The sequence below is a fragment of the Streptococcus sp. genome, assembly GCF_030825805.1.
In the GTDB taxonomy this organism is placed as follows: domain Bacteria; phylum Bacillota; class Bacilli; order Lactobacillales; family Streptococcaceae; genus Streptococcus.
In genome coordinates this window covers 1-57,671 of sequence record NZ_JAPJPF010000003.1, presented here as the reverse complement: position 1 = coordinate 57,671, position 57,671 = coordinate 1, and the positions used below count along the sequence as shown (strand labels likewise).

Below are 57,671 nucleotides of genomic sequence, written 5' to 3'. Positions count from 1 at the left end.
CTTTTCTCGAAGAATATCGTTCCAGTCTCTTTTTTCTTTCCCATATTCATTATCAGGTAAATCCAGTAAAACAGGAAATCCTGATTGAGATAACTTATCAGAAAAATCTTTACCTGCTTCATCACAATCTACCGCAAGTGTTAATAAATCGGGATGATTATCAAAATAAGTAGTTGTATCACGAATTGTATTCATCAAAGGCAATAACTTTGAAGGTATTACTGTATCTAAGAATTCCAACTTCTGATTTTCTTCAGCTATTAGTCGTAAAGTTTGATAAGCGACAACAGACCTTTTTAATCCCTCCATAGATACCAAACGAACATCAGTTAGACTTTGTTGATGAAGTTCGTAATAGCTCATCAAGTCAATGAACGATTCACAAAAGACCAGTCTATTTGGTTTACCAATGTCAAAGGAGATTCCAACATGTCCATGGCTTCCTTTTAGAATTGTTTTTAACCTCTCTCTTGGGATAGAATGATTCTTATAAATCCCTTGTAGGCTCGCTGCCTGCAGTTTGTGACGATGATCAAAGCTTTTAAAAACAATAACAGGTTCAACTGTTTCATTTGTTTTCCAACTAGCTTGTACTATCAAACCTTGTTGAATCATCTTTTGTATGATTTCTTCTGAGATTCCTCTACATTCTGTTAAGTAATATCTGGCAAGACTACAGTTAGAATCTTCTATTCTCTTTAAAGGATAATAAAATGGTCTCTCTCTTTTTTCTTGAACAGCTTCTTTTTGAAAAGGTTCTTCAGAAAGAAATGCTAGAGCTTCTTTAAAGGAAATCCCCTTAACAAGTCGAACAAAACCAATGACATCACCTTGAATATCTCTTGAAAACCATTTAAAAGTATTGGTATTCGAAAAAATCCGGAATGAATCGTGTTCAGGATGTTCATAGACACTGCCAGAAACTTGTTTAAAGGAGATACCTAAACGACTTGCTACATCAAGAATTGAAATTTTCTTACATTCTTCTATTTCCATGCAATATCATCATTTTGTCGTAGTATTTGGCAGTGATGGTATTGATGATGATTCTTCTAAAGTTTTAGGAGTTGCCTTATCTAAATCATCCAACCCAGATTTCCAAACCTGCACTTGATTGACCAATAACTTACCCGGCAGTTTAGAATAGGACAATTTAACAGTTCTGGTTTCTGTCTGATTGGTCTTTGATTGGTTGGCATCCTTTAAATCGGATACATAGGTTACATTATAAGAGACCATAGCAATAGCTTGATTCGTAGTCTGATTGACAAAGATATCAGCTTTTTCAAAATGATAATCCAAAATATAGTCCTTATAAACTTGGTTCATGGCATCGTTTTGACTTGTCAATTCTTGAGAATAAGCCGATTCAGTCATATAAGGTTGAATGCGTGTATTATTTTCTCCGAGCTTTTCTTTCGTATAGTACTGTGTCAAAAATTCTTTTACAGTATCCGATGACAAAATGCTGGCTTTATCTTCTGCTTGTTTATCTTCCATAAGTTTAGCTGCAGCCAATTCAATTTCTTTGCGACTTTGTTTAGCAGTAGAATGTTGACCAGCAGTATATCCCATCATGAGAATAAAGCTAGTTGCAGCCACTGCTCCAACACTAATTAAGGCTTTAGTTTTGACTTTATTTAACATCTTAGACCTTCTTTCTATAAAAACTAGGTCAAGAATATCAAAAAGAACTTGTAAGTTTTATCACAATAAAAAGACTCCGAAGAGTCTTCGCATTACTTATGCAATTCTTTATTACTCAATGTATGAAAAATCCCCCACAGAAGAATATTTACAATGATAAACAGCAATATTTCCACTAAATTAAAGTCTATCAAATTCCGTGACCGCATTGCCACCATAGCTTGGGAATAGGGATAGATTAAAGATAATTTATCAGATACAAAAATCATCATAAATCCTACGAAAGTACCAATAGAACCAATTCCCACAGATTTACTAAAAACACGAGTTTTAGCTGTCACAAAAAACTGCACTGCCATCATACTAATTGTTCCAAAAATCCCCAATAAATCCCACTTAAGGTAGGTGAACAAATTAGAAATTTCTAAATGAATTAGGTGAGCACTGACATAAAAAATACCAAACAAGAACAACTGTAAAACAGCAATAAACAAGATAATTACTATTTCTTTTGCCAACAATAATTTCCCAAGACTGACATTATTAGCTCTGAGAAATTCAATATTTTTCCTATCAAACTCTTTTCCTAACATCATGGCTACATAAATGCTGACTAAAATCGGAAAGAAAAGCTGGCTATAATAGAAGGTCAATTGTCCCCATAAAACAGGCACTTTTTCACTTTCTGCAACCATAGAATAAGCTGCACCTAAGTAAATCCCAAGACCAATCAGGCTACAAAAAGCTAAGAAGAAAATACCAATCATCAACATGGAAAATTTTTGGGTTTTCCGCCATTCTACTGATAGATAAGACATCATAGCTTGCCTCCTTTCTTTTCAACTAGATAGAGAGATAAGAAGAGATAGATTAGGGCTATTGGCAAATATGTAAAGAGTTTAAATCCTAGATTTGTCGCAAAAACATAACTCACTTGACTGGCGACTTTCTGGTAATCCACCAGAGACAGATATGCTATACCACCAAATGGGAAAATCAGCTGTAGAAAAGCTGTTGCATGACCAAATCCAACTCCAAGAAATCCTCCGAAAATCCCTAATGCCATTATCAATGCCTGCTTTTTCAGTAAAAACTGCAAAGTCAAAAACAGACAGGTTAAGACAAAAGATGCTAGCAAGAAAATGACGATTTGCCAGAGGATTAGGCTAACAGGCATTTCTAGACCAGATAAGATTGCAATCAACTGGACTACTACTCCCTCCAAAATAGCGAGAAAGGTCAAAACGAACATAGTCAGGCCAAGCTTACTCAGAAAGATATGCCGTACATTTTCACCATTTGCCAAAAGCAGTTTGAAAGTGTTGCCCTCCTTCTCGTTCTTGACAATCCGGGATACAAAGAGAGCAATCACGATAGGGAGAATCAAGCCATTTACTTCTTTTATCATATAGAAAATTAGGTTAATCTGGTGCATGTCTGGATTACTTAGGTAACGTGTAGCGGCTGCAATTGCCCAAGCAAATCCGACTCCCATAACTAGTATGATAATGAAGAAGGATTTGGTTCGTTTTGCCTTGAGCAATTCAATAGACAAATTATTCAACATAAGACTCACTCCTTGGTTAAGTTGAGGAAGATAGATTCCAAGGTTTCTTGTTCTTGCTTCACTTCATAAATTGGAACTTCCTCGACTATTAAATCTCGTAACAAACTAGAAATCTGCTGGTCGGCAAGGTTAGTCAGCTTGAGTTTATCCTCATGTATTTCTAACATCTTGCACGGATAACCAAATAACACTTGGCTAATGGCTTCACGTCGACCTCTAAAATCCCCACGCACTTCCAGCCATTTATTGGACTGAATTTTACGAATTTCTCCCTCGTAAACGAGTTGACCATGATTGATAATCCCTACACGGTCAGCGATATGCTCTACTTCAGAAAGGATATGGGTAGAGATGAAGACAGTAATGCCCTGTTCTTTTGCCAACTTGATAATCAGTTCCCGAATTTCATGAATCCCTGCTGGGTCTAGCCCGTTAGTTGGTTCATCCAGTATCAACAAACTCGGTTTCTTGACTAAGGCAAAGGCTAAAGCCAAGCGCTGTTTCATACCCAGAGAATAATCTTTAACCAATTTTTTCTTGTTTTTAGGTTGATCTAACCCTACAATTTTCAAGGTTTCCTGAATATTTTTCTTATCAAATCCAAGGATTTTTTGAAAGACCAAGAGATTTTCATAGCCTGTCAAATTAGGATAATAAGACGGTTCTTCAATCATAGAGCCAATCTGATTAAGATACTGCTTGTCCGTACCTATAGATTGACCGAACACTTCAATCTCCCCAGCTGTACGAGAAATCAAAGACAAAATCATCTTCATGGTTGTTGTTTTCCCAGCTCCATTTGGACCTAGAAAACCATAAATCTCACCTTGTTGAACTGATAAGGAACTAAGGTTAACTACCTGAGTGTCCTTAAATACCTTTTGTAAGTTTTTTATCTGTAAAACATTACTAATCATTATGAACTTCCTCCTCAACGAGATTCATTTGTTGTTTAGCCATTTGGAAATACCTCACTGATTAAAATTTATTTGAGAAGTATCTCTATATAGGTTATGTCTTTATTATAGACATGCTAGATTAATTTTAAACTAAGCTAACCTTAATTTTACATTAAGATTAAAGTATCTTGCTTTTTTCACTCTTTTAAATGGTATAATATAGATAAGCGAGGTAAGATTATGAATTTCGAACAACAGCTCCTGAATAAGCACATCCTTATCATTGATGATGATAAAATTTTAAACTCTTCCATAAGAGATATTCTCACTGCCCACGGATTTTCCAATCTAACATCAGCCTATGATATAGAATCTAGTTTGGACATGATTGAAAAAGATCAGTTCGACCTTTTCCTTTTGGACATTATGCTCCCCGATGGTGATGGCTACACATTAGCAAAACATATCCGAAAAAAAGGCGATACACCTATCCTCTTCCTGACTGCCAAAAATAATCCCGAAGATGAGGTAGCTGGTTTCAATGCTGGTGGTGATGATTATGTCATGAAACCCTTCATTCCAAAAAATCTTATCTATCGTATTATGGCTCTGCTCCGGAGAAGCTATAAATCAGAACAGGAAGCAATACAGATTGGACAGACTTTGGTGAGTTTTCGGAATGCAACAGTACAAAAAAATGGAGCAGAAATTTCTATTACGCCAATTGAAATTCAGATTTTGAAAAAACTTTACGATAATAAAAATTACATCGTTTCAACCGAATCTCTCTGTGATACGATTTGGGGAGTGGATAGCTTTGGTTATGAAAACTCTTTGACTGTACATATTCGGAAAATTCGAGAAAAAATAGAAGAAAATCCTTCAAAACCTCAATATTTAAAGACAGCTAAAGGGCTAGGGTATAAATTGTTATCATGATTATGAATCAAACCAAAATTTTAAGGTATTCACTAAAGAAATTTATCTTTTCTTCCATCATTATCTTTATTACCAATATTATTCTAATTGCCAGTTTTGTTTTCTACATTAGTAAAAAGCAAACTGCTACTGAGACTGTGAAAATAATTTCTGAACACATTACCATTACAAATAATAACGTCCACATACCTGAAAATGATATTTCTAGTCTAAAAGAACAAAAGTTATGGCTCATGGTATTGGATAAGCAGACTGGAAAACAAGTGTACGAACAGTATAAACCTACAGAAGTTCCTTCGCAATTTGACTACGGGGACATTTTACAGTTTTCTCGCTATTATCTTTCAGATTATCCTGTTTTTAGTCAGATAAAAGGTGGATACATCATTGTTGTTGGTTTTCCAAAAGATAAAATTGCTCGTTATAGTTTTAATTACTTAGATATAGATAGTCTCCGCCTGTTTCCACTAATAGCATTTGGAGTATTGCTTTTCAACTGCCTTTATTTCGCTTTTCTTTACTACTATGGCGTGACGCATATCAATCGTAAAATTGTGCCTCTTGTAACTGCTATTCAGAATCTCCCATATGGTTTAAAAAATCCAATAAATTCTATATCAGAACTAGAATATCTTACAACTGCAATAAATCAAACCGATACTCTACTCAAAGAGAATGAAGTCTTTAAAGAGCAATGGATTTCAGGTATTGCACACGATATCAAAACACCTCTTTCTGTCATCGTTTCTAACGCATCCTTGTTAAATGATTCTGAACTAGATACACAGTCTAAAAAACATATTCGCCCAATATTGACGGAATCCTATTACATCCAAAATATTTTAAATGACTTAAATATAGTAGCTCGCCTTTCATCCGGTCATCTTCAATTAAATCAGACTGAAACAAAAATTATCCCCTTCTTCAAAGACATTCTCATCCATATTTTAAATCAAGAAATTTGGAATGAATTTGAATTTGAATTTGATTATGATTATTCACTTGTTAATCAATCTATCATGATTGAGCCGTTTTTAATCACAAGAGTTATCCATAATATCATCTACAACTCTGTTTTACATAACGAAAAGGGTTGCACAATAAGAATCCACTTATTCAAAAAAGATGCAAATGTAATTGTGGAAGTCAAAGATAATGGACAGGGAGCTTCACCAGAAAAAATTGTTGAACTTAATGAATTATCTTTTAAAAACATTGATATTTCTAAAATTAGAACGACTGGAATTGGGCTAAAAATTTCAAAACAAATTGTTGATTTGCATCAGGGCTCTATTTCATTTGCTAGTGTCCAAAATGAATTCTTTGAAAGTATCATTTCACTTCCGATTTTCAACATTACCAATTAGGCAAAAAATGGAGAAGAACCCTCAGAGTTTTCTCCATTTTTTTCATCTTATCTTCCACTTATATCCTGTCCAGCATGCTAAAGCAAGTAAAACTAAATTAAAGATGATAAAGAAAGTCGTAAAACCAAATAATCCATTTTGAGCTAAATCTGCCGTGTAAAGTTCAGTCTCAGTAAAGAACAGATAAATTCCATAGACCTCCACGAAAATAAGAAAACTAACAAAACCAATCAGGAAAAGTCCACTGGCAATTAGAAAGAGTCTCCATAAAAGAATGAGAATTCCTCCTACTGCTAAAAAAATTACTGGGACAAGGAGTAAATCATTCATGACTTTCTCCTTTCTAGTCAATCAATTGACGATAATGGGTGACAAGAGAGGAATCAAACTCTTCTAATTTTTGAACTAAGTCCAAATACTCCTCTTTCTCATAATCTTCAAAGTCCACGCCTCGATGATTCTGAAGAGCGATTTCCAATTGACTAGTGAGTTCCCGTATAGAAAAGCTGTAATCCCCCGTCACTTCCTCATAATGTTCCTTTATTTCCTTATAAGCTTGATACTCTTCAGGGGTTTGAAATCCCTGTACCAAGGCCTCTTCTAATTGATAATAGGTATCTTCCATCATAATCGTTACCTCGTTTCTTTCTGTCTATATTCTACCGCGCTTTTCTTTTCTTGTCCGCTATTTGTATCTATTTTTTAATCTAATTCAAAAGAAAGTTGTTCCTGCTTTTCTTTTCCTTTTTCGTGGAATTGTCTTAAGGCTTGATCAATAATATCTAGATCCGTTTCTGTTTCAATCAATGGCGCGAGTACATCGTATTCGGCCTTTTTAATTTGATAATCATCTTCCTTTGGAAAATTTTTCTCAATTTCTACCTTAGCAGTAGTCCATTTATCCTTTAATTCATCTAATAAGTTCTGAGTTTTTACCTGGTCCTCTTTAATGTGATCAATCGTATGCTGAAGCCTTTGAATCGTTCCCAAAGGAGAATACAAATCTAAACTGACAGAATACTGATTTTCTCCTACAAGCTTAACGGAGAAGGTTTCAGGAAGAGGTTGATTTGTTGGAAGACTAAGCATTTTAATGTCAAATCCTCGATAGCTTGCTAGGGTACGAAACTCTTTACTGTCAGCTTGATTATGACGGATAAGACGGTGTAAGGATTCACCTGCTTCAGATCGTTGATCAAAAGCTTGCTTACCTACCGTCATAGAAAATGTCTGGTCTTTAGACATTTCAGACTGTTGAATGTCGCCTTCATACTTGCTTAATCGTTTCTCAAGAATAGGCATATTTTCTTCACAGTAAGAGATTGTATGACGATAGTGGTCCTTGCTGCGTTGAAAGGCGCGTCTTTGATTTTCTAATAGAGTTAGATCATTCTCTAGTTCCATCTTATATTTTAGATAAGGATTACCTGTTGCTAGCGCCTTAAAATCAGAAGCCGTCATAGTCTGCTCATCGATATCTTCTGCAGCACGAATCGGCTCCTTAGAAGTCATAATCTGCTTAATATAACGAAGTTTGTTCTCCTGAGTTGCCCAAAGATAATTATCAAACGAACCTTTGGTAATATAGTGGTAAATATCCACTTCCTTGTTTTCATTTCCCTGTCGGATAATCCGTCCATTGCGTTGCTGAATGTCACTTGGTCTCCACGGTACATCCAGGTGATGAACTGCTTTCATCTTACTCTGAACATTTAAACCTGTTCCTCCTTTTTCAGTTGAGGCAAGGAGAATCCGCACTTCTCCTGCATTAACCTTTCGAGATAAACTATTCTTCTTTTCATCACTATTGGCATCATGTACAAAGGCAATTTCCTTACTAGGGATTCCTCTATCAACTAATAAAGCCTTTATTTCAGAATAGACATCAAAGCCATTATCCTTTTTCTTAGGTGTGCCAATATCTGAAAAAATCATCTGAGTAGCCTTATTTCCCATTCCTTCACGGTAAATTCTCTCAACATTATCCACTACCTGAAGCAGTTTATGATTGTCTGCTAGACTATAGCTAGAGTCCAACAAACGCATATCAATAGCTAGTTTCCGTGCCTCACCCGTTATCTTTAACATGTTATCCTGGCTAGGATCAACTGTTCCACATTTGACTGCATCTGAACGCATAACCAATTCTTCTAGATAGAGTTTCTGGTTTTCGGTTAACTCACTCTCAATAGGGATAATATGAGCTTCTGGAACAGGTAAGTCCAACATATCTTGTGTTTGAATGTCGGCTGTTTCTTTGTAGATTTTCATCAACTCAGGTAGATTGACAAATTTTTTAAATCGTTTCTTAGGTTGGTACTTATCCCCTGTAGGAGCTAATTCCATAGAGTTTTGAATTTCTCCAAAAGCACCTACCCAAGAGTCAAAATAATCAACTTGATAGCGTTTTAAGATATCTGGTTGAATATAGTTCATCATAGTGTAGAGCTCACTAATAGAATTAGAAACGGGTGTTCCTGTCGCAAAGACAATATTTTTAAAATCATGCTCTTCCTGAATCTGTCGAACCTTCATTTCCATATCCACATTCTTCTTAGACGTTGTATTGGTAATCCCTGCTACATTTCCAAGTCCAGTAATTGGACGAATATTTTTAAAGTGATGTGCTTCATCCACAAAGAGAAAATCAATTCCTAAGTTTTCAAAATCAATAAAACTATCACGATTAAAGCGTTGGAGTTCTTCCAATTGTTTCTCTAGACCACTTATTGATTGTTCTGCTTCTTTAACGGTATACTTATTTTCAGAATTTGTTTTAATTTCTCGTAGTTCATTGAGTTTATCCTCTATATAATTCATCTGTCTTTCCTTACTGACAGGGATTTTTTCAAATTGAGAATCCCCAATGACAATGGCATCATAATCTCCTGTAATAATACGTGACACAAATTGTTTTCTTCTCGCCTTCACAAAATCTTTCTTAGTGGTCACAAAGACCTTTTTAGTAGGGAAAAATTTCATGATTTCTTGGCCAAACTGAGCAGACAAACTAGAGGGCACCACATACAAGGGCTTATGAACCATCCCCAACTCCTTTAATTTAAACCCAGCACCAAGCATGGTCAAGGTCTTTCCTGAACCTACCTCATGAGCTAATAAGGCTCTTTTTTCTTCTACAATTCTTTGAATGGCATTCTCTTGGTGAGGGCGAAGACTGATGTTTTGTGCCAAGCCATCAATGACTAGATGGCTACCGTCATACTCTCGACTAACCGTTCGATTATAAAGACGATTATAGCTTTCCTCAATGACCTGTTGGACTTCTGGATACCGTGAGACAAATTCTTGAAATAGCTCTTGTAAATGCTGTTCTTTTGCTCTTAGAACAGAGGTTTTTTCCAAATCTGTGATGGTCTTTTTCTTTTCTCCTTCCGTAACAGTCATAGTAATCGTCGGTTGGTTCGAATTAAGTAAATTCTCAAAAATCTTTCTTCCTGTATCATAACGTGACCCACTGACTCCAAGACTACTATCCTTGGCACTTGGATAGCGATAAGCAAATGATGTCCTTAAATGAACCTGGCCATCGACAGGATTCACTTCAATGACTTGTTCAACATCAGGCGAAGACAATTCAAATTCACGATTGGTAAAACATTCAAAGGCAAATTTACCATAAACGGATTGAGGAATCCAACGTGATCCTATTTTAAACTCAATATCTGCCAGATGAATCCGTGGAGGGCGAACAGATTCTAACAAATCTAAAGCATGGCTCCAATCATATTCTTGGTTGTTTTCCTCTACTAACAGTTGAACTACTTCTATCTTGTTGAGAATGTCTCCTGATAAAAACTGGTTCTTAGAAAGATATTTTCTTTCCCCTCTTAAATAGCTTTCTGGATCCATTAAAACCTGGTCTCCTAACTCATCCAAAATAGCAGCTTGGCTATGTTCAGGATAAATTGATACCATATAGTCTAAATCAACCCCTCTACCATCCGATAAACTGGAGTTTAAGGCATCTAAAGCCGTTGATACTCTTGTAATCACTCTCTCTGGCCTAACTAATGCTTTCTCAAAAGCTAAAGATTTTTTATATTTTACTTTCTGATCTTTAGAATCAATGTATTCATCTTCTAAACTTGCTAGTAAAGAATACTTATCGTCACTATCAAATAAGTTCCGATTGACTGAGGCATTCAAGTATCCAAATTGACTTACAAAGCGGTCATAGTTATGATTGAGTTTACTAAGTAACACCTGAAATTCTGTCCGACTATAATCTTGATGACGTTGAATTTCAATTAAGGATTGATAGGTCTCTCTCAAATCAACCATGCCCTTAATGCGACTAATATCCTTATCCGATAAGGGACTTTCATAAAAGACAGTTTTTTTGAACAGTCCCTTATATTTCCCTCTTTTACTCGCTTCTTCTGACTTGTAAACATCTAGTGCTTCCTCATCTGTCAAATGAAGTTGCACGAATCGGTCTATTTTATGTTCAGACAAAGAACTGTCCCAAGCTTTAAAATCTCCCTTCTCATCTACATAATAACTAATTTCGTCTACTTTTGAACTTTTCCGAATGCCATGCGTATCTCGGTAATAAATTTGATTTCCCTCATATCCAAAAGAATAGAGCGCTAAGTCCTCACGTATACGACTTGGGATCGAATTATCCACTTCTTCTTGGATAAAAACAGGTGCTTTCAAAGAATTGTCAATTTGTTTAGGTGCTTCCACATTCTCGAATGCTTTCATTATATCAGTAGATAGTGTTTCTGATACCCCCTTTACATTGAGGGTTCCTCCATTAAAATTGCGTACTTCATATTCACCCAAAACTTGTATATTGTATTTCCCATCAAAATAAGGATTGATCCAGACACGCTTATCCTCCTCAAAGGGAATAGAGCCACTAAAGACAAGTTCCTCCTCATTAAGATTCTTTGCTTGATCCTTTTGAAAGAAGAGGAGATCTGTGGTCACTCGAGTACCTGCAATCGTTTTAAAAGCCGTATCCGGCAAACGAACACCCCCTAAAAAATGAGTGTTGGTTTTAATCTCTTGTAAGACATTATCTGTCCGCTTATCCATTGTCCCAATAGATGAGATAATCGACACTTGTCCTCCGTCTCTTACTAAATCAAGTGAGTGTTTGACAAAGTAATCATGAATCATATAAGGTTTATCATAGTTTTTATCGGCAATGCGAAAATTTCCAAATGGAACATTCGTTAAGACTAAATCAAAACTATTATTTTGATAGGGAACTTCTTCAAATCCTCGCACTTCAATATGGACATTTGGATGGAGTTGTTTTGCGATTGCACCTGTCACACTGTCTAATTCAACTCCATAGAGTTCTGACCTCTCTCGTATACTTCTAGGCATAGCCGCAAAAAAATTTCCAGTCCCCATAGAAGGATCTAGAATCCTTCCTCCCTCAAAACCATCATCCAGTAACTTTTGCCAAATCTGGCGAATAATCATTGGGTCTGTATAATAGGCTGTGAGAGAACTTTGTTTCATGGTCGAGTATTCTGATTTACTTACTAAACTCTTAAGAGTTAAACGTTCTGTTTCATACTTTGGATTGAGTTCATCGAAAAATTCATTGGCAAGACCACCCCAGCCGACATACTTGGCTAGTAGCTCTTGTTCTTCTGGATTCGCTTGTTGTCCCTCTTTTTCTAATCTTTTAACAAGTTCAATTGCGGCGATATTTGTTTCAATTTTTTCTCTATTTGTCTTAGGATAAAAGTCCTCTAAGTCATCTGGAAAAACAAAATCTTGAACGGGGACATCCGTCTCTTCTATGCCTGAAATTAAAGGTTTTGTTTCCTTATCCTTTTCATTTTCTTCGTCCAGATAGGAAAACAAATCTATTTCCTGACTTTCACTTGATGAATCAATCTCAATCTCTGAATCTTCTTTTTCAAGTTCTACATGAGACAATACTTGTTCAATCTCTTTCAAACTGTTCAAGTATAAAATAGGGTTCTCTTCAAATAACTGGTTAGAATCATTGAATAGCTCTAGGCGAACTAAGTCATTTAAGTGTGCATTTTCAATCGAAACCAATTGAAATACTTGTCCTTTATAACTTACTTGTGAACCGATTGGATATTCCCTCAAAGCTTCTTCTACAATTTTATCTACTTTAGATAGGGAATGAACTTCCACATTTTCTTCTACCTGGTCAATATTATCTAAAGGTAAGACCGCTTCCGCTACTTGCTTAGACTTTTCTCTTATAGCCTTTACTTCATCAAAATGAGTAATAATTTTCAGCTTTTGTGTCAGTGGGAGTTGTGTGTAGTTTTCTTCATGATGGACAAGATCCGTAACGGTATCTAAAGTAGCCATCAATTCTGAACCCAAATAGGCTAGAACATCTCCCTCTTTTTCTTCAAAATGAATCTCAAGAACTTCTTTTGTTATTTCTTTGGAATCAACCATTAGAAGAAATTCCTCTATATCTCTACTAATACGATCAGATAGATTATTCGCAACCCTATAGACATTGACTAAATTGACATTCTGATTCTGATGACATACAAGCTCACTTAGTTGTTCTAGTTTTTCTTTTTCAGATTGGATGTGAAATCGAGTGGAAAGGTTATAGGTTGCGACTTCTAGAACCAAGTTTTTCTCCCAATTGCTTAATTGAGATAATTTATCTAGACCCGCTTGTCCAAAATTTCTTGTGTAACTTTCTAAATCTTGGTCATTATTTTCAGAACTGGCATCTAGGAAAGAAACAATATCTTGATGAAACGAATAGACATGAGGTATCTCTTCTATCTTGCCCTCTTCAGTCAAAAAACTCTCTACCAAGTCCTGCCATTTCTCATCAAAATGTTGCGCTTGATAACGAAGAAATAAGTCCATTTTCTCTCTATCTTTTGGAATTGTTCCACGAAACATAGCCAATAATTGTATTACTTCCATACTCGCTCCTTTCATCTATACGAAAATAGGAGAATCACATGATTCCCCTACAACTCTATCTCCATTTCAACCTCTTGAGGACTGATTTCTAAATCACTAGATAAAAGAGAAACGGCATCCGTTCTCATGTAGTAAGTATATAAGTCTTCTAGGTCTTGTTGGTTTTCAATCCCTGTTTCAATACTAATCAGAGCCTGTATAAATTCCTTGTAGTGACTCTCCATCATATCTGAAATCTTTTGTTTCATTTCCATAAATACTGAGGACGGTTCAGTGATACTTGTTTGGTCTATGTCTTGTAAATCCTTTTCTAAGGGATTGGTTCCTTCTTCTATTTCCACTAAATCTGAACGTCCATCACCATCAGAATCTGCGCTAAGGGGATTGGTTCCTAGCGCCAATTCTTGAGCATCAGTTAATCCATCTTGATCCGAATCACGTTGATAAATGGCTTCCATATACTTCCTTCTTTCCTAGTTAATCTTTTTTCACTCCAATCCTACCAAATATTCCTTGAAATAAGTATCACAACAAAAAAGAGAACGAGTCAAAACTACGTTCTCCTGAAAATGATAAAACATTACTATTAAAGTAAAAAAGATGACTTACAGAACCTGTAAGCCACCTAGTCAGTCGGTTTATTCTGGTGTCTGCCACCGCTTGGCCCTTACGTCCAAGATTGCTATCGGATTTCGTTCTGGTGTCCGCCACCGCTTGGCCCTTATGTCCAAGATTAATATCAGATTGACCATGAGCCGACCACTCATTTATAAACATATTTTATCTTTAAATAGCTACAATTTCAAGTCAAAATTCTTTGTTAAAGAAAATCTAGTAAATTTCCCATGAATGACTAATGTATTATTCATTAGTTGGGGTATTGATAAATCACTATGATTTAATACAATTCACAGTTATTAAAACTTCTGCTCCCTCGTCTCTATTTCTAAGCTCAACTCGGCCTTTGTGCAGTTTTGCAACTCTACATACAAAACTAAGTCCAATACCATAATGTTGCTCTTTAACCGATCTAGCTTTATCCATACGATAAAAGAGCTTCCCAAAATTAGTTAAAACTTCATCTGGAAATTCAGAGCCATTATTCCATATCCCTATTTTCAATTCCTTCCCCTCTTGCTCTACCCTAATTTTAATTTTAGGATTCTGTTTATCTGCATACTCCAAAGCATTTGTTAAAATATTTTGTATTGCACGAATCAGAAGAGATGGATTTATATAATAGCTTTCAGTTCCTTTCAAATTTTGTTCAAAAGAAAACTTCATCTGATTTTTTATCAAAAAAGAGACTTCTTTCTCTAATTCATTGATAAAATCTGAAGAAGAATACTCCGTCCAACCTGTCTCATCATCATAGTAAGTTTTAGAATAATGAATCAACTGATTAAAATAATCAAGCAAGCGTTGACTAGCATGAACTATATCCGCTAAACATTCTTTAGACTGCTCATCTTTAGTGGAAGTGTGCAAAAATTCTGCATTCCCTTTGATGATAGTTAGAGGTGTCTTTAAATCATGAGAAGCTGCTGAAACCTGAAACATCAAATCTTCTTTCTGTTGCTTCTCATCATCTAATAGCTGTCGAATACGATTTTGCATCACAATAATGCGATTACCAGTCTCCCAAAATTCCTTAATAGTCATTTTATCAATACTTTCGCTCTCCAGCCACATACTCTTTGTATAAATCGAGTTCATTTCATAACTCAATTTTCTCAATAGTTTTCCCATATGATAACTTATTAGAATGATCAATAAAACACAAAGATACACCCATGAGGATACATTGAAAAAGATTGATAAAACACCACTATTTTTTAGAGGCTTCCCATCCTCCCTTATTTGTATGGATACAGAAGCTAAGGGAATAAGATAAGCTAATAACAAACCAAGACCAAACTGCCAAATAATTCTCCAACAAGTTTCTAGAATTAATTGTCTAAAACTTTTGATTCTACCCATTGATATCCTCCACCGTACAAGGTTTTAATTGGATTTAACTGATATGGTTTCAGCTTTTGACGAATTTGATAAATATACTCTGAAACCGAACGTAAAAGAGCATCTGAATTTTGTGGATAAAGATAATTATAAATCTCCTCAATTGAGTATATTTTATTTGGGTGACTTGCTAGAAGGCTGACAATATCAAATTCCCTTCTTGTCAATGGAATCTTATCATTCTTTATAAATAGTTCCTTACTATCAGTATATAGTATAAGCTTCCCAATCTTTATTTGATGAACATTTCCTTTAGTCCGTTCTTCACGACGTAAGTGCATTTTAACACGTGCTAAAAGCTCTGGCATACTAAAGGGCTTGATAATATAATCATCAGCTCCTGCATTGATCCCAGCCACCAAATCTTCATCCATATCCTTAGCAGTTATAAAACAGATAGGAACAGATATCTGCTCGCGAATCATCTGACAGACTTCTAAACCACTAACAGGCATCATAATATCTAATAAAATCAAGTCAAATCCTGTAAAATCACAAAGATCAATCTCTTCTATGTTATTTCGTATGACTACTTCATATTTTTCATATTCTAGTACCTTTTTTATTAGGCGAAGAATAGCAAGATCATCATCTACCACTAAAATTTTATAAGCCATAACTCACGCTCCTAAATAATATTATATCATTAACTGAGAAAAAGACAGGATAGCCCCTGTCTTTAGCGTACATTTCTTTCTCTAAGAATCAGTGTAGCAAATACAAAAACAATTAATAACCATACTATTTGTATCCCTAAGCCTTTCCACACTGGATAATAAAGTGATAAAGGATGGATATAGTAACAGTTCATACTCGCTAGTAAGGGTAAATTTCTAAATAAAGAACTGAATTGTAATAACATTTGCCCTAGACCCAATAAAAGTGATAAACTTATTCCCAAAATTAAGGTAAAAGATCGGAAAATAAATACAAAAATACCACTTAAAAGAGAGAAGGTTAAAATAGAAATACAAACTGGAAAAAGGATTGTTAGAACATTTTTAATATTGCTCAAAAGATTGATATTGTAATATCCTTGAGCAAGTAGTATACATACTGATATTATAGCTAGCAATAATACAATTTCCACACATAACACAATAGCTAGTTTACATATTATAAATTTTAAACGATTTGGACATGTAAGAAAACTTGTACGAAGGCTAGAACCTGTAAATTCTTGACCTATAAATAGTACAGCTAGACTAATAAAACCTGCCTGTCCTAAATAGAGACTTTGCAGTAGCTGTTCCAAAACAAAGTGTAGAGTCAACTGATCTGGTTTACTATTTAAAAAAATAACCATCGGCGGAACACAAAGTAATAGAGCACCTATAATCAACCAATGCCAAGGATTCATCATAAACTTGAGATACTCACTTTTAAATTGCTCTTTCAACTCATTCCCCTCCTCCAACATCTGACTGAAGCACGCGGTAAACTGCCAAAGCCAAGAATGACAAATTCCAACAAAGTAAAAGCAAAATATTTTGTAAACTATTCTGTTCTAACATTTGAGGAGATGTCGCAATCAGTCCATAGCTCAATGAAACTGGAAGAAATTTTGCAATTGATATATGGTCGGCTAAGAATGTTCCTAAATTGTAGACTTGAGGAAGCAAAAACAATAGGGGAACAAGGGCTTTTTTAAATGTTAAAGCCAGAATATAGGCTAGAAGTCCCAACAATGTCCAAGCTATGCTGTCTAAAAACATATAGAACCAAACTGTCCCATTTAGTGAAAATAGCAATAAACCATCTTGTCCTAAAACATAATGTGTCATGTTAATCGTCAGAAATATTGATAGGAAGGAAATGACAAAAGAAAATACCAGCCAAATTAATGTCTTTGAAACTAAGAGAGTAATTCGACTCGTATTAGAGAGGAGGCTTGTGCGAATAGCAGAGTCTTTATACTCTTCAGCTCCGTAGATTGAGCCTAAGATAATCATAAAAAAAATGCCAATTAGAGTAACATCAAATCCTAAAAATTCAATAGGTGGAATAGCTTCTACTAACTCTGGGGTTGTCTCTGGGGTAGCATGGATACCAACTGAAACAATTTGAGATGCACCAATATTTGCTAAAAACGTTTGAAATACTAGTATCAAGAATAGTACAATATGAGTAGCTCTCTTATAAAGTAATTTCAATATTTCAGAATGAAGAGAGTAAATAAGTGCCATGTCACTTTCCTCCCTCTGTTAATCTAAAGAAGACTTCCTCCAGTGAAGAAAGATTTTTCATCACTTCTTGTAAAGTCCCTTTTATAAGAACTTTGCCTTTATTTATGATGACCACATCATCTGTTACTGCTTCCACTTCTGATAATATATGAGATGATAGCAAAACTGTCTTCCCTTCTTGAGCCTGTTTTTTTATAAACTCTCTAAACCAACGAATTCCTCTTGGATCCAACCCATTTGTCGGTTCATCCAATACCAGATACTGAGGATTCCCTAATAAAGCTGTTGCAATTCCCAAGCGTTGTCCTTCTCCTAATGATAATTTCCCAATTTTAGATTTTTTCTTATGGCTAATATCCACCATATCCAAGACTTGCTCAATTCGCTGACTGGATATCCCATTACTAGCAGCAACAATTTTCAAATGTTGATAAACAGTCCGATCATCAGGAGCTCCGACACTGTCAAATGAAGCTCCTACAGTCTTTAGAGGAAATTTTAATTCCTTATAAGTTTGATCTCCAATTTTGGTAAGACCAGATGTTGCTTTGTCTAATCCTAATAAGATACGTAAGGTTGAACTTTTACCAGCTCCATTTGGACCCAGGAAAGCAGTCACTCTACCTGCTTTTGCTTCAAAAGAAATATCTTTTAAAATTTGAGTTTGACCATATGACTTACATAGATTTTTAATGGTAATACTTTGTTCCATGATATTCTCCTATTCTATTTAATATTTCTAAAAGTAACTATATCTTATACACTCATTTTCGGATTTTTTTCAGAATTTAGAGAGTAAAAAAGAAAATAAAAAAGATTTAAAATTCTTTGCCCTATTTCAAGAAGATAGCAAATAGAATTTTAAATCTTTATAGAACCTAAATCGTCGGTTAAATCTTAATATTTTATTTCGTAGTATAGGCAAAACTAATGGCACTATCTGCTTGGGAGATTTTTCTAAAGGTATAGTTAGGGTTGCCACCATAGTTAGTTTCAGACACAAGGAAAGAACCATCATCATAGACCTTCTCTACAAAAGCCACATGACCGTAGATAGCTGGTGTGCCATGTGTACCTCCTACAAAAGAAACAATAGCACCTGCTTTTGGTGTGGAACCTGTTTCCCCTCCAAGACTTGAAGCTGTCGAAACCCAGTCTTGACCATTTCCCATGGTATTAATAATTGAAATCTTTTCTCCATTTCTACCTTTTAATTTTAAGCCTAACTGGTTCATACGAGCCGCAACACCCCATGTACATTGTCCATAGGCATAGGCCATACCATCTCCACCACCAGGAACAGAATGCTCATACAAGTCTCCACGAACCCCTTCAAGGGACTGTGGATCACTCTTTGCTTGTCCTCCATTTGTTTGGCTAAAGCCTTTTTCAATTTGGTAATACCATTCCGTTGCTCTGGTTTGTCTTTCCAGTAGTTTGTCACCAGAATTTCCCTCCCAATAGGTAAGGAAGTGTTGGGCTAGATTGGCTGCACTGCCCGTATTTCCAAAGAAATCCTTTAACCAACTTTGATAGTAAGGACTATCCCCATGAAGCATAAAATCAAGTTGGAGGTCTAAATCATACCATTTCTTATTTTGGATGCGTGCATAATTTAACAAGGCTGTATGACGTGTTGAACCATCTGCGGTATCTGTCCATTGCCCTAAACCTAGACCTCTATGAAGAATATTAGGATAAGCACCACTATAAATGGCTGGACCTCCAATCGCTAACCAGCTTTCATCATCCCATGAGGAATCGGTAGCGCCAACTGGAGGAGATAAATAATCTCCCTCAGCTCGTTTAGGATTGATAGAAGACTCTACCGACCAATTTCCTAAAATAGCCGCAATGGCTTGGGGACTTGCCCCTTGAGATTTCAAAAACTCATAAATATGTTTTGCTCGTTCAAACTCATCCCCACCAAACTGACCAATGGCAGGTAAGATAGTTGTCTGAAGTTGAATGACTTTGGGAAAATAAAATTGCGGATTGACATACACCAATTTTTCTTTCTTGTTCTTATACTTTTGATAGGAAACTTTCAAACCTGTATCGTCTGGTGTTTCACCAATAATATCACCCGTTAAGACCCTTGTCCCCTCAATCGCACGGCCATTATGAATGGAATATAAGGTTAAACGACTCTCATTCTCACCTTTTCCGTTAGTGAGAATAACATCATCTCCATCTAGAGATACAACTCCATCCATTGGTGCGACAATCGTTTGGTGAGCCTTCGCTTCTAATAGAATGTACTCCTGAAGAGTAGGTTTTCCGTCTAAATCATAGTATCCATAACGATAAGTCATGGTCAAACTATCTTCGTTACTTTTCCCCTCAAATGGATTGTCCAATTCCTGCATGGAAGCATACACACCTTCTTCTTTTAGTTCCTTTATTTCCTCTTGATCGTCTTTCGATAGTTTATACTTAGGAGTTTCATAGAGGTCTTGCATGGATTTCAAATCATCCCCATCGTTTAAATCATGCCACAAAGTAGACAGATAATCCTTGTAAGTTTCTGAACTAAATAAGTGAACTGGTTTCTGTAACTCATAGTCATGGAATTTAAAGTTCATATACCCCATCACATCATCAACTTTTGTGTAATAAGTAATTCCTTTGTCATTTGTGCGAGTATGTTCTGCATCTTCCCAAGTTAGGTGGGTATAAGCTTTTGTTAATTCAAATTCATCTTGTTGAATCAAACTAGCTGATGAAAATCCTAAAAAGAAGCTCATTATAAGTAAAAGAAGAAAGACTATTCCTCCAACTATCCAGGTTACAGGATTTCCAGCCGCAAATGTAAAGAAGGAAAAGGCTGCTTTTAGTTTTTGATAGATATTTCGGACACTTGTAAGACCTTGTTTCTTTAATTTTCGAAACCGATTTTTAAAGGAACTTGGATTATCTTTCGCTAGTTTCCATCCTTTTCCATCCTTAAAATGATGGTATCGCTCTTTTGTGTTGGTCAGTCTTTTCTTGGTAAAACGACCTGTTGCTTGTCCTGTTTTGACACTAGCTTTTCCAAGGTTATAAGAAATCCGACTGTAGCGTTTCCCTTTTCTAATGGTCTCTTGTAGAGTGCGATAAGCTTCTAAATCTTCATTTTCTGAAGCTAACTCTCCACCTTCACGTCCAAGGACATAAAGAAAAGTTTTGGCTTTCCTACTGACTTTTTTGGACTTATAGGCTTGTTTAGTAGATTTTAGATTCTCTTTTGCGGCCTTGACTTCTTTCTTAGCTTTTAATTCTTCTAAACTCTTCCCTTGAAAGAAAAAATTAGATTTATGTTTCGATTTCTGACCGTAAAGAAATTTTTGATTGGTTTTTCTTTCTTTACGACTCTCTTTTCTTTCTTCTTTTGCTTCTACCTTGGCTTCTCTAAATTGCTTCTTGGCTATTTTCAATCGTTTTCTAGCATGAGGCAACCGTCTGTCTCTTAATTCTTTGCGATTTAAAAGAGATGGAGGACTATTTTGAAGAATATGATTGTAGTCTTCATTTGCTTGTTTTACTCTAGCCTTTGAAGCTTCTCTCATCTCCTCTAGCTTTTCCTTTATCTCTTTTTTCCATGCTTTTTCATCCAGTATAGCGGAATCTTTTTTCTGTTTCTTCACCTCCTTCTTTCCTTTTTTCAAGAATTTCTTCTCATCTTTTAGACTTCTTCTAAATGCCTTTCGGGCACGTATGATTTCTCTTTTATCCTTCATTTACCTTCCCCTTAATTAGAAGCCATTTTATCAGGATCTGTACTCATGATATCAAACAATTGTGTACCTTTAGGAATCTTATTTTTAAAGGGAACTACAACAGAACCAGCTTTTATCAGTCCTGCCCCTTTTTCTGGATTGACTAGGTATTTTTCAAGTTCTTTTGACAATCCTAAGAGTTGAACCAATTCTTCTCGGTCATTTTTTGCTTGCTTGAGGAGGATCATAAATTCACTATTTGCAATAATCCGTCTACCATTTGGATCTAACAATAAGGTTTCGACATTTTGGGTTATCCCAGTCGGACTGGCTCCATATTTTCTGACACGACTCCACAATTTAAAGAAGAAATCACTGGCATATTTATCTAATAAGAGAAGCTGCATTTCATCAAAATAAATCCAGGTCTTCTTCCCTAATTTTTGGTTCCGAACAACACGATTCCATATCTGATCAAACACTACCATAAGAGCGATTTGTTTCAGCTCATCTCCTAACTTTTTAACGTTATAGATTAAGAAGTTAGATCCTGTCTGAATATTGGTCTTATGAGAAAAAATATCAAGAGAACCTTCGACATACAGTTCCATATCAAGTGCCAAATTCTGCGCTTCTTCTTCTGGTTGTTGGCTCAAGACAAAGACCCATTCTTCCAAAGAAGGCTCTTTAAATGACTGATAAGTGAGTCTCGTAACTCGGTCGATAATCGATTTTTCTCTCCCATCCATTTTTCTATCCAATAACTTACCGATAAAGGATAAAAGAAATTCTGATTTTACCTTTACAGGATCCTCATCCATATTTTCCTCAGACAAGTCAAGGACATTGAGATAGGTTTGGGAATCGGGCGCAATATCAATCATTTCTCCACCAAAAGCTCGTCCAATGACACTGTATTCTGCTTCTGGATCCACGATGATAATTTCTGTATTTTCACCAGATTCCTTGATTTTGGTCGTGATAATTTCATGCTTGGTTGCCATTCCTTTCCCTGCTCCAGATGTTCCTAAAATCAGACCAGACGGTGTATTTAATAGGCTGCGATCAATGGTAATAATATTGCTTGAGATTTGATTGATACCGTAATATTTCCCACTACGGTCTTGTAAGTCTACTGAGGTCCAAGGTGAGTTCACTGCTATATTGGATGTTAATAAACTCCGTGATAAGCCCTCTAAAAAATCACAACCAAATGGCAGCAAACTATTAAAGGCTGCTTCTTGCATATATGGAAGTTTATCAATCATTAGATCATTTGAGCCGGCCACTTGTTGGATCGTGTCTAGAGCTTGTTTAAGTTCTTCTTCATCCTGACCAAAAACACCAATCAAGAAGACTGTTTGAAATAGTTTATCTCCTGTCTCGGTCATAGTTTTTAAGAGTTCCTCAGCTTCATCGATATTGCTTTCTAATACATGACCTACTTTTTCCAAATAGATACCTGTACGAGCTAGTTTTTGTTGTTCCCCAATCTTTTGGGATTCCATCAAGGTCTTCTTTGTTCGTAGTTTCTTCATAGCATCTGCCTTAGTCGAACTTTGAGCATGAAGGCTTACAATCAATTCCAAATCTCCTTGCATGAGGTCTCGGATAAACTGATCCCCTAATTCCATGCCGTAGTCTCTCACATAGACAATCTGCAATAAGCGGTCATTGATTTGTAGGTAATTCTTGTTTTTAAAATCCAAGAGATTAGGTGCTATGAAGTGACGAGTTGTCTGACCAGATCTGGTTAAATCACGGTAAGAAAAAGGAAGATGGTGTTCTCCTCTAAGCATATCCGCCAACAAGTTGACACGCTCTTCTCCAGCCAAGGAATCAAAGCGAGCATCAATTTCTGAGAAACCACTCTTGAAATATTCTCCTATTTGAGACAATGAACGATAGGCTTGTTTGGGATTAGAATCCTTTCTCCCAAAGCTAATCAGTTTAACAGCCGAAAAGTTATTTTCACCACTATCTAAATTCTGATTCATCATCCGATTCAATTCTTTACGATAGCTATCATACCCATCTTCTTTCTCCTCATACAAAACACTTTGTCTGAATTTTTCTAAATTCAATCTTTTATTAAAGATGGTCAATTGGAAGTTGGTTTGGTCGTCTAGGGAGTTAATCAAATCAGAATACTTCTCAATGATTGCGCCCTTATCTTCTAAACCAACAGTTTGATAATTGACATCACCAAGTAAGTAGCTTTGTGAGAAATAATCTTCTTTTACCTGCATCAGACCATTTTGATACAGGGCTTGATAGGAAAGAGTATTAGCCGTAGAAGGTAACACTTCCTCTTTTTTCCCTTTAACTTCTTCCTTTTTATTAGTCATTGAAGTTTTTTGTTTCCTTAATGTATTTGATTTTCTTTTCATGTTCAGGTCCTTTCTTTCCTGTAATTGTGCGTAGGGGAACCGTTAATTCAAAATGAAGACGGTATTTCAAATAATGTTCAAAATATAAATCATTGGGTTTATAGACTCCAAAAAGCATGAGGGGGATGGTAAAAGCAAACACAAAACCGTAAACAAACCAATCTCCAAATTGCCAGAAAAAGAGATTCAAGCCCAAAACAATAATTGTGACAATAAAGGCTGGTAAAACAAAGATGATTTGTCTTGTGGTGAAACCTAACCAAGCCCTGTGTTGGTATTTTGAGATGTCTTTAAAGACACGTGTATTCATGACTTTCCTTTCTAAAAAGGCTAAGAAGCAACCACTTCCTAGCCTTTATCTAATTACATACCTAAGATTGAGCGAGCCGTACGTTGAGAACCAACGAGGGCAATAATCAGTAAGATAGCTTGTACCAAACTACCAAACATAATCGCAAGTGATTGCAGGACTCCTGCACCATTTGAAACAGCTATTTTACCAGCAGATTCAAACAAAGGAACAAGAGAAACAATCAGAAAAATAAGAACCCCTTGTACCGCATAGACCATAATATTTTTTAAATAGCCTATACCAATAGACTTCCATTCATCACTTAAAAATGTTGGAATCGTAAGAGGGGCAAATGGGATCATAAGGTAGAGTTGAATAAATCGAATAGATACCAAAAGATTAACCATGGCTGCACTTACTATCCGAACAAGCCAAATGAGGAGGGCGAAAAAGCCCACAATCATCCGGCCAATAAATCCTGACCCTTTTAATCCAGAGATGGTATCATACTTTGACCCACCGTGAGCCACAATGGAAGCCACTTGTTCAATGGCGTGACTCGCAATCCCGATGATAGCTTCTACAATAACGGTAGTGTTGGTAATTACAACTGCGACCATAATATAACTAATCAACATCGGTGCTAATGCTTCAAAGGTCATCGCTCCTCCTGAGTTAGCAATTTTCTTTGCCATCTTCGAAAATTCTAAGATGAGAACAACTGATAAAATCGCAACTCCAAGAGGCTGCATGACACTTTTAGTAATACTAGACATATAAGTCCAAACTGTTGGATTGTAGCTAGATAGGGATTTAATCAGATCTACCGTAGATTGTAAATCCACATTAAATCCTTCAAATAAATTTTCAGCTGATATTTTTTCAGATGCAAGGTAAACAAAGGGTGAGACTAAACTAAGATTCATGTCATTGTTTATCCTCCTAAATTGAAATCTGGGTTACAAAGGCTCCAGCAGCCCCTACCATAACACCACCGACAATTTCAAGAATGGCATTCCGAACACCTGGTCCACCATCTTTAATGTTGGTTGCAAGATTGACAATCCCAACAACAACGAGAAAGGCACCAACCGCAATCAATCCCTTCTGTAACAAAGACATAGCTTGTGCAAACATAGCACTTGCGTCTACTCCATAAACAAAACCTTTAAAATGCGTAATCATCTATTTCCTCTTTTCTATTTTTATTTTAAACTAGATTCAAAAGTTAAATCACGAATTCTAAGGCCTTCAAGATGATTTTCCTGACTTTGATTCAAAGGATTGATCTGATAGTTCCACCACCGTTCATCGTTTTCTTGATTGGCAAGGTACTTCCAGTTTGGATGCTTAGTTGAATTGTACTTTTTGCTTTTAAAGACAGGCATATTGGCAATTCGAACTAAGCATTCATGCCGTTTCATATTTCCGACTTCATCAGGTGTCATTAAATCACGAGCAATCTTTTGATGAGAAAGGGATCCTGAACCTGTTTGGCCAAAGGAACGACTAGTATTTCGAACATCAATGGTTTGTTTACCGAGTAACCCACTCATAAATTTAAAAGTATCTTCATCATTACCACCTAAGTAGACTAAGCTATCACAGTTCCCAAGAATAGTTTTCCAAGCTTCTTTTTCTTTATAGAGTCCTTGAAGTTGAGCAATATTTTGCAGAATAGGAACGAGACTCATATTCCGAGAACGGACTGTTGAGGTTTGTTCAGCAAAATCTGGGATTTCTCCGATATTTGCGAATTCATCTAAGTAGACTCTCACATGAAGAGGTAATTGCCCCTTAAAATCAATATCTGCTTGTCTTGTTAGAGTTTGAAATACTGTTGAAAAAAAGAGGGCTGAAAGAAAGCGAAAGGTACTATCGTTATCTGGGATAACTAAGTAAACCATTGATTTTTCCTTGCCCCATGTCTTCATATCAAGAGTATCTCTTTTGGTCAAATCCATGACACTTTGAATATTGAAGAGGGCAAATTTAGCAGTGGTTACAGCTATAACAGAATCCAGAGTCTTATCCTTATAATTTTGAAAATCTGCCCAATTTCGCATGGTAAAATTTTCAGTTCCATACTTTTTAGCATAATTTTCAAATAGAATTTCTAAGACACTTTTTTCTTGGTTTTCACCCTTGGATAGGTGTTTAATGAGTTTTGAGATTTCAGCAAAACTTGGATAACACCCTCGTTTTTTTCGCTCTTCCACTCCTTTTTTTTGACGTTTCAACAAGTTTTGGTATTCCTTTTGACTTAAACGACTTTCTTCTATGAGCTGTTCTCTTGTTTTAGGTGGGTTATAGAAATCGACCAAGTAGGAGGCTAAAGCTCGTACCAAAGTCATAGAAGCTTCATCCCAAAATGGATCACTACGAGAGCCAGAGCCTTTGGTGTTATTGAAATAAACCGTCAGCATGCGATTCAAATCATTTTCTGTCTCTATATAGCGAAAAGGATTGAAGCCATCTGAGTTCTTCATATTGACTAAATCTAGCACCTTTACTTGGTAGCCATGTTCCAAAAAGAGTCTTCCTGTTTTCTCAGCTAAGTGATCTTTAGGATCCACGACAATATTGGAACTATTCATCTGAATCAGATTGGGTTTTACAAAGCGAAATGTCTTCCCACTTCCTGAACCTCCGATCACCGCAATATTCTTATTTCTATCATATTGGGGTGTTTTTTTATCTAATAATGTCAAACGAACATCTTGTGCTAAGATCGTATCATGAGAAAATTCCTTACCGTAAAAGAGCTTCTTTTCTTTTTGAGTTCCAAAACGGGCGCTCCCGTATTCTACTCCTTCTCGGTAATGTTTTTTACCAGTCTCTAGATAGAGATAAACTAGTAACATCATAACAAAGCCTAGTAGAAAAAAAGCACTTGATTTTCCAGTAAAGGAAACATTCCATGGCGACTGAATAATTTCATCTTGACCTTCCATCAGAAGATGAGTCCATTTATCTAAGCTATTTCCAATATAGGAATCATACAAAAGCGTCAAACGATGAAAAAGATAGCCTAGTAAGATACCTAACAGTGAGAATAGTAGGAATTTCTTTCCACTGTACATCATCTCACCATCTCTTTCTGTTTGACGGCTCCTTCTTGTCTAAAGGTAATTTGGGATTTAGCCTCATCAATTGCATCGTCCAATGACTTATCCATGGTAAAATCAGCTAATTTCTCCGGATCATTAACCATTTTTTCTAACAGATGGTCTAAATGATTGTCTAGAATCGAACGATCTTTCGTGTAGAAATGCAGAGAATCCCCTTGCCAAGCGATGGCCAAAGGAATCTCTTCTTTTTCTAAAAAAGCTTTAAATTTCTCTATATCAATTGGTTTGTCTAAAAAATCTTTCTTCAGATTAATCGTATCAATCGAATAAGGAGATTGTAGCAATTCTTCTAATTTCTGCACTCCTACCTTATAGGCGGAATCCTGTGCTAAAGCCTGACGTCTAGACCATTCTAGAATCTTTAAGAGACTTTTTACAGTAAATAAAAGACTACGCTCAGCATATTGAACTGCCATTCGTTCCTGTTGTTCAGAGGACATCTGATGCCTCCTTCTTCACAAATAGCAGCTTTCCTTCTTTATAACGATAAGCTATCAACTTCTGACGTTGCTTAATCGACTTAACAACCTGCAGTAGATCTCTCGAATAAGGTTCTCGAAGAGTAACTTCTACTGCTTTCCCATCAAAGATACCAACTCGTTTAAATTCAATGTAGTCTTTTTTGAGATGTCCTAAGCCCATACCAAAGGGAAAGTGATGAATCAATTGGATGGTACAACCACCCTTATTTCCCATTTGTTTCAAATCATACAAGTTTACTACCTTCATGATTAACTCCTTTATCTAGTTTGTCGCATCGTTTAAGTCTGGTAACGATAAACTCCGTGTCTGTTAGAAAATTCTCACACACGTCTTGTGCCAGTTGCCCTTCACAGGGAAATACTCTCAGTCCCTACTTACACAGGCACGCTAATCAAGACGGAGTGGATTCAATTTTCAAAGAACAGGTAACTTTATTATAGATAAGAGTAGTTGAAATTTTTATCACATTTTTGGAGTTATTGGAATAAAAAAAGCAACTCACTGCTTTACGAATGAGTTACTTTTGTACTAAAATATTTGTTGCATAATTTCCCTAATAACCTGAACAGAGTTATCAAATGAGATATCTTTAGCATACTTAAATTGGCGTTGATAACGAATCCATAGCTCTTTCTGATAATCAGAAATTTCAATTCCTCTCACTTGTTCTTCCCAATTATAAATAGTATCTTTACTTTTACGTTTTTCTGCCGTATTCTCAAGTGCATTTTTTAATACTTCTAGATTAATCTCTTCTTTTCTAAGTTTATACAAGGTGAAAAGATCATATCGATCACGTGGGCGTGTCGAAGCTAATCCCCGACTGATGATCGTTTCTAACTTTTCAGCAAGTACAGTCTCTAGATTATATGTCCATATCTTGATGCTTTCATTAGTAAAGATAGAAGTCATTGAATAAGTAATTTCTCTTGGTGTGATCTTATCACCAGTAGTAATATCAATAAAAACAACCTCTTTTAATGTATCAAAAGTTGCATTTAATTTTAATGAAAATCCTCCATATTCATCATCTTGGCGAATAGGTTCTAGCTTATCTACTGAAAATGAAAATCCATCAGTTTTAGAACAAAGAATCTCTTCAAAGATATGAATCAAATTTTCTTTGCTCATTTCGGTTCCCTTCAGAGTGACATCTAAATCCATTGTGGTTCGCTTATCTAGTCCAATCATTTGACCTATTAGATACCCTCCTTTTACAATGAAGGAATCTCTATAAGAACTAGTAGAAATCAGCTTTAACACTTGCTCAATTAAATAATGTTGTTGTACTTGTTGAGCTGGAATTCCCTTATTTTTTGAAATGTTTTTGATTTTTGCTTTAAAGCTATTCGCATTTGAAAACATTAAGATAGTACCTCCGTATAAGATTGTAACTTATCAGTTACTTTAAATAGCTGGGCATAATAAAATAATTTGTGTAAATGAATTTTATTTTGTTGAAAATATTTTTTAAACGCTGGTGCAATAATTTGAAGATCCACCTGATGAACTGGTCTTAGACATTCAACCAAAACTCGTTCAACTTCATAAACTTTAATAAATTGACCAGGAAGGCGCTCTATTTCAATAATTCCTTCACTATAGTGAGAGCGTAAAATAATAGGACGTATATCTGCTTCCTTAATGTTTTTGGTATTCGTACCATAAGGAAAACTCATCGTCATGTTAAAAGGGATAGTCAAAGATAAACCATGTAACCAAAGTGCTGTCTCCAAAGAAAAGATTCCCTTTGGAAATCGATACTGAAGAACAAACCACTCATCTAAATAAATATAAGGTAAGCGATATAAGCCTTTTTCTGCAGCATCGATTTTTCCTTCTGTAACCATTTTTAATAAGGTTTTGTAGTGTAAATTTTCATCTATCACTTGTTTAAAAGTTAAAAAACCATACTGATTGAAAGAGTTCATCAGTTTCTCTCTTTTATCAACCATATCATTCTCCTTTCTTAGAAATTAAATGCTAACATCTACTATATATGTTAGCATTTTATTTCTTTAAAATCAATTCATTTAGTTTTTTTATTTCAAAATTAATCCATACGTAAGACAGACCAGCTATTATTAAAGAAAAAATAAGACATAGACTGATAGGTTCCACACTAAATGTAGACCCATACTGCCCCATAAGTCCGATTTATAGCGTACAAGCCCTAAAAACATCCCAAGTGAAACATACAAACACCAACCTAGAATGGTTCCTGGATGATGTGCTAAGGCAAATAAAACACTTGTCAAAGCAACTCGAATATCTAATTTTCTAACCAAGTTCCATAAAATTTCTCGATACAGAAATTCTTCAACCATACTCGCATTGATTAATAACAATAAAAATGAAAACCAAGGGACTTGATGTTGAAGGCCAATTAAGTTTGCTTGATTCGTAGTTCCTTGAGCATGGATTAGGCTAAAACATAGATTTATAATCAGTAGGCTAACGAATCCAATACCAAGCCATTTCATCCTAGTTTTCATATTGACCTTGACAACTTGTTTTCGTTGACCATACATCCATAAAAAAGAAATGAGCGACGCACAATAGAGAATCTGTAGTATGGTTAACTCACTAATACAAAGCAATTTCAGTAAGTATAGAGATACCAATAAGACATTTACTTGTTGGAATATATAAACTGGAATTATTCTTTTCATAGTTACCTCCGAAATAAATCTTCATAATCTAAATCTAATACCTGTACAATCCTTTCTACCCATGGACTTTGAGGCATTCGTTGTTCCATCTTGTAGTGGCGTATCTTTTGATACAAACGATTCAATTCACTTGGATATTGAAACTCTCCCGCAAACATTTTTCTGGTTAACTCAATCCAGCTGATATTCCTTTCAGCCAAAATAATGGACAAGTTCTCCCAAAATCGTTCTGCCATATTGATTCTCCTTTAGTTAGATAAATAATGTGTTTGTGCCATGTAAATCAATTGTTTCGTATCTCTAGGCAATAGAGCTCTAGCCTCCTCCAGATTCAAATTTGGATAAACTCGCTTATTTGAAACCGCAAGAGGAAGTCTGATGGTTAGTTCAGGATTTTTTAATATCATTTCGATGAAATCTGTTAATTTTAGGTTATCTCGATTCTTAAAACGTAATAAATTGGGAGATAAAAACTCGAAACAATCTGAAGAATAGCTCATCATCTCAATTAATTTATCCTTTGTCATTTCAGAAATAGAATGAGGAGTGACCTCTATGCCATACTTTTGAAAGAAATCCAAAAGAAGTTGATTTCTATGACAATTTTTACTTAGATAGAGATCAATCATGGGAGACCTCCCAAAGATTCGGTTCCATTTGATATTCTGAGACGATTAAGGAATCTAATAAATTTGAGAAGTTAATCGGTTTCTTGTCTTCATCATAAGCTTTTACAGTTACTTGGGTTGTAAGTATTCCCTCTTTTCCCTCGGCTCGATAGCCTTGTCCATATAAAACAAAAACAAGATTTTGATGATCATCTACAAAGGCATCAACCCCATTCTTTATGTCTTGACTTTCAAGGAATTCCATCACGTTTTGAAGATAGGACTCGTAAAATAGTGGGTAGTTGTGTTTTTTATGGTAATCATCTAAAAATGTTACTTCAAACTCACATGGATAATTGGGTATCAAAAATAATTGTTCATCCAGCTGTTTGATTTCTGCATCATGTAATTCTGTTTCTAATTCATCACAATCTAGTATTGATTCTTTATTTAATGCTTTCATCTTTTTCCTCTATTTCTTTTAATTTCTTTGCGATTGCGGCAATCACAGGAACGGTTACACTATTACCAGCTTGTTTATAGAGCTGACTATTACTAGAGACTTTTCTAGCAGCTTCAAAAGCCCAATCAGGAAAGCCCTGCAAGCGAAAACACTCTTTAGGAGTGATTCGTCGTATCCTCAGACGGTAAAATTGTCCATCTATTAATATACTGGCTACATGATAAACTTGTTTATCTTCTCCTTCATAACTAGCAACTACTACTCCCATTTGTCCACTAGTTGTTAACGTATTAGCTATACCTTTTCCAACTCTACCACGACGATACTGAGAACTTGGTCTTTCCAAATTGATTGAATCTCCTATTTCTGCTTGAGCGTATCCTTTTTTCGTTGCTTCCCGGACTTTTAGAAATTGGATTGGTTCTGGAATCAGTATTTTGGGGATTTTATCTCCACCTTGCATCGTAGTCAGTGTTGGAGATAACCCCTCACTTCCATAGACACGACCGGTCTCCTTAAAGCTAGTCGGTAATTCTCCAACAACGACAATGCCATGATGATCCTGAGTATTTAAAGTAAACATTGGCTCTTGGTTTTCCTTAAAGCGTCTACCATTTTGTCTCTTGTCTAATCTATCTGGTGTCATACAAGGAATCGCAATCTTAAATCCTTCTCCTTTCCCACGAACTAAGGTTGGCGCAAGACCTTCTGAATAATAAACTTTACCGCTCATTCCACTTTTTGATGGATTCAAATTTCCTAATGTTTTTAAAGTCTCAGAGTTAGTTGCTTGACCTTCTCGTCTGAAAGGAAATAAGAGTCTGATACCTTTCTTTCTAGAATGTCCGATAATAAACACCCTCTCTCTGTTTTGGGGAACGCCAAAATCCTTACTGTTAAGCACCTGCCACTCAACATCAAACCCCAACTCATCAAGTGTGGTAAGGATTGTGGTGAACGTCCGTCCCTTATCGTGATTGAGTAGGCCTTTAACATTTTCAAGAAAAAGAAAACGTGGTTGGATTTGTTTGGCCGCCCGAGCAATTTCAAAGAACAAAGTTCCTCTAGTATCTTCAAATCCCAATCGTCTTCCTGCGATTGAAAATGCTTGACAAGGGAATCCCCCACAGATGACATCGACTTTCCCTCTAAGTTTTTTAAATTCGTCATCTGAAACATCTCGTATGTCATGAAATTCAATTTCTCCTTCCGTTTGAAAAATGGACTTATAAGATTCTCTAGCAAATTTATCAATCTCACAAAATCCAATACACTCGTGTCCGACACTTTCCATTCCTAGTCGAAAACCACCGATACCTGAAAATAAATCAATAAATTTCATTTCTTTATCACCCCTTTCTGATTGACTATCAATGTCCAAAGAGTCACACCACTTGAAATGAAAATGAGCATAACTAATATCCACTCGATTGGTGACATTTAACCACCTCCTTTTCTAACACGGTTATTCCAAACGGAATATAGGCCATTAAACACAAATTCAGCAAGTACTTCCGCTCGTCTAACAAAGTGAACATTGTCAAGAGCATACTGATAGATTCTCTCAAAATCAGTCATAGCAATTTCACTGGCTGTTTCAGAAAAACCTTCTCGTCTAAATTGATCTTGTACCAATCCCCAAATATAATCTCGATCATATTTTGTGACCTTTTCAACTTTTCTTTTCAAGATAGGTTGAGTATTCCTATCCTCCTCATCCTCAATAAATAAAGAATCAGTCTCACTATATTTAGTCTCACTAACTTCAGTCTCACTAGGGGCTGAATGTGAGACGGGGGCCGTTTCATTTTCAACCTGCCCTAGTCTTTTTTTAACACTAGCCCTGTTTGAATTACCTACTGGGGTTGAAGATAATTCCCCTAAATAAATCTTATTAGCTAGTCTTCCTTTCTCACTTGAAGACTGTTGAACTTCATCAATTAAGTCATATTCTTTAAGAATTTTTTTGATTGATAGTAGTTTTGACTTCGAACAACCTAACAGCTTCATCAGTTTAGAATTAGAAAATACTAAATAGACTGCTCCTTCTTCATCTATCCAACCACGACTGAGAGATAATTCTAAGCGATCTTTTAAAATGGAGTAAGCCACCTTTACTTCTAGTTTCATATCCATATATTTCTCATCCTCAAAAAGAATTTTAGGCAATTTATAATACCGTTCTGAAGTTTGGTATTGATTTGCGGTAATTCGTTTCATAGCGCTCCTCCAAGTTCTTTGAGTATTAAATCTCCACTTGATTCCAAGCGAACCAAGCCACTTTTTTCCAATTCAGCCATAAGAGATATGGCCTCAACAATATCTATTCCCATTTCACGTACTAAAAATGAAATGACAATATAGCGTGATGATTGTAATTCTTTTGTCATTTTCCCTCCAGAAAATAAAAAAAGGAGAACAATTATTCAACTGTTCTCCAAAATAATTTTATTAAAAAGAAAAACCCTGCCAAATTAATTTTTGGTAGGGTTTTTGGCAGGAAACTAAATTAATTTATCAGTTTCTAAAATGTGTTCACGATTCTAAAAGGCTGATACTATAGTATTCCGAATTCTAATTGGTATATGCCTCTTATTTAAGAGTAACTGAAGCTCCAGCTTCTTCCAATTTAGCTTTAAGTTCTTCAGCTTCAGCAGCTGCAACACCTTCTTTGATAACACCAGGTGCACCATCAACAAGTTCTTTAGCTTCTTTAAGACCAAGACCAGTGATTTCACGTACAACTTTGATAACGCCGACTTTCTTGTCGCCTGCAGATGTCAATTCAACGTCGAATGAATCTTTAGCAGCACCTGCGTCAGCAGCACCAGCTGCAGCAACAGCTACAGGAGCAGCTGCAGTTACACCAAATTCTTCTTCGATAGCTTTTACAAGGTCGTTCAATTCAAGGATTGAAGCTTCTTTAATTTCAGCAATAATGTTTTCAATGTTCAATGCCATTGTTATTTCCTCCAAATAAGTTTTTATATTTTATGTTTTTATTTTTTTGTAGCTAGGCTACGCTGCGTAGCTTAAGATTAAGCTGCGTCTTCTTTGTTGTCTGCAACCGCTTTGACTGCAAGAGCAACGTTGCGCACTGGCGCTTGAAGTACAGAAAGGAGCATAGAAAGAAGTCCTTCGCGGTTTGGAAGAGTTGCAAGAGCAAGAATCTCTTCTTTAGATGCGACAGCGCCTTCGATTGCACCACCTTTGATTTCAAGTGCTTCAGCGTTTTTAGCAAAATCGTTCAAGATTTTCGCTGGTGCGATAACATCTTCGTTAGAAAATGCTACTGCAGATGGTCCAACAAAAACAGATGCAAGATCTTCAAGACCAGCTTTTTCAGCTGCACGACGTAAGATTGAGTTTTTGATCACTTTGTACTCAACTTCGCTTCCACGAAGCTCACGACGAAGAACTGTATCTTGTTCTACTGTCAAACCACGAGCGTCCACAACGACGATTGATGCAGCAGCTTTCATTTTCTCAGCTACTACGTCAACTAGTTCCGCTTTCTTAGCAATAATTGCTTCACTCATTAGTGTGTTCACCTCCGTAATTATTTTGCTTGGGGAATTTTTCCAAAAGAAAAACGCGCCCAAACCTAGACACGAAAGTACAATACGCTTCTTTTTACATGATACGTTTTGTCCTCGGTAGGATCTTTATGAGTCGAGCTCCCCTACTGTCTTAGGCAGTTTTTTCAAACCGTTATTTAGTGTATCACATAAAAAAAAAGAATGCAAGTATTTTTGCAAACTTTTTTTAAAATAGTTAATCTTTATAGATAGTCTTGGTACGATTGAGCCATGCATAGGCCAAGCCCATGATCACTCCTCCACCTACCCAGTTTCCTACAAAAGTGACTGCATAATGACGAAGCACATTGAAGAACTCTAAGTGAGGCAAATCTTTCGAAATAGAGTTAAAAGTAGCTAATGAGAAAGAAGCAAAGTTTGCCGCGATGTGTTCATTCGTAAGGAAAACAAACATATAAATAGCTGACAAAGCCATCAGAACTTTAGCTGTTTCATCTTTAAAGAAGAGGTAGGACAAGATGGCTATATTAACAAAGATGTTGGCAACAACCCCTTCAAAGAAAACCAATTGATTAGAACGTTGCAACTTCAACTCTACAACCGAACCAAGGAAGCCTTTTGGATTCAGATTTGCAAAAGCACTTGTCTGACTGAAGAGAAATGCAAGGAACAAGGCACCAACTAAATTAAAGAATGTACAATATAGTAGAATTTCTAAAGCTTTCTTCCAATTTATCTTCTTAAGATAAACTCCAGCTGTCAGGTACATCATATTTGAAGTCGTTAGTTCACTATTTAAGAAGAGTAAATAAACCAATCCCCAAGCAAAAATAAATGGAAACAAGAAACGACCGGAACCTGGCAAGAAGGTATTGAGCAAATCTGCTCCCACAATCCCAACTGCTGTACTCATTGTGAGAAATGCACCCGCAAACATAGAGCGAACAGCATAACGAGCCTTAGAAGCTGTATATAGTTCTTCCTTCTTTTGACATGCTGCCTCTACTTTAAGAACAAAATTTGATTCTCCCATCTGAATCTCCTTATATATTGAATTTGTGAACTTCTTCATTATATCATAGATAGAACCTCCTGAAAAGGTTTTCAGAAAAATAATATAAAAAATACTGTTTTCAATGAAAAATGATATAAAACGATTTAAAACGACTAAAAGAAAAAACAGACCTTAATGGCCTGTTTATCGTTCAATTTAATTCATATCTTACAAGAAACGATTTGCCCATGCGATATCCAAGTTCAAGATTTCTTGAGTTGTATATTGTTGGCGATATGGGTTGTAGACCGTACCTTCATAACCTCCATATACACTTGGTGAATCATACTGAGTCAAATTGTAAGTTTCGATGATATGGTTCAATTTTGCATAGTAACTTGTATCAGTAGCATAGACACCCGTTAAAGCAGCTGTCGCATCCTGGTAGCTTGTTGTATTGCTCTTCCAAGCGCCTGCAAAATGACCTTGTTTCAAAACAGCAACATAGTCTTGTAATGATTCATAGTAGCTAGGGTATGAACGGAAAGCATCGTTGATGGTATAGGCATTTCCATTACCATCATCTTCCCACGTCTGCATCACAGCTGATTGACCAGCATAACTACCTTTAATACCAAAAAGGTTGTAGTGAGGATAAGATGACAAACCAGATTGACCAGCTCCACTTTCTAAGATTGCTTGAGCAATCATAACAGAAGCATAAAGATCATTTTCTTGAGCAAGCTGACGAGCAGATTCACCGATTTGTGAGATGAAAGTTTCTGTTGGATCTGCGTATTGAGTATAAGCACCATCATTAGCATCAACGTTCCCTACATGCTCACTCATAGCTGCCGCTACTGTTCCTGCAGCTACTAGAGCCACTAAGGATCCAATCAATTTCGATTTATTTAGTATTTTTTTCAATGTGATAATCTCCTAATGTTTTAATGAAAACTCTTTAAGATGATTATAGCACAGAAAAGCATTAAATTGTTGAGCTCAATATTACATTTTAATTACAATATCGAGATAAATCAAATAAATAAATAACAGGTTAGTAATAATACGATTTATTCCAAAAAGCTATAGTCAAAAATTGCATCCCAAGCTTCTTCTACTCCTGTCTTATTAATGGATGAGAAGATGATAAAGGTATCTGTTTTATCAAAATCCAATTTCTTCTTGATCATAGATTCATGCTTGTTCCATTTTCCTCTTGGAATTTTATCGGCTTTGGTTGCAACCAAGATAACAGGAATCTCGTAATATTTTAAAAACTCGTACATTTGGACATCATCAGCTGAGGGTTCATGACGAAGATCAACCAGGCTGACAACAGCTCTTAAATTCTCTCTTGATGTCAGATATTCTTCGATCATCTTTCCCCATTTCTCACGTTCTTTTTTAGAGACACGAGCATATCCATAGCCAGGTACATCGACAAAGCGTAATTTATCATCGATATTGAAGAAGTTTAATAACTGTGTTTTCCCTGGTTTTCCAGACGTACGGGCCAAATTCTTGCGATTTAGCATGGTATTAATAAAAGAAGACTTGCCGACATTTGATCGACCGGCAAGTGCAACTTCTGGGATATCATCTTGAGGATAATGGCTTTTATTGGTAGCGCTCAAGAGAATATCCGCATTATGAGTATTCACTTTCATAGAATTTCTTTCTAGGCAGTTTCTAAAATTGGTTTTTCAGTTCCGTTAACTGCTTCTTTGGTGATTCGAACCAATTTGACATCTTCTTGACTTGGAACTTCAAACATCACATCCAACATAGTTTCTTCGATGATGGAGCGTAATCCACGAGCACCTGTTTTGCGTTCAATAGCTTTGCTTGCAATTTCTTCAAGTGCTTCGTCATCAAATTCCAATTCTACGTCGTCAAAGGATAAGAGAGCTTGGTATTGTTTCACCAAGGCGTTTTTTGGTTCTTTCAAAATACGAACCAAGTCATCCACTGTCAATTGCTCTAATGCAGCAAGAACTGGAAGCCGACCGATTAACTCAGGGATAATACCGAATTTTTGGATATCTTCCGCAATGATTTCTTGCATATAAGAGCTTGATTCATCGATAGCTTTGTTGTTTTGACCAAATCCAATGATCTTCTCACCTAAACGTTGCTTCACGATTTCTTCAATCCCATCAAAGGCTCCACCGACGATGAAGAGGATGTTCTTGGTATCGACTTGGATCATTTCTTGTTGTGGGTGCTTGCGTCCGCCTTGAGGTGGCACGCTCGCTACAGTTCCTTCGATAATCTTCAAGAGGGCTTGTTGTACCCCTTCACCAGATACATCGCGGGTGATAGAGACGTTCTCACTCTTCTTAGCAATCTTATCGATTTCATCAACATAGATGATGCCACGTTCTGCACGTTCAATATTGAAGTCAGCAGCTTGCAAGAGCTTAAGAAGAATGTTTTCAACATCTTCTCCGACGTAACCCGCTTCTGTCAAGGCTGTCGCATCCGCAATGGCAAATGGAACATTCAAGCTCTTAGCAAGAGTTTGAGCCAAGAAAGTTTTTCCTGAACCTGTAGGCCCCACCATCAAAATGTTTGATTTTTGGAGATCTACATCATTGTCTTCTTCACGATTTTCGTGGAAGTTAATTCGTTTGTAGTGATTATACACTGCTACTGCTAGTGCTCGTTTAGCACGATCCTGACCGATAACATAGTGGTTAAGGATATTGAGGAGTTCGATTGGTTTTGGAACCTCTGAGAGGTCTGCCAAGACTTCCTCAGCTAGTTCTTCTCGAATGATTTCTTGAGCTAACTCAACACACTCATTACAGATAAAGGCGTTGTTCCCTGCGATAATCTTCTGTACTTCGTCTTGGTTCTTACCACAAAACGAACAATAAACCATCATATCATTTGATTGATTTGTAGGCATTTTCTTCTCCCGATTCTAAAGTCTGTTTGTAATTTATTTAAATAAAGTCATATAAAAGGCGTGAATAGAATTCACAAGATTGGTAAAGGCATTTAACAAAAATAGAATGGCTAATCCATAGCGCTTTTTCCGAAGGGTCTGAGAAGCACATACTAGGCAAATCACGCATAAAACCGCTGTAAAAAAGCCAAAGATACTACGTTCCATGAACTAGTCTTCCTTTCTTTCAAAATGTCTAATGGTAAAGTTATAAGGGTTTTTTTCGTCTTTTTCGATCGTCCGCTCGTCCAGTAACTGGAACTGATCCCAATGGAAGTCTTCTGGAAAATACGTATCTCCTTCTAATTGGGCATCGATGACAGTCTGGTAAAGCTCCTCTAGATAAGGCTCGAAAAGGCGAATCACCTTCTCCCCACCGATAATAAAGAGTGACTGATCCTGATCCTTATACCAGTCTAAAACATCCTCTACAGAAGTTTTTAACAAGACCTTTTCATTCTCTACATCATACTTGTCATCTCTAGAGAGAATGATATTGGTCCGATTTGGAAGGACACGTTTGTTTAACCCTTCGTAGGTAACTCTCCCCATAAGGATCGCATGGCCCGTTGTCGTTTGTTTAAAGTGTTGCAATTCAGATGGTAAATGCCAAGGCATGACCTGGTCCTTGCCGATAACTCCATTCTTTGTCTGAGCCCAAATACCAATTACTTTCTTACTCATTCTTACATCCTTTACACTGATACTTCTATTTTATCAAATTTTTTTAGAAAAGACTGTTTCCAACTATTGGTTCATTGACCAAAACTTTACAAGTTTTTCGTCAAAAAAAACCGCGATTTCTCGCGGTTTTGATCAGACAAATCCTAAATCTTAGTCTTCTTTTTTGCGTTTAGCAAGTCCGAATAATGAGAGACCAGTCAAGGCGCTAAGAATAGCAAGACCAGTTTTAGAAGTTTCCTCTGTACCAGTTTCAGGAAGAACTGCTGTTTCATCAGATGGATTGATGAATTTAGTTTCCTTAGTTTCTGGAACTGGTTTTGGATCTGGCGTTGGAACTGGATCCGGAGTTGGTGCCGGTGTAGGAACCGGAGTTGGTGTTGGCACTGGATCTGGTGTTGGCACTGGATCTGGTGTTGGAACTGGATCTGGTGTTGGAACTGGATCTGGCGTTGGCACTGGATCTGGCGTTGGCACTTTCTCATAAACGTGCTCTGTATCACCGTTTGGAAGTTTCTTAGTCTCTACGAAGCGGTAGCCTGGAATATCTCTCTTAGGATTTTCACCATCCTCGATTGGATAACCTGGAATCTCGTTACCTTCCTTATCCTTATGATTAGTTTTCACTTTCTCATAAACATGTTCTGTGTCACCATTTGGAAGCTTCTTACTCTCTACGAAGCGGTAGCCTGGAATATCTTTCTTAGGTTGTTCATTGTCTTCAGTTGGATATCCCGGTATTGCTTTACCTTCTTTGTCTACAAATGTAGTAACAGGAAGTACAGTTGGTGTGTACGTTGCAGAAGCTTTTGTTCCATTCATATCTTCACGGACAACAGTTACAGATGGAGCTTTTCCAGTAAATTCTGGTTCTGGTTTGAAGGTTACTGTTCCATCTGGAGCTACTGTATAAGTACCAACTCCCTCAACTGTTTTAGTTGTTGAACCATCGTCAAATGTAGCTGGAACCTCATCATTCATAGGAACACGACTGTCGCCTTCCTTGAAGCTTGGTTTACCAGATTGTTCTTGTCCTTTAGGGCCAATAGTTGTGGCTGGTTCACCTGTTGGTGTTACTGGTGTTACTGTTGGTGTGTACTTAGCTGTTGCTGGTGTACCGTTCTTATCTACACGTTTAACAGTCACGCCTGTTCCTGTTCCGATGAATGATTTTTCTGGTACGAATGTAACTGTTCCATCTGGAGCTACTGTGTAAGTTCCTTCGCCTGGAATTGTTTTCGTTGTTGAACCATCTTCGAATGTTGCTGGTACATCATCATCCATAGGTACATTTGGATTACCTTCTGTGAAGGTAGGCTTACCTGTTTGTGTTTGACCTTGGATATCAGTAGATGTTGCTGGATCTGCAGTTGGAACTACTGGAGTAATCTTAGGTGTGTAGGTTGTTTCTGTCGGTGTACCATTGGCATCCTTCGCTTGAACCTTAACGGCAACGACATCACCTGAGTATGTCTTATCAGTTGGTGTGAAGGTTACAACACCTGTTGCTTTATCAACTGTGAAAGTACCAATTTCTTTACCTTCTGGTGACTTAGCAACTACTGAAGCTGCTGGCTGGCCATTTTCATCAATAAGAGTAATGGTATCCTTGTCGATTGGTGCAACTGGGTCACCTTCTGTGAAGGTAACAGTACCAGTTTGAACAACACCTTGAGGAGCTATTGATTCAGCAGGTGTCGCTGTTGGTGTTACAGGGGTTACTGTTGGTGTGTACTTAGCTGTTACTGGAGTACCATTCTTATCGACACGTTTAACAGTCACGCCTGTTCCTGTTCCTGTGAATGATTTTTCTGGCACGAATGTAACTGTTCCATCTGGAGCTAATGTGTAGGTCCCTTCACCTGGAATTGTCTTAGTCGTTGAACCATCTTCAAATGTAGCTGGTGTATCATCATCCATTGGGACTACTGGATCACCTTCTGTAAACTTAGGTTTACCTGTTTGGGTTTGGCCTTGTTTATCAATTGAAGTGACTTCTTCAGCTGTAGGAGTTACTGGAGTTACAGTTGGTGTGTACTTAGCCGTTGCTGGTGTACCGTTCTTATCTACACGTTTAACAGTCACACCTGTTCCTGTTCCGATGAATGATTTTTCTGGTACGAAGGTTACACTTCCATCTGGAGCTACTGTGTAAGTTCCTTCGCCTGGAATTGTCTTCGTTGTTGAACCATCTTCGAATGTTGCTGGGACATCATCATCCATAGGTACATTTGGATTACCTTCTGTGAAGGTAGGCTTACCTGTTTGTGTTTGACCTTGGATATCAGTAGATGTTGCTGGATCTGCAGTTGGAACTACTGGAGTAATCTTAGGTGTGTAGGTTGTTTCTGTCGGTGTACCATTGGCATCCTTCGCTTGAACCTTAACGGCAACGACATCACCTGAGTATGTCTTATCAGTTGGTGTGAAGGTTACAACACCTGTTGCTTTATCAACTGTGAAAGTACCAATTTCTTTACCTTCTGGTGACTTAGCAACTACTGAAGCTACTGGCTGGCCATTTTCATCAAGAAGAGTAATGGTATTCTTGTCGATTGGTGCAACTGGATCACCTTCTGTGAAGGTAACAGTACCAGTTTGAACCACACCTTGAGGTGCTACTGATTCAGCTGGAGTAGCTGTTGGTGTTACTGGTGTAACAGTTGGAGTGTACTTAGCTGTTACTGGCGTACCATTCTTATCTACACGTTTAACAGTTACACCTGTTCCTGTGCCTGTGAATGATTTTTCTGGCACGAAGGTTACAGTTCCGTCTGGTGCTACTGTGTATGTTCCTTCACCTGGAATTGTCTTAGTCGTTGAACCATCTTCGAATGTTGCAGGTGTATCATCATCCATTGGAATGTTTGGATTGCCTTCTGTGAAGGTAGGCTTACCTGTTTGTGTTTGACCTTGGATATCAGTAGATGTTGCTGGATCTGCAGTTGGAACTACTGGAGTAATCTTAGGTGTGTAGGTTGTTTCTGTCGGTGTACCATTGGCATCCTTCGCTTGAACCTTAACGGCAACGACATCACCTGAGTATGTCTTATCAGTTGGTGTGAAGGTTACAACACCTGTTGCTTTATCAACTGTGAAAGTACCAATTTCTTTACCTTCTGGTGATTTAGCAACTACTGAAGCTGCTGGCTGGCCATTTTCATCAAGAAGAGTAATGGTATCCTTATCAATTGGTGCAACTGGATCACCTTCTGTGAATGTAACAGTACCAGTTTGAACCAAACCTTGAGGAGCTACTGATTCAGCAGGTGTCGCTGTTGGTGTTACAGGGGTTACTGTTGGTGTGTACTTAGCTGTTACTGGTGTACCATTCTTATCTACACGTTTAACAGTCACGCCTGTTCCTGTTCCGGTGAATGATTTCTCTGGTACGAAGGTTACACTTCCATCTGGAGCTACTGTGTAGGTTCCTTCGCCTGGAATTGTCTTCGTTGTTGAACCATCTTCAAAGGTAGCTGGCGTATTATCATCCATTGGAATGTTTGGATTGCCTTCTGTAAACTTAGGCTTACCTGTTTGGGTTTGGCCTTGTTTGTCTTTTGAAGTTACATCTTCTGCTGTTGGAACAACCGGAGTAATCTTAGGTGTGTATGTTGTTTCAGCTGGGGTACCGTTGGCATCCTTCGCTTGAACCTTAACGGCAACAACATCACCTGAATAGGTCTTATCTGTTGGGGTGAAGGTTACAACACCTGTTGCTTTATCAACTGTGAATGTACCGATAACCTTGCCGTCTGGTGACTTAGCATCTACTGAAGCTGCTGGTTGACCATTTTCGTCAAGAAGGGTAATCGTATCTTTGTCGATTGGCGCAACTGGATCACCTTCTGTGAAGGTTACTGTTCCAGTTTGAACTACACCTTGAGGAGCTACTGATTCAGCTGGAGTTGCTGTTGGAGTTACCGGAGTTACTGTTGGTGTGTATGTTGCAGAAGCTTTTGTTCCGTTTATGTCTTCACGAACCACTGTTACTGCTGGTGCTTTACCAACAAATGATTTTTCTGGTACAAATGTAACTGTTCCATCTGGAGCTACTGTGTAAGTACCTACTCCTTCAACCTTCTTACTTGTTGTACCATCATCAAATTTAGCAGGAACAGCTTCGTTAATGGCTACTGTCTTTTCAACACCATCAATATCAGCAGTTCCACCTTTAAATTCTGGTTTACCAGTTTGAGTGGCACCTTGAACATTTATAGTTTCTGCTGGTGTTGCTGTTGGGGTTACTGGAACGATTTCTGGTGTGTAAGTTGTATCCACCTTGATACCGTTTGAACTTTCAGCTTGAACCTTAGCTGGGGTTACTTTACCAGTGTATGATTTGTCTGTTGGTGTGAAGGTTACTTGCCCTGTTACTGGATCAATAGAGAAAGTACCAATTTCAGTTGTACCATCTTCAGCAAAGGCTGGTGTGCTTGAAACTTCGTTACCATCTTTATCTAGCAATGTGTAGCTATTGTCTTTAATGGTAATAGTTTTATCTTCACCATTTACTTGAACAGTAGTTCCTGCAAAGGTTGGTGTCCCTATTTGTATTGCACCTTGGATATCTTTAGAAGTTGCAGGGTTTGCAGTTGGAACTGCTGGCACAACAGTTGGTGTGTAGGTCGCATCTGAAGTAATGGTTGCAGTCTTACCATTAGCATTTGTAATAGTAGCAGTTGCCTGAACAGTTACGCCTTTTGCAGTACCAACAAAGTCTTTTTCTGGCGTAAATGTTACTGCTCCAGTCGTTGGGTCGATAGTATAGCTACCTTCACCTGCTACTGTCACTGTTGTTTCATCAGTTGGTTGACCAGTTGCGGGATCCACCAATTTCTTGCTTGTGATTTCAGCAGTCTTGTCGTTGCTCAACTCAAATGTAGGAGTTTGTGTTTGAGGAACGTTTTGAACATCCACAGAAACCTTGTCTGTAGGAGTCACTGTGATTGGAGTAACCGTTGGTGTGTATTTAGCTGTAGCAGTCTTGATGTACTCCTGTTGGATCTTACCATCTTTGTTTCGACCAACTGGCGCTGACAATGTAACATCCACACCTTTGGCTGTACCAGTAAAGCTTGGATCTGGAGTGAAGGTTACTTCACCCGTTGAAGGATTGATCGTGTATGTTCCTTCCCCTTCAACTGTTACAGATGGCTCATCAATCGTGCGACCTGTAGCTGGATCTACCAACTTAGCAGGATATTCTGCACTTGGAGTGATTGCAATCTTGTCACCATTTGAGTTAGTCGCAGTTGTGTTAAAGGTCGGTGTTTCTTTTTGAGTTGCACCTTGAATATCTTTAGAAGTCTTGTCAACTCCTTCAATGTCAATCGGTGTTACAGTTGGAACATATTGACCATCCATAGTATTTAATTGGCCATTCACATTAGGTTCGCTATCAGGGAATTTTGTTGACCAACCAGTATCATAGCCATTATTGTCTGAGCGACGGATAGAGATACCATCAGCAGTTCCTAGGAAGTTATCCTCAGGAATAAACTCAACGTCTACATCTTTACCCTTAGCAGTAATCTTGTACTTACCTTGTCCTTGAACGACGTAGTAACCTTCTGCGTTTAGAGTTGCACGATTGCCATCTTTATCTACGATGTATGGTGCTACAGTTTCATCAATAACAGCAGTAGAATTACGTTCAAACTTGCGTTCTCCACGTGCTGTAAAGGCCACAGTTGCTGTCTGTTTTGTACCTTGAGGTCCACTTGTATCCTTAAATTCTCCTTTTGGTGGGTGGGTGATTTGAGTCTTGAAGTCTTCTACTTCACCTGAGAAGGCCATGCCAGTTGGGCTTTCGATCTCTTTCGCTTTCTTAGCGATACGAACACGAGCACCTAACTCTTTAACGCTTGGGTCGATGTAAGTCTTGCTGTTTGCAAAGGTCAACTCAACAGTACCATCTTGTGTGATTGTAGCGAGATTTGAGCGTTCATCTTCATCAAATTTACCATTTTGGTTAAAGTCTACCCATCCATAGATATGTGCTTCTGAAGCTCCATCCGTATGAGCCTCAATTGACATCTTGTAGTTGCCTGGTTTGGTACGGTCCATCTGGATCATCTCATTGGTTGTCCCTTTGAGATCATCTGGAAGCAATTGATCAATTCCTTCATCGGCCGTAGTTGCCTTATCATCACCGAACCAGTCGAGAGTTGTATTCTCATCCATATCTGGGCTAACGTTACCAAGATACGGTTGATTTACTTTAGCTCCCGTAACACCGTCTACAGTTGCAATGGTATGGACTGCCTTGCCATATGACTCAGGAGCATCTCCTTCATCAAGTGGGAAGAATCCTAGCATAGCAGACTGTTTACCACTTGAAGCGATGTAAAGTCCCACTTCAGATGCCCCACGAGTCATCACGAGTGGAACTGTGTTATTCCCTGCAGATAGGTTTGGTCCAAAAATACCGGTTCCTAGACCACCCGTAACTTTGTCAGGATTTCCAAAGTATTTCCATGCTACTGGTTTCTTTTCTGGTCCAACTTCAGTAGAATTACGAAGTGAATTTAGGTTTATATTTTTGTATTTAGGGTTAGGTCCCAAAAGGTTCTCTGTATCTTGTGGAACATAAGGTACAGAGGTGGCCGGTCTACTAGTTTTTTTCCATTCCCCAAGGTGCTGCCAACCTTCTCCGTTGGTAGTGAACATAACAAATTCACCAGGGTTAGCAGACTCACCATCGGCCATGACAATAGCTGGCTTAACTTTCTTACCACGGAAGGTTGCAGAAATTTCAAACTGAACTCCAATATTTCCACCATTCAAAGCTGAACCCATAGTAGTCTGCTTGGTTTTGGTATCAACATTTTCGTGTTTAATTTCAGTCCATTGATTTTGAGCATCAGCGACAACGTCGGCTTCCTCACCATTGTTAAAAGCTTGTCGAGCACCTGTTGAAGTAACACCCTTTACATATCCATTTTTTGCATTTGGATCATAGGTTGCTTTTTCAGCTTCTGTAGCCCCTTGCTCTTCCATCCGTTTTTTATAGATTTCAGTCGCTTGGAAAGGTTTCAAGGATTTGACTTTTACAGTGACTACATAGCCAGGCATGATTTCCTTGGTATAAGTAGCCCCAACTTGAAGTGCTAGTTTTTCTTGTAAATCTTTATTAGGAAATGCGTCATTTTTAGGAACAATGACTTTTTTTGCTCCTGTCCAGTTGGCTACATCACCAAAGTCCAACCATGTAATCTGGCTAGTTAAAGATTTTGCGTCAAGGTCTGTTGTAAAACCAGGTTTTTCAACTTTTGGAGTTGAAGTTGCATCTTCAACGTCATCCCCAATCAAGTTAGGATCATTGGCATCACCAAGAGCACGACGACTACGACGGCGAACATCAGGGGTTGCTACTGGAACAGCTGGTGTTTCTGGCGCAGGTGCTACTACAGCTGCAGAAACTGTTTCTTTATTTTTAGTTGCTGTTCCTTCTGTTCCCTTATTACTTGGGTTTGTTGTTCCTTCTGCCACTGCAGGAGTTGCTACTGGAGCCTTCTCTTCAACAGGGGCTGTTTCTGTAGCAGTTACAGGAGCTTCAGCTTGGTATGTTGTAGCTGAAGTTGAAACTTCACTTGTTGTTGAAGAAGTTGCTTCAGTTGTAATCGCAGGTTGGCCTGCTTCTTCTTTCGTTGCAACCCCTACTTGGTTCTCGGTGTTTTCATCAGCTGCGACGCTTGAAGCTGTCCCAACCATCACTAGCGTTCCTAAAAGAACCGAGCATACTCCGACATTCAATTTTCGAATTGAAAATCTGCTAATACGATCATTGAATAAATCCTTACTCACTTAAATTCCTCCAAAAATTTTAAAACTTATATTTATATTTTTACGGCTAATGCCTAACCTTATCAATTCTATCAAATTAATTTAACTATTCAAAATATAATGTCTCAAAAATTGATCAATTTTTTAAAATTTGACGATATTACTAATCATTAAATTAAAATAATAGGAAGTACGAATCATTATTTTAAAAATAACAAACGATCTTCCTATTTTTTCAACTAACAATAATCTCTATATAGCTAAATCAAACTTCAACTGAGGTTTGACAGGATCATAGTCCTCCAGTACAAAATCCTCAGCCTTGATATCGAAGAAATTTGTACCATCTGGCACGTTCAGTACCAAGCGAGGCTGGCAAGCAGAGGGCTCACGCCGGAGCAACTCTTCTGCCTGTTCGAATTGGTTATCATAGATGTGGAGGTTGTTAATAAAGTAAAAGAACTTGCCAACCTTCCAGCCAAAGTGCTTAGCGATCATCATCTGAAAGGCTACATACTGCATGGCGTTGATATGGTGCGCCACTAGCATATCATTTGAACGTTGGGTCAAAGTTGCATCCAGATAGATTTCCCCATCGACACGACGCACATCAAACATGGTTTGAAAAGCACAAGGCAAGAGCCCTTCCGACTCTTCAAATGCTTGGTAATCCCAGAGAGAAATAATATTGCGTCGATTCCAGGGGTTGGCTTCCAACTGTTTGAGTATCTTGTTGATGATGTCATGCTTTTTAACGACAGCGCCATAGCGTTCACCAATCGTTCCTGTGTCTCTCACTTCCCAATCATTCCAGTAGCGGACCTGATACTTATCATTTAGAAGCTCCAAACTATTAGACTGATCCTGGTAGATCCAGAGCATCTCCTTGATAGCCGACTTGATGGCAATAGGACGAAGGGTCGTAATCGGAAACTCGCCCTTGGCCAGATCAAACTCCATAAAAGCTCCCGTGATGTACTTGGAATTGGCTGTTGTGCCATCCTTGTACTTGGGCCGAGCTTGCTCAGACCAGACGCCTTCTTCCATAATTCTTCGAATATTTTCTTTAAAAAGGATATCTGCTTTTGTCATTCAATCTCCTTAAATACTGTAATACCTTCATTATAACACAGGATAAAAGAAAAGAGGTCCAAATGATTCGGTTTGGATCTCTTTCAAATAAAATCTATTGTAGGACAAGTGATGCAGCTCCAATAACTCCTGCATCATTTCCAAGATTAGCAAGCACCAATTGGGTTGACGTACGGACTTGTGGGAAGGTATTTTCATCAAAGACCTTTTGAACCCCATCCAAGAGGAATTGGCCTGCTGCTGATACACCACCACCGATGACAATGTTAGCTGGGTTCAAGACACTAGCGATGTTGGCACAAGCAATACCGAGGTATTGAGAGAAATGACGGTAGACAATCAAGGCCAACTCATCTCCATCTTTAGCAAGATCAAAGACTGTCTTAGCTGTGACTTCTTCGCCATCATCAATGAGACGTTTCAAGGTCGCATCTCCTGCGTATTCATCTGCATAACGGCGAGTCAAATTGACAATCCCAGTTGCTGAAGCTACTGTTTCCAAGCAACCTTTCTTACCACAGGTACAATCAAATGGACGATCAAAGTCAACAGTGATATGGCCGAGTTCACCAGCAACACCACCAGCACCGTGCAAGAGTTTTCCTTCTGCTACGATACCGCCGCCAACACCAGTTCCAAGTGTCATGAAGACGACATCCGGTTGGTTTTCACCAGCCCCTTTCCAACGTTCACCAAGGGCAGCTACGTTAGCATCATTATCGATAAAGAAAGGAATTCCCAAGGCAGACTCGATATCTTTCTTGATAGGCTGTACAGTTTTCCAGTTGAGGTTGTACGCTCCAACGACAGTTCCTTCGAAGCGATCCACTGCACCAGGAGATCCCATACCGATTCCAATAAAATCTTCTGCGGATAAGTTCAACAATTCCAAGCGGTGTTTGATGGAAGCGATGATATCAGGAACGATATGGCTTCCTTCGTCGAGGATGTTGGTCTTGATAGACCATTTCTCTTGAATCTCTCCTTCTTGCGTCAAAATGGCAAATTTAACAGATGTTCCACCTAAATCAATACCAATAATTTTTTTGGACATTTTATACTCCTTTGTTCCTATTCTCTTGACACTAGTATACCAAAATGTGAAAAGGGTTTCAATTGTTTTTCAAGAATTCTCTCAATTTCATTTACAAAAAAAAGAACCTGTCTGTAAAAACACAGACAGATTTCTTTACTCTTCGTTATGAAGTTTTAAAAAGAGTCTCAAGGATTGAACGCCAATTATGAAAAAGAACAATCCCAAAATATGTAACAAGAAGACACTAATAGATAGAGGACTAACAATGAGAAACAATCCTGTAAACAGTTGAATAAGCCCCCAAAAAGTAAACTTCTTGGATAATTCTTCAGAACGCTTAGAAAGATAATGAGCCTTACGCAAACTCAAGGCAGACTTATATAAGAGCCAAATTCCAAGTGTAATCGGAAAGACAATCGGCAAGGTCTTGTAGCCATACAGCAAGAGATAGACTGCAAATACTAGCGAGACCACGCTTTGAAATAAATAGGGATCCGACAAGGTCGCTTGGGTCCGTAGACGGTAGTAACGTGATAAGCGCGAAACTGATATCAAGAAAAAGCCCAGAGAAATCAACCAACTAAAGGTGGCAATTTTTTCGATTGGATTTACAAAGAGAATAAAACCAATGCCACAAAATAAAAACGATGACAATAAAAGACTGTATTTACTAATATGGTGCATCCTTCCTCCTTTAGTTTTCTGCCAACTCACTCAGGTACTCATACCGTTCATACTTGGCTAAGAGCCGCTCGTTTTCTTCATCCATCTGACGTTGGAGACTGGCCAACTTACCAAAGTCAGAACCATTCTCATTCATCTCAGCCTCGATGGTTGCAATCTTGTTTTCAATCTCTTCGATCTCACTCTCAATGGTCGCCCACTCCTGCTTTTCCTGGTAGCTCATCCGTTTCTTTTCTTCTCGGACTTTGACTACCTTTTCTTTTTCAGGCTTGCTACTTTCAGCTACCACTTCTAGCTCAAACTTTTTCTCATCTAGATAGTCGGTATAGTTGCCGAAAAACTCACGAATGCTTCCATTTTCAAATGCTAGAATCTTAGAAGCAACCTTGTCTAGGAAATAGCGATCGTGGCTAACGGTGATGACTGGTCCACCAAAGCCTTGTAGGAAGTTCTCTAACACTGTCAAGGTCGCGATATCCAAATCATTGGTCGGTTCGTCCAAGAGCAAGACATTTGGTTTTTCGATGAGAAGTTTCAAGAGATAAAGACGCTTCTTCTCCCCACCAGAAAGTTTCTCAATCAAGGTGCCATGGGTTGAACGAGGGAAGAGAAATTGCTCCAACAATTCGGCAATTGATGTAGATCCTGCGCTGGTCTTGACTTCTTCCGCCACTTCTTGCAGAAAGTTGATCATCCGCTTGCTTTCATCCAAGCCTTCGATCTGTTGTGAGAAGTAAGCAATCCGTACCGTTTCTCCAATAATGACCTTCCCAGCAGTTGGTTGAAGTTTCCCAGCAATGAGGTTGAGCAAGGTTGACTTCCCAACTCCATTATCTCCTACAATACCAATCCGATCTTTGTTTTGAACCAATAGATTAAACCGCTGCAGAATCGGTCCTTGATCATAGGCGAAATCGACATCTTGAAATTCGATGACTTTCTTACCGATTCGACTGGTTTCAAAGGACATTTCTAGATCTGTTTCTGTAACCTGGTGAGATAGGTCCTTTTTGAGGTCGTGGAAACGATTGATCCGAGCCTGTTGCTTGGTAGCACGCGCCTGCGGTTGGCGACGCATCCAGGTCAATTCTTGCTTATAGAGTTGTTGCTTCTTGTGAAGAAGAGCCGCATCCCGTTCGTCCTGCTCAGCTTTTAAGCGAACGTAATCCTGATAATTTCCTTGGTATTCGATTAGACCGCCACGATCCAATTCGAAAATACGAGTTGAAATATTATCCAAGAAATAACGGTCATGGGTGATGAAAAGTACGGTTTTCTTAGAGTTCTTCAAGAAGTTGGTCAACCATTCGATGGTATCAATATCCAGATGGTTGGTCGGCTCATCTAACAGCAACAAATCATGGTCTCCCAAGAGAACCTGTGCTAGCTGGACACGGCGACGCAGTCCACCAGACAAACTCCCAACCTTAGCAGATAAATCCTGAATCCCCAGCTTGGTCAAGACTGTTTTGACTTGGCTTTCGATTTCCCAAGCATTGAGAGAGTCCATCTCCGCCATGACTTTTTCCAGTTTTGCTTGCTGGCTCTCATCGTACTGGCTCATCAACAATTCATACTGACGAATCAATTGGAGCTCTTTCACATCTTCTGACAAGACTGTATCGAGGACCGTCTTATTATCATCAAATTGAGGTTCTTGGGTCAGATAACCAATCTTATAATCATTCTTTGCAGAAAAAGGGGAACGATCTCCGTCATAGCCTGCACGACCAGACAAAACATCTAAGAGAGTCGTTTTCCCTGTCCCATTGACCCCGATTAGTCCAATTCGATCCAGCTCATGAATGATAAAAGAAATATCTTTAAAGACCGTCTTATCCCCGACGGACTTGGTTAGTTTTTCAACAATAAAATCGCTCATACTTCCCCCTTCTCGGCTTCAAGATAGCGGCTCAAAAAATCACCAATGGCTTGTTTGTCATTCTCTAATTCACCATCTACAATGGCCCATTCAATGGCAGAAAGCACTTGTCCCAGGCCTGGACCTGGTTTTAAGCCATATTCCTTCATCAACATCCCACCATTGACCACGATTTCGTGCTTATCATGAATAGCTAGAGAATCATACAATTCTTCGATGATTTGGAAATCTACGGGCAATCCATGAGCCTGACGCAGTTCTTCCGCTAACAAGAGAAGTCTACGGTCATAGCGATAGACAAACCGACGATTTAAACTAGCCTTTTCACGCAAGCGGTAGATTTCAACCAACTGCTCCACCTTCTTAGCGAAGTCACGAGAGGTTTTCCATTTCTTGAAGAAAGAAGAGACCTTTTTCTCATCTAAGGTCAAGAGTAAGGCGGCCCAAGCTTGCTCGGAACTCGTAAAGGTATAGTCCATGGACAGCTGGAACAGTTTCTCTAGTGACGATTGGCTGTTTTGTAAGAGAGGGAGGTACTGATAGCTTTTGCTAGCAATCACACCTTCTAAGCCCTTGCGCCAAAAAGGAGCTAAGAGAAGCTTATCCAACTCAATAAAGACCCGTTCGACAGAGATTTTCTCCAACAAAGGAGCGCAATCTGTCATGGCCTTAAAGGTTGCTTCTTCTAGATCAAAACCAAGACTGGCCTGAAACCGAAAACCACGCATAATCCGAAGAGCATCCTCGTTGAAGCGTTCTGTCGCTACACCAACAGCGCGCAAAATTCGGTTCTTCAAATCTTCCAGTCCATCGAAGAGGTCAATAATTTCTCCTTCTTCACTCAAGGCAAAGGCATTGACGGTGAAATCGCGGCGCTTGAGATCTTCTTCTAAGGAACGGACAAAATTAACCGCACTGGGTCTTCGAAAGTCGACGTAGACATCCTCTGTCCGAAAGGTGGTAATTTCATATTCTTGATGATTTTCAAGAACCAACACCGTCCCGTGTTCAATCCCGACATCAATGGTCCGCTCGAAAATAGCCTTGGTCTCTTCCGGGTAAGAGGAAGAAGCGATGTCTACATCGTGGATGGGACGACCTAAAATAGCATCCCGTACAGAGCCCCCGACGAAATAAGCTTCATATCCAGCTTTTCGAATCTTTTCTAATATTGGCAAAGCCTCCTGAAATTCAGAAGGCAGTTTTTTTAATCTCATAATAGATGTTCTAAACCATAGACAAGCTCATGACGCTTGACTACTTCTTTTACTCCTAGATTGACCCCTGTCATGAAGGACGCCCGATCGTAGGAATCGTGGCGTAAGGTCAATCCTTCTCCTTGACTACCGAAAATCACTTCTTGATGGGCTACCAGACCAGGCAAGCGAACCGAATGGATGTGCATGCCTTGGTAGTTGGCACCGCGAGCACCTGGAAGACTCTCTTCTTCATCTGGCGCTCCCTGCTCTTGTGGTTGACGGACCTGGCTAATCAGCTCAGCTGTCTTCACAGCAGTCCCACTCGGTGCATCCTTCTTCTTATCATGATGCAACTCGATAATCTCTACATTCGGGAAATACTTAGCTGCCTGCGCTGCAAATTGCATGAGCAAGACTGCTCCAATGGCAAAGTTTGGCGCGATGAGACCTCCAAGACTCTTCTCACGAGACAATTCAATCAAGTCAGTGATTTCTCCAGTTGTAAATCCAGTTGTCCCAACCACAGGCGCTAGTCCATGCTCCAAAGCAAAGCGGGTATGTTCATAAGCAACTTTAGGGATGGTGAAGTCAATCCACACATCCGCATCCAGCGACAAAACCCCTTCTTTGTCATGAAAGACCGGAATACCCGCCAGCTCGTTTTCAGACGCATGGGGATCAACCAAGCCAACTAGTTCAAGCTCGGGGTCTTCTAACACCATGTGATAAGCCGCTTGGCCCATTCTCCCTTTAAAACCTGCAATCACTACTCTAATTGGCATGTTTTCTCCTTATACTTTCGGTACAAAACTGATAGCAACACTATGATTTCCTAAGTGCGTACCAATGACACTGCCAAAGGTCGCAAATGGAATCTCACCAGCAAAACCGTCTTGATGAAGAATATCTCGAAGCGTTTCTGCTTTATCCAGTGCATTCCCATGGATGATAATGATCTGATAGTCTTTATCTGCAGTTCCTTCTTTGACAATCTCAGCTAAGCGTTTGATGGCTTTTTTCTCAGTCCGGACTTTCTCGTATACCTCAATCACGCCTTCCTCGTTAAAATAGAGGATGGGCTTGATGCTGAGGAGATTCCCTAGAATCGCCGCTCCATTGGAGAGACGACCCCCTTTGACCAAGTGATTGAGATCATCAACCATGATGTAGGCAGAAGTCCCATCGATTTGTGTCTGGATGTTGGCTAGAATTTCATCAAAAGAACGGCCTTCATCAGCCCATTTAACTGCTTCTTCAGCCAACCACCCAAGAGGGGGCGCTGGTAATCTTAGAATCTGGAAAAGCGATCGTAAGATTTGGGAATTCATCTTTCATATACTGGATATTCTGATAGAAACCAGAAATACCAGAAGAAAGGAAAATCCCTAAAACATGGGTATAGCCTTTAGCCTCTAGTTGCGGTAAGAGTTCTTCTAATTCCGCGATACTAGGTTGGCTGGTTTTCGGAAGTTCAGAAGAAGCTTCCATCTTTTGATAGAACTCTTCTGCTGTCAGATTTTTACCTTCTACGTAAGATACTCCATCAATGACAACTGGAATATCTAGGACAAATAAATTATCGTGTCCTCTTGATTCATCTGATAGATAGGCAGAAGAATCTGTGATGACTGCTAATTTCATGCATTAAAACTCCAAATTAATCCCTGGTAAATCAAGGGCGATTTCAGTTACCTCATAAGTCAAACGATTCAGCATATTCAAGCAAGGACGAGCTAATTCTTCCACTTCTTCTTTGCTAAACTCACTTGGCTCGTTGACCAAACGGTTGTGAATGTGGTTGATTTGGGTAATGGTCCCGCTGATGACAAAGCCATCAAAGACAATCATATAGGTTAAAATAACGATTAAAGAGGTTGTCTTTAACTCTGTATCGCGTTGAATCAATTGAAAGTTGACGTCTACTTTTGTCTCGGGAGTTCCATTTTCTTTTTCCCATTCAAAGTTACGAGCATCATAATGATACTGGCTGACGAATTCTTTTTCACGTTGGATATCCATACTTGTTCTCCTAAAAATAAGCGTTATGAAAATTATACCATAAATTAAATCAAGATTCTATTGCAGAACCATGTCTTTTCACACTGTTTTCTATCAGAGAAAAAAGAAAGAGGCTGGGGAAATCCCAGCCTTTTCGTCATGTTTAGTTTTTAGGTTTGCGAAGCAATCCAAACAAGATACCACTTACAACTGCACCGATCAATACGAACAAGATGTAAAGAAGTGGATTTGATGTAAGAGCGATAACGAAGATTCCTCCGTGAGGAGCCATGAGTTTCAAGCCTGCAAGACCAACAAGAGCACCTGTCAATGCTGAGCCTGCGATGAAGCTAGGGATGGCACGAGCTGGGTCAGCTGCACCGAATGGAATGGCACCTTCTGTGATGAAGGAAAGACCCATAACAATGTTTGTCAAACCAGAATCGCGTTCTTCTTGTGTGAATTTATCTTTGAACAATACAGTTGCTACGAATACTGCCAATGGAGGAACCATACCAGCTGCCATAACGGCTGCCATAACAATAGAACCACCTGAAGCAACAGATTCAGCAAGTGTACCTGTAGCGAAGACATAAGCGGCTTTATTCACTGGTCCACCCATATCGACAGCCATCATACCACCGACGAGTAGTCCAAGAAGGACAGCTGAGCTACCTGACAAGCTTGAAAGGAAGTCGTTAAGACCAGTATTGATAGCAGCCATTGGAATATTGATGAGGAACATCAAGAATCCTGTCAAACCAACACCAAGTAATGGCAAGAGAAGGATTGAACGGATACCATCAAGAGAACGTGGAAGACCTGCTAGAGCTTTACGAAGAACAAGAATCACTCCACCTGCAAGGAAACCACCAACTAAGGCACCAAGGAAACCAGATGATACTGCTCCTGGCAACTCACCTTTAGCAGCGCCGTAGGCAATATTACCAAATGCTGACCCTGAGCTAGCAATAGATCCAGCGATAAAACCTGCTACAAAACCAGGTTTTTCAGCGATTGAGAATCCGATGTAACCTGCAAGTACAGGAAGCATGAAGCCAAAGGCTGCACCACCGATTGTTTTAAATTGGGCTGCTAGTTCATGATAAGAACCAAGTTGAGACAATTGATCTTGAGGCACCCCAAGAATTTGGTCAATCAAGAAGGCAAGGGCAATCAAGATACCACCACCGATAACGAATGGAAGCATTTGAGAAACCCCACTCATCAAGTGTTTGTAGAAGGCTCCAGCCAAACTCAATTTTTCTTGGCTAGCGCTAGCTTGTGCAGCATTTTCAGCGTGGAAGACTTCTGCTTTGCCATCCAAGATGGTTTGAATCAATTCTTCTGTTTGACGGATACCTGCTGCGACTGGTTTAGAAATCAATTTTTTGCTATCAAAACGAGCGGTTTCAACTCCCTTATCTGCTGCAATGATGACCCCTTCAGCTTTTGCGATTTCTTCAGCTGTCAAGCGGTTGCCGACACCAGATGCTCCGTTGGTTTCAACGCGGACTGTAACACCCATTTCTTCCCCTTTTTTGATGAGGGCTTCTTCTGCCATGTAAGTGTGGGCGATACCAGTTGTACATGCTGTAACAGCAACGATAAGCGGCTTGTCAGATGAAGCTGCTTCTTTGACTGCTTCTGCTTTTTTCGCTTCTTCAGCTGCAGCTTCTTGCTCTTCTGCATCAAAGGCTGCGATCACTTGATCAGGTGTGCTTGCTTGGCGAAGTTTGTCCGCAAATCCTGGTTTCATCAAGTATTTAGACAATTCAGCAAGGGCTGCCAAGTGAGTGTCATTTGCTCCTTCTGGAGCGGCGATCATGAAGAACAAGTCTGTTGGCTGTCCATCAAGTGATGCATAGTCCACACCCTTGTTTGATTTTGCGAACAAAACCGTTGCTTCTTTGACAGCTTCATTTTTGCTGTGAGGCATAGCAATTCCATCACCCAAACCAGTTGAAGTTTGTGCTTCACGGTTCATGATTCCAGTTTTAAAAGTTTCAAAATCTGTCACCACACCATTGTTAACGAGCGATTGGACCATCTCATTGATCACGCCCTCTTTATCTGTTGCCTGAAGGTCAAACAACATCACGTTTTTATTTAAAACGTCTTGAATTTTCATAGTTTTTCTACCTCTACTTTTTCATAAGTTTCTTTTATATAGTCAGCTGTCGCCAAATCATCTGAGAAGGTGGTTGCTGTGCCACAAGCCACGCCCCATTTGAAGGCTTCGATGACATCTCCCGTCGTTGCGAGCTTCCCAGTGAAACCTGCCACCATGGAATCTCCAGCCCCGACAGAATTCTTCACTTGACCCTTGATTGGTTTTGCGAAGTATGTGCCACTAGGGCTTACCAGAAGAGCACCATCACCCGCCATGGAAATAATGACGTTTTGTGCGCCCTTGGCCAAGATTTCTTTGGCGTAGCGTTCAATTTCTGGCAACTCTGTCAAGGTAACACCAAAAATAGCTCCCAACTCATGGTTGTTTGGTTTGACCAATTGGGGATTGAACTCCAAGGAATCAATCAAGG

At 38.3% G+C, this 57,671-nt stretch carries 51 protein-coding genes, 1 pseudogene and 1 other annotated feature (1 of these 53 running past the window's edge); of the genes and pseudogenes, 3 read left to right on the top strand and 49 right to left on the bottom strand.

Features of this window, described 5'->3' with window-relative positions:
• The 5 genes from RCH62_RS01165 to RCH62_RS01145 form a co-directional block, all read right to left on the bottom strand.
• Positions 1–996: the 5' portion of a toprim domain-containing protein gene (locus RCH62_RS01165; protein WP_306474436.1), read on the bottom strand. Its footprint begins 90 nt before the window's first position; the window shows 996 of its 1,086 coding nt (coding positions 1–996); it begins with the start codon at positions 994–996; the stop codon falls past the left edge of the window.
• Between the two features lie 9 nt (positions 997–1,005).
• On the bottom strand, positions 1,006–1,647 hold the full coding sequence (locus RCH62_RS01160) for a hypothetical protein (RefSeq protein WP_014713368.1): 642 nt from the start codon (positions 1,645–1,647) through the stop codon (positions 1,006–1,008).
• Between the two features lie 92 nt (positions 1,648–1,739).
• A complete protein-coding gene (locus RCH62_RS01155; protein WP_006149384.1) occupies positions 1,740–2,468 on the bottom strand; it encodes an ABC transporter permease in 729 nt (242 codons plus the stop codon).
• Positions 2,465–3,214, bottom strand: a complete 750-nt coding sequence (locus RCH62_RS01150) for an ABC transporter permease (protein ID WP_306474435.1) — start codon at positions 3,212–3,214, stop codon at positions 2,465–2,467. Before RCH62_RS01150 ends, RCH62_RS01155 begins: the two co-directional genes overlap by 4 nt.
• Positions 3,215–3,219: 5 nt before the next feature.
• Positions 3,220–4,131, bottom strand: coding sequence for an ABC transporter ATP-binding protein (locus RCH62_RS01145; RefSeq protein ID WP_306474434.1), 912 nt, complete (start codon positions 4,129–4,131; stop codon positions 3,220–3,222).
• 222 nt (positions 4,132–4,353) lie between these two features.
• Here RCH62_RS01145 and RCH62_RS01140 point away from each other — a divergent pair, with 222 nt between their 5' ends.
• Complete coding sequence (locus tag RCH62_RS01140; protein WP_306474433.1) at positions 4,354–5,052, top strand: response regulator transcription factor; 699 nt, start codon at positions 4,354–4,356, stop codon at positions 5,050–5,052.
• Entirely contained in the window at positions 5,049–6,419 is a 1,371-nt protein-coding gene (locus RCH62_RS01135; RefSeq protein WP_014713371.1) for a sensor histidine kinase KdpD, read from the top strand. The genes RCH62_RS01140 and RCH62_RS01135 overlap by 4 nt, the downstream gene beginning before the upstream one ends.
• Before the next feature lie 42 nt (positions 6,420–6,461).
• Here the strand turns inward: RCH62_RS01135 and RCH62_RS01130 are convergent, their stop codons facing one another.
• From RCH62_RS01130 to RCH62_RS01115, 4 genes are all read right to left on the bottom strand, one after another.
• Positions 6,462–6,749 (bottom strand): DUF5966 family protein, encoded by a 288-nt coding sequence (locus RCH62_RS01130; RefSeq protein ID WP_041826322.1) that lies wholly within the window; start codon positions 6,747–6,749, stop codon positions 6,462–6,464.
• A gap of 13 nt (positions 6,750–6,762) precedes the next feature.
• On the bottom strand, positions 6,763–7,047 hold the full coding sequence (locus tag RCH62_RS01125; RefSeq protein ID WP_306474432.1) for a DUF5962 family protein: 285 nt from the start codon (positions 7,045–7,047) through the stop codon (positions 6,763–6,765).
• A 74-nt stretch (positions 7,048–7,121) separates the two neighbouring features.
• Positions 7,122–13,340 carry a DEAD/DEAH box helicase family protein gene (locus tag RCH62_RS01120; RefSeq protein WP_306474431.1) on the bottom strand — a complete coding sequence of 2,073 codons (6,219 nt, stop codon included), beginning with the start codon at positions 13,338–13,340 and terminating at the stop codon, positions 7,122–7,124.
• 47 nt (positions 13,341–13,387) lie between these two features.
• On the bottom strand, positions 13,388–13,798 hold the full coding sequence (locus RCH62_RS01115) for a thrombospondin type 3 repeat-containing protein (protein WP_014713375.1): 411 nt from the start codon (positions 13,796–13,798) through the stop codon (positions 13,388–13,390).
• Between the two features lie 142 nt (positions 13,799–13,940).
• On the opposite strand from RCH62_RS01115, the gene RCH62_RS01110 reads away from it, so the two are divergent.
• Positions 13,941–14,189, top strand: coding sequence for a hypothetical protein (locus RCH62_RS01110; RefSeq protein ID WP_041826323.1), 249 nt, complete (start codon positions 13,941–13,943; stop codon positions 14,187–14,189).
• A 42-nt stretch (positions 14,190–14,231) separates the two neighbouring features.
• Here the strand turns inward: RCH62_RS01110 and RCH62_RS01105 are convergent, their stop codons facing one another.
• The 40 genes and pseudogenes from RCH62_RS01105 to RCH62_RS00910 all read right to left on the bottom strand — a co-directional run.
• A complete protein-coding gene (locus RCH62_RS01105; RefSeq protein WP_306474430.1) occupies positions 14,232–15,320 on the bottom strand; it encodes a sensor histidine kinase KdpD in 1,089 nt (362 codons plus the stop codon).
• The gene (locus RCH62_RS01100; protein WP_306474429.1) at positions 15,290–15,976 is read right to left on the bottom strand and encodes a response regulator transcription factor; all 687 of its coding nucleotides are present in this window, start codon (positions 15,974–15,976) and stop codon (positions 15,290–15,292) included. The genes RCH62_RS01105 and RCH62_RS01100 overlap by 31 nt, the downstream gene beginning before the upstream one ends.
• A 62-nt stretch (positions 15,977–16,038) precedes the next feature.
• Positions 16,039–16,758, bottom strand: coding sequence for an ABC transporter permease (locus RCH62_RS01095; RefSeq protein ID WP_306474428.1), 720 nt, complete (start codon positions 16,756–16,758; stop codon positions 16,039–16,041).
• Between the two features lies 1 nt (position 16,759).
• Positions 16,760–17,545 (bottom strand): ABC transporter permease, encoded by a 786-nt coding sequence (locus RCH62_RS01090; RefSeq protein ID WP_306474427.1) that lies wholly within the window; start codon positions 17,543–17,545, stop codon positions 16,760–16,762.
• Position 17,546: 1 nt separating this feature from the next.
• On the bottom strand, positions 17,547–18,257 hold the full coding sequence (locus tag RCH62_RS01085) for an ABC transporter ATP-binding protein (RefSeq protein ID WP_306474426.1): 711 nt from the start codon (positions 18,255–18,257) through the stop codon (positions 17,547–17,549).
• A 193-nt stretch (positions 18,258–18,450) separates the two neighbouring features.
• On the bottom strand, positions 18,451–21,264 hold the full coding sequence (locus tag RCH62_RS01080; protein WP_306474425.1) for a phage tail tip lysozyme: 2,814 nt from the start codon (positions 21,262–21,264) through the stop codon (positions 18,451–18,453).
• 11 nt (positions 21,265–21,275) lie between these two features.
• Positions 21,276–23,633 carry a VirB4-like conjugal transfer ATPase, CD1110 family gene (locus RCH62_RS01075; RefSeq protein ID WP_306474424.1) on the bottom strand — a complete coding sequence of 786 codons (2,358 nt, stop codon included), beginning with the start codon at positions 23,631–23,633 and terminating at the stop codon, positions 21,276–21,278.
• Positions 23,584–23,943, bottom strand: a complete 360-nt coding sequence (locus RCH62_RS01070; protein ID WP_001097589.1) for a PrgI family protein — start codon at positions 23,941–23,943, stop codon at positions 23,584–23,586. The genes RCH62_RS01075 and RCH62_RS01070 overlap by 50 nt, the downstream gene beginning before the upstream one ends.
• A 53-nt stretch (positions 23,944–23,996) precedes the next feature.
• A complete protein-coding gene (locus tag RCH62_RS01065) occupies positions 23,997–24,851 on the bottom strand; it encodes a conjugal transfer protein TrbL (protein WP_033585696.1) in 855 nt (284 codons plus the stop codon).
• 16 nt (positions 24,852–24,867) lie between these two features.
• Positions 24,868–25,110, bottom strand: a complete 243-nt coding sequence (locus RCH62_RS01060; protein ID WP_000627865.1) for a hypothetical protein — start codon at positions 25,108–25,110, stop codon at positions 24,868–24,870.
• Positions 25,111–25,130: 20 nt separating this feature from the next.
• Positions 25,131–27,008, bottom strand: coding sequence for a VirD4-like conjugal transfer protein, CD1115 family (locus RCH62_RS01055; protein WP_306474439.1), 1,878 nt, complete (start codon positions 27,006–27,008; stop codon positions 25,131–25,133).
• On the bottom strand, positions 27,008–27,496 hold the full coding sequence (locus RCH62_RS01050) for a hypothetical protein (RefSeq protein ID WP_000093683.1): 489 nt from the start codon (positions 27,494–27,496) through the stop codon (positions 27,008–27,010). Before RCH62_RS01050 ends, RCH62_RS01055 begins: the two co-directional genes overlap by 1 nt.
• Positions 27,486–27,785 carry a hypothetical protein gene (locus RCH62_RS01045; RefSeq protein WP_000869753.1) on the bottom strand — a complete coding sequence of 100 codons (300 nt, stop codon included), beginning with the start codon at positions 27,783–27,785 and terminating at the stop codon, positions 27,486–27,488. The genes RCH62_RS01050 and RCH62_RS01045 overlap by 11 nt, the downstream gene beginning before the upstream one ends.
• A gap of 282 nt (positions 27,786–28,067) precedes the next feature.
• Complete coding sequence (locus RCH62_RS01040; RefSeq protein WP_272074677.1) at positions 28,068–28,904, bottom strand: nucleotidyl transferase AbiEii/AbiGii toxin family protein; 837 nt, start codon at positions 28,902–28,904, stop codon at positions 28,068–28,070.
• A complete protein-coding gene (locus RCH62_RS01035; protein ID WP_272074678.1) occupies positions 28,904–29,494 on the bottom strand; it encodes a type IV toxin-antitoxin system AbiEi family antitoxin domain-containing protein in 591 nt (196 codons plus the stop codon). Before RCH62_RS01035 ends, RCH62_RS01040 begins: the two co-directional genes overlap by 1 nt.
• Before the next feature lie 129 nt (positions 29,495–29,623).
• Complete coding sequence (locus RCH62_RS01030) at positions 29,624–30,211, bottom strand: CPBP family intramembrane glutamic endopeptidase (RefSeq protein WP_272074679.1); 588 nt, start codon at positions 30,209–30,211, stop codon at positions 29,624–29,626.
• Positions 30,212–30,213: 2 nt separating this feature from the next.
• Positions 30,214–30,447 carry a transcriptional regulator gene (locus RCH62_RS01025; RefSeq protein ID WP_272074680.1) on the bottom strand — a complete coding sequence of 78 codons (234 nt, stop codon included), beginning with the start codon at positions 30,445–30,447 and terminating at the stop codon, positions 30,214–30,216.
• 12 nt (positions 30,448–30,459) lie between these two features.
• A complete protein-coding gene (locus RCH62_RS01020; protein ID WP_000566524.1) occupies positions 30,460–30,840 on the bottom strand; it encodes an arsenate reductase family protein in 381 nt (126 codons plus the stop codon).
• Positions 30,833–31,282, bottom strand: coding sequence for a hypothetical protein (locus tag RCH62_RS01015; RefSeq protein WP_000645887.1), 450 nt, complete (start codon positions 31,280–31,282; stop codon positions 30,833–30,835). Before RCH62_RS01015 ends, RCH62_RS01020 begins: the two co-directional genes overlap by 8 nt.
• Positions 31,266–32,624 (bottom strand): DNA (cytosine-5-)-methyltransferase, encoded by a 1,359-nt coding sequence (gene dcm, locus RCH62_RS01010; RefSeq protein WP_306474423.1) that lies wholly within the window; start codon positions 32,622–32,624, stop codon positions 31,266–31,268. The genes RCH62_RS01015 and dcm overlap by 17 nt, the downstream gene beginning before the upstream one ends.
• Positions 32,625–32,722: 98 nt before the next feature.
• Positions 32,723–33,502 carry a replication initiator protein A gene (locus RCH62_RS01005; RefSeq protein WP_306474422.1) on the bottom strand — a complete coding sequence of 260 codons (780 nt, stop codon included), beginning with the start codon at positions 33,500–33,502 and terminating at the stop codon, positions 32,723–32,725.
• Positions 33,499–33,672: a hypothetical protein gene (locus RCH62_RS01000; RefSeq protein WP_000159607.1), complete on the bottom strand. Its 174-nt coding sequence runs from the start codon at positions 33,670–33,672 to the stop codon at positions 33,499–33,501. The genes RCH62_RS01005 and RCH62_RS01000 overlap by 4 nt, the downstream gene beginning before the upstream one ends.
• A gap of 202 nt (positions 33,673–33,874) precedes the next feature.
• Positions 33,875–34,243, bottom strand: coding sequence for a 50S ribosomal protein L7/L12 (gene rplL, locus RCH62_RS00995; protein ID WP_048716072.1), 369 nt, complete (start codon positions 34,241–34,243; stop codon positions 33,875–33,877).
• A gap of 77 nt (positions 34,244–34,320) precedes the next feature.
• On the bottom strand, positions 34,321–34,821 hold the full coding sequence (gene rplJ, locus RCH62_RS00990; RefSeq protein WP_001287273.1) for a 50S ribosomal protein L10: 501 nt from the start codon (positions 34,819–34,821) through the stop codon (positions 34,321–34,323).
• 38 nt (positions 34,822–34,859) lie between these two features.
• Positions 34,860–34,995: a sequence feature (ribosomal protein L10 leader region), on the bottom strand.
• Positions 34,996–35,056: 61 nt separating this feature from the next.
• Positions 35,057–35,854 (bottom strand): formate/nitrite transporter family protein, encoded by a 798-nt coding sequence (locus RCH62_RS00985; RefSeq protein ID WP_306474421.1) that lies wholly within the window; start codon positions 35,852–35,854, stop codon positions 35,057–35,059.
• A 189-nt stretch (positions 35,855–36,043) separates the two neighbouring features.
• Positions 36,044–36,742: a glucosaminidase domain-containing protein gene (locus RCH62_RS00980; protein ID WP_373689704.1), complete on the bottom strand. Its 699-nt coding sequence runs from the start codon at positions 36,740–36,742 to the stop codon at positions 36,044–36,046.
• A gap of 146 nt (positions 36,743–36,888) precedes the next feature.
• Positions 36,889–37,485, bottom strand: a complete 597-nt coding sequence (yihA, locus tag RCH62_RS00975; RefSeq protein WP_306474420.1) for a ribosome biogenesis GTP-binding protein YihA/YsxC — start codon at positions 37,483–37,485, stop codon at positions 36,889–36,891.
• 11 nt (positions 37,486–37,496) lie between these two features.
• Positions 37,497–38,729 (bottom strand): ATP-dependent Clp protease ATP-binding subunit ClpX, encoded by a 1,233-nt coding sequence (clpX, locus tag RCH62_RS00970; protein ID WP_048691279.1) that lies wholly within the window; start codon positions 38,727–38,729, stop codon positions 37,497–37,499.
• A gap of 210 nt (positions 38,730–38,939) precedes the next feature.
• On the bottom strand, positions 38,940–39,452 hold the full coding sequence (locus RCH62_RS00965; RefSeq protein ID WP_306474419.1) for a dihydrofolate reductase: 513 nt from the start codon (positions 39,450–39,452) through the stop codon (positions 38,940–38,942).
• Positions 39,453–39,602: 150 nt separating this feature from the next.
• Complete coding sequence (locus tag RCH62_RS00960) at positions 39,603–47,258, bottom strand: GEVED domain-containing protein (RefSeq protein WP_306474418.1); 7,656 nt, start codon at positions 47,256–47,258, stop codon at positions 39,603–39,605.
• Between the two features lie 231 nt (positions 47,259–47,489).
• Positions 47,490–48,329: a thymidylate synthase gene (locus RCH62_RS00955; RefSeq protein ID WP_306474417.1), complete on the bottom strand. Its 840-nt coding sequence runs from the start codon at positions 48,327–48,329 to the stop codon at positions 47,490–47,492.
• A gap of 94 nt (positions 48,330–48,423) precedes the next feature.
• Positions 48,424–49,383, bottom strand: a complete 960-nt coding sequence (locus RCH62_RS00950) for an ROK family glucokinase (RefSeq protein ID WP_048716086.1) — start codon at positions 49,381–49,383, stop codon at positions 48,424–48,426.
• Between the two features lie 135 nt (positions 49,384–49,518).
• The gene (locus tag RCH62_RS00945) at positions 49,519–50,049 is read right to left on the bottom strand and encodes a DUF308 domain-containing protein (RefSeq protein ID WP_223363723.1); all 531 of its coding nucleotides are present in this window, start codon (positions 50,047–50,049) and stop codon (positions 49,519–49,521) included.
• A gap of 10 nt (positions 50,050–50,059) precedes the next feature.
• Entirely contained in the window at positions 50,060–51,931 is a 1,872-nt protein-coding gene (locus RCH62_RS00940) for an ABC-F family ATP-binding cassette domain-containing protein (protein WP_306474416.1), read from the bottom strand.
• Positions 51,928–53,148, bottom strand: a complete 1,221-nt coding sequence (locus tag RCH62_RS00935; RefSeq protein WP_306474415.1) for a CCA tRNA nucleotidyltransferase — start codon at positions 53,146–53,148, stop codon at positions 51,928–51,930. Before RCH62_RS00935 ends, RCH62_RS00940 begins: the two co-directional genes overlap by 4 nt.
• A complete protein-coding gene (gene dapB / locus RCH62_RS00930) occupies positions 53,145–53,912 on the bottom strand; it encodes a 4-hydroxy-tetrahydrodipicolinate reductase (protein ID WP_306474414.1) in 768 nt (255 codons plus the stop codon). Before dapB ends, RCH62_RS00935 begins: the two co-directional genes overlap by 4 nt.
• 9 nt (positions 53,913–53,921) lie before the next feature.
• Positions 53,922–54,771 (bottom strand): annotated as a pseudogene (locus RCH62_RS00925) (DegV family protein).
• Between the two features lie 3 nt (positions 54,772–54,774).
• Positions 54,775–55,149: a DUF1149 family protein gene (locus tag RCH62_RS00920; protein WP_048788860.1), complete on the bottom strand. Its 375-nt coding sequence runs from the start codon at positions 55,147–55,149 to the stop codon at positions 54,775–54,777.
• A 142-nt stretch (positions 55,150–55,291) separates the two neighbouring features.
• Complete coding sequence (locus tag RCH62_RS00915) at positions 55,292–57,259, bottom strand: fructose-specific PTS transporter subunit EIIC (RefSeq protein ID WP_306474413.1); 1,968 nt, start codon at positions 57,257–57,259, stop codon at positions 55,292–55,294.
• The coding region (locus tag RCH62_RS00910) for a PfkB family carbohydrate kinase (protein ID WP_306474412.1) at positions 57,256–57,671 on the bottom strand (416 nt) is incomplete at its 5' end. The genes RCH62_RS00910 and RCH62_RS00915, both read right to left, overlap by 4 nt.

Excerpts from the sequence above, each read along its gene's own strand:
- RCH62_RS01000 (WP_000159607.1), bottom strand. The coding sequence starts at position 33,672 with ATGACAAAAGAATTACAATCATCACGCTATATTGTCATTTCATTTTTA.
- RCH62_RS01125 (WP_306474432.1), bottom strand. The coding sequence starts at position 7,047 with ATGATGGAAGATACCTATTATCAATTAGAAGAGGCCTTGGTACAGGGA.
- RCH62_RS01015 (WP_000645887.1), bottom strand. The coding sequence starts at position 31,282 with ATGAAAGCATTAAATAAAGAATCAATACTAGATTGTGATGAATTAGAA.
- RCH62_RS01040 (WP_272074677.1), bottom strand. The coding sequence starts at position 28,904 with ATGTTTTCAAATGCGAATAGCTTTAAAGCAAAAATCAAAAACATTTCA.
- RCH62_RS01075 (WP_306474424.1), bottom strand. The coding sequence starts at position 23,633 with ATGAAAAGAAAATCAAATACATTAAGGAAACAAAAAACTTCAATGACT.
- RCH62_RS01115 (WP_014713375.1), bottom strand. The coding sequence starts at position 13,798 with ATGGAAGCCATTTATCAACGTGATTCGGATCAAGATGGATTAACTGAT.
- RCH62_RS01080 (WP_306474425.1), bottom strand. The coding sequence starts at position 21,264 with ATGAAGGATAAAAGAGAAATCATACGTGCCCGAAAGGCATTTAGAAGA.
- RCH62_RS01105 (WP_306474430.1), bottom strand. The coding sequence starts at position 15,320 with ATGGGTAGAATCAAAAGTTTTAGACAATTAATTCTAGAAACTTGTTGG.
- dcm (WP_306474423.1), bottom strand. The coding sequence starts at position 32,624 with ATGAAATTTATTGATTTATTTTCAGGTATCGGTGGTTTTCGACTAGGA.
- RCH62_RS01100 (WP_306474429.1), bottom strand. The coding sequence starts at position 15,976 with ATGGCTTATAAAATTTTAGTGGTAGATGATGATCTTGCTATTCTTCGC.
- rplL (WP_048716072.1), bottom strand. The coding sequence starts at position 34,243 with ATGGCATTGAACATTGAAAACATTATTGCTGAAATTAAAGAAGCTTCA.
- RCH62_RS00985 (WP_306474421.1), bottom strand. The coding sequence starts at position 35,854 with ATGGGAGAATCAAATTTTGTTCTTAAAGTAGAGGCAGCATGTCAAAAG.
- RCH62_RS01120 (WP_306474431.1), bottom strand. The coding sequence starts at position 13,340 with ATGGAAGTAATACAATTATTGGCTATGTTTCGTGGAACAATTCCAAAA.
- RCH62_RS01130 (WP_041826322.1), bottom strand. The coding sequence starts at position 6,749 with ATGAATGATTTACTCCTTGTCCCAGTAATTTTTTTAGCAGTAGGAGGA.
- RCH62_RS00920 (WP_048788860.1), bottom strand. The coding sequence starts at position 55,149 with ATGGATATCCAACGTGAAAAAGAATTCGTCAGCCAGTATCATTATGAT.
- clpX (WP_048691279.1), bottom strand. The coding sequence starts at position 38,729 with ATGCCTACAAATCAATCAAATGATATGATGGTTTATTGTTCGTTTTGT.
- RCH62_RS01020 (WP_000566524.1), bottom strand. The coding sequence starts at position 30,840 with ATGATTGATCTCTATCTAAGTAAAAATTGTCATAGAAATCAACTTCTT.
- RCH62_RS00935 (WP_306474415.1), bottom strand. The coding sequence starts at position 53,148 with ATGAGATTAAAAAAACTGCCTTCTGAATTTCAGGAGGCTTTGCCAATA.
- RCH62_RS00915 (WP_306474413.1), bottom strand. The coding sequence starts at position 57,259 with ATGAAAATTCAAGACGTTTTAAATAAAAACGTGATGTTGTTTGACCTT.
- RCH62_RS01090 (WP_306474427.1), bottom strand. The coding sequence starts at position 17,545 with ATGGCACTTATTTACTCTCTTCATTCTGAAATATTGAAATTACTTTAT.
- RCH62_RS01005 (WP_306474422.1), bottom strand. The coding sequence starts at position 33,502 with ATGAAACGAATTACCGCAAATCAATACCAAACTTCAGAACGGTATTAT.
- RCH62_RS00940 (WP_306474416.1), bottom strand. The coding sequence starts at position 51,931 with ATGAGCGATTTTATTGTTGAAAAACTAACCAAGTCCGTCGGGGATAAG.
- RCH62_RS01110 (WP_041826323.1), top strand. The coding sequence starts at position 13,941 with ATGACTTACAGAACCTGTAAGCCACCTAGTCAGTCGGTTTATTCTGGT.
- RCH62_RS01030 (WP_272074679.1), bottom strand. The coding sequence starts at position 30,211 with ATGAAAAGAATAATTCCAGTTTATATATTCCAACAAGTAAATGTCTTA.
- RCH62_RS00965 (WP_306474419.1), bottom strand. The coding sequence starts at position 39,452 with ATGAGTAAGAAAGTAATTGGTATTTGGGCTCAGACAAAGAATGGAGTT.
- dapB (WP_306474414.1), bottom strand. The coding sequence starts at position 53,912 with ATGCCAATTAGAGTAGTGATTGCAGGTTTTAAAGGGAGAATGGGCCAA.
- RCH62_RS01160 (WP_014713368.1), bottom strand. The coding sequence starts at position 1,647 with ATGTTAAATAAAGTCAAAACTAAAGCCTTAATTAGTGTTGGAGCAGTG.
- RCH62_RS01045 (WP_000869753.1), bottom strand. The coding sequence starts at position 27,785 with ATGAAGGTAGTAAACTTGTATGATTTGAAACAAATGGGAAATAAGGGT.
- RCH62_RS01055 (WP_306474439.1), bottom strand. The coding sequence starts at position 27,008 with ATGTACAGTGGAAAGAAATTCCTACTATTCTCACTGTTAGGTATCTTA.
- RCH62_RS01140 (WP_306474433.1), top strand. The coding sequence starts at position 4,354 with ATGAATTTCGAACAACAGCTCCTGAATAAGCACATCCTTATCATTGAT.
- yihA (WP_306474420.1), bottom strand. The coding sequence starts at position 37,485 with ATGAAAGTGAATACTCATAATGCGGATATTCTCTTGAGCGCTACCAAT.
- rplJ (WP_001287273.1), bottom strand. The coding sequence starts at position 34,821 with ATGAGTGAAGCAATTATTGCTAAGAAAGCGGAACTAGTTGACGTAGTA.
- RCH62_RS00950 (WP_048716086.1), bottom strand. The coding sequence starts at position 49,383 with ATGTCCAAAAAAATTATTGGTATTGATTTAGGTGGAACATCTGTTAAA.
- RCH62_RS01145 (WP_306474434.1), bottom strand. The coding sequence starts at position 4,131 with ATGATTAGTAATGTTTTACAGATAAAAAACTTACAAAAGGTATTTAAG.
- RCH62_RS01050 (WP_000093683.1), bottom strand. The coding sequence starts at position 27,496 with ATGTCCTCTGAACAACAGGAACGAATGGCAGTTCAATATGCTGAGCGT.
- RCH62_RS01135 (WP_014713371.1), top strand. The coding sequence starts at position 5,049 with ATGATTATGAATCAAACCAAAATTTTAAGGTATTCACTAAAGAAATTT.
- RCH62_RS01070 (WP_001097589.1), bottom strand. The coding sequence starts at position 23,943 with ATGAATACACGTGTCTTTAAAGACATCTCAAAATACCAACACAGGGCT.
- RCH62_RS01065 (WP_033585696.1), bottom strand. The coding sequence starts at position 24,851 with ATGAATCTTAGTTTAGTCTCACCCTTTGTTTACCTTGCATCTGAAAAA.
- RCH62_RS01060 (WP_000627865.1), bottom strand. The coding sequence starts at position 25,110 with ATGATTACGCATTTTAAAGGTTTTGTTTATGGAGTAGACGCAAGTGCT.
- RCH62_RS01155 (WP_006149384.1), bottom strand. The coding sequence starts at position 2,468 with ATGATGTCTTATCTATCAGTAGAATGGCGGAAAACCCAAAAATTTTCC.
- RCH62_RS01150 (WP_306474435.1), bottom strand. The coding sequence starts at position 3,214 with ATGTTGAATAATTTGTCTATTGAATTGCTCAAGGCAAAACGAACCAAA.
- RCH62_RS01025 (WP_272074680.1), bottom strand. The coding sequence starts at position 30,447 with ATGGCAGAACGATTTTGGGAGAACTTGTCCATTATTTTGGCTGAAAGG.
- RCH62_RS01035 (WP_272074678.1), bottom strand. The coding sequence starts at position 29,494 with ATGGTTGATAAAAGAGAGAAACTGATGAACTCTTTCAATCAGTATGGT.
- RCH62_RS01085 (WP_306474426.1), bottom strand. The coding sequence starts at position 18,257 with ATGGAACAAAGTATTACCATTAAAAATCTATGTAAGTCATATGGTCAA.
- RCH62_RS00945 (WP_223363723.1), bottom strand. The coding sequence starts at position 50,049 with ATGCACCATATTAGTAAATACAGTCTTTTATTGTCATCGTTTTTATTT.
- RCH62_RS00955 (WP_306474417.1), bottom strand. The coding sequence starts at position 48,329 with ATGACAAAAGCAGATATCCTTTTTAAAGAAAATATTCGAAGAATTATG.